This window comes from Mesorhizobium sp. M0306 (assembly GCF_040321655.1).
Lineage (GTDB): Bacteria > Pseudomonadota > Alphaproteobacteria > Rhizobiales > Rhizobiaceae > Mesorhizobium.
In genome coordinates this window covers 1-54,945 of sequence record NZ_JAMYRY010000018.1, presented here as the reverse complement: position 1 = coordinate 54,945, position 54,945 = coordinate 1, and the positions used below count along the sequence as shown (strand labels likewise).

The window sequence follows — 54,945 nt, the reverse complement described above, 5'->3', positions numbered from 1 at the left end:
CGGGGCTGATCGAGGACGCGCCTGAGCCGGCCACCAGGGCCGACAAGGTGACCGCCTGATGCCGCTGTCGCAAACGCTGAGGCTCGCCTTTCGGTTTTCGCTGCGAGAAATGCGTGGCGGGCTGTCCGGCTTCCTGATCTTCCTTGCCTGCATCGCGCTCGGCGTCGCGGCAATCGGCGGCGTCAATTCGGTGGCGCAAGCGATTTCCGCCGGTGTTGCCGACCAGGGCCAGACGCTGCTCGGCGGCGATCTCCGCTTCCAGCTCAACCAGCGCGATCCTACCAGAGCCGAACGCAGCTTCCTCGACCGGCTTGGCACGGTTTCGCACAGTGCCAACATGCGCTCGATGGCGAGGCTCGAGGACGGCTCCGACCAAGCGCTGGTCGAGGCCAAGGCGGTCGACGGCGCCTATCCGCTCTATGGCGCGCTGGAGACCGAGCCGGTGCTGTCGCGAGAGGATCTGTTCGACCAAAAATCCGGAGTCTTCGGCGCCGCGGCGCCGGACCTTTTGTTCGAGCGGCTGAACCTTGGCATCGGTGACCGGCTGAAGCTCGGCAGCGCGACCTTCGAGCTGCGCGCCAGGCTGGTCAACGAGCCGGATGCGGTGTCGGATGGCTTCGGCTTTGCGCCGCGGCTGATGGTGTCGACCGACGGGCTTGCCGCTTCCGGCCTGATCCAGCCGGGCAGCCTGGTCGAGAATGCCTATAAGGTCCGCCTGCCCGGCGGCACCACTGAGGCACAGATCAAGGCGATCCAGGAGCAGGCGGCAAAAGAGTTCCCGCAGGCCGGCTGGTCGATCCGCACGCGCAGCAACGCAGCGCCGGCGCTGTCGTCCAACATCGAGCGGTTCTCGCAATTCCTGACGCTGGTCGGGCTGACGGCGCTGGTGGTCGGCGGCGTCGGCGTGGCCAATGCCGTGCGTGCCTATCTCGACGGCAAGCGCGGCGTCATCGCCACCTTCAAGAGCCTGGGGGCTTCGGGGGGGTTCGTCTTTGCCGTCTATCTGGTGCAGATCCTGATGATCGCCGCTCTCGGCATCACGCTGGGCCTGGTGCTTGGCGCGCTGATGCCGTTCGCGGCCAGCGCGGCACTCCAATCGGTTATTCCGGTGCCGGCGGAAGGTGGGTTCTATCCCGGCGCCCTCGGCATGGCAGCGCTGTTCGGGCTGCTGGTGACGCTGGCTTTCGCCTTGCTGCCGCTCGGCCGTGCCCGCGACGTGCCGGCAACGGCGCTGTTTCGCGAAATGGGTTTCGAGGGTCGGGGTTTTCCCCGCCCGCTCTATATCGCCGCGGCATTGGGTATCGCCCTGCTCCTGGCGGTGCTGGCGATCCTGTTTTCCGGCGACCGCCATATTGCCTCGATCTTCGTCGGCGCCACGGTCTTGTCGTTCCTGGTGCTGCGTGTCGTCGGCACGCTGGTGCAGTGGGCGGCGAAGAAAAGCCCGCGCGTGCGCTCGACCGCGCTCAGGCTCGCCATCGGCAACATCCATCGGCCAGGCGCCTTGACGCCATCGGTGGTTCTGTCGCTTGGCCTCGGGCTGACGCTGCTGGTGACGTTGGCGCTGATCGACGGTAATCTCAGGCGGCAGATCTCGGGCAGCCTGCCGGAACGGGCGCCGAACTTCTTCTTCGTCGATATCCAGAGCGGCGACGTCGATGCTTTCTCTGCGCTGGTCGGCAAAGAGGCACCGCAGGGGAGGCTGATCAAGGTGCCGATGCTGCGCGGCCGGGTGATGGCGCTCAACGGCGTCGCTGTCGACAAGGTCAAGGTTCCGGCCGAAGGCGCCTGGGTACTGCGCGGCGATCGCGGCCTGACCTATGACGCAAAGCTGCCGGAGAATGCGACGCTGACCGAGGGCAGCTGGTGGTCGGAGAACTATTCCGGCGAGCCGCTGGTTTCGTTTTCCGCCGAGGAAGGCAAAGAGATCGGGCTGAAGCTCGGCGACACCATCACCGTCAACGTGCTCGGCCGCAACATCACGGCCCAGATCGCCAATTTCCGCCAGGTCGAATGGGAAACCATGGGCATCAATTTCGTCATGGTGTTCTCGCCCAACACATTTGCCGGGGCGCCGCATGGCTGGTTGGCGACGCTGACCGAGACGAATGCGTCGGCGGCCGACGATGCGCGTCTTCTCAACGCCGTCACCCGGGCTTTTCCAGCGGTGACGACGGTCAGGGTCAAGGACGCGCTCGAAATCGTCAACCGGCTGGTGGCGCAGCTCGGCACGGCAATCAGGGCAGCGGCCGGCGTGGCGCTGATCGCCTCGGTGCTGGTGCTGGCCGGGGCGCTCGCCGCCGGCAACCGGGCCCGCATCCACGACGCGGTGGTGCTGAAGACGCTGGGAGCGACCAGGAGAACACTGATCGCCGCCTTTTCGCTGGAATACATGCTGATCGGCCTTGCCACCGCGATCTTCGCGCTGGCGGCGGGCGGTGTGGCGGCATGGTTCGTCGTCGCGCGCATCATGACGCTGCCATCGCACTTCATGCCCGAGGTGGCGGTGGCGACCATCGGCTTTTCACTGGTGGTCACGGTCGGTATCGGCCTCGCCGGCACGTGGCGGGTGCTGGGCCACAAGGCGGCGCCGGTGCTGCGGAATCTTTGAGCCAGAGCCGGTTTCGATTAAATCTCGTTAATGTTTCGGCCGGGAAGGCCAATAAAACCGGATCTCCCGCACTTCACGGAGCATTACGTTTGGTTACGGTCTTGTCCTTTACGCCAAGAACCATCATATTTCGGCGCAGGCATGCTGGAGCCCCGCCAGCGGCGCCTGGGTTCAAAGGACCTGACACCGGACGGGGCAGAAGCAATATGAGGATTTCCATGGCTGATCCCGTTCGCAATTATCAGACGCGCGCCGTGCCCGGCGCCGGCGTCGATGCTGCCATCGACCAAGGCCTGCGCGCCTACATGATCAAAGTCTATAACCTGATGGGGCTTGGTCTCCTCATCACCGGCCTTGCCGCGGTCGGCACAATCATGCTGGCCACCACCAGCGATCCCGCCTCGGCGGTTGCGACGTTGCCAAGCGGCGAGATGCTGACGTCGTTCGGCTACGCGATCTTCGGCTCGCCGCTGAAATGGCTGGTGATCTTTGCCCCGCTGGCAGCGGTGATGTTCCTGTCGTTCCGAGTCCAGTCGATGAGCGTTTCGGCCGCGCAGACGACGTTCTGGGTCTATGCCGGCCTCGTCGGCCTGTCTCTCTCGTCGATCTTCCTGGTCTACACCACCGCCAGTATCTCGCAGACCTTCTTCGCCACCGCCGCCGCCTTTGGCGGGCTGTCGCTCTACGGCTACACGACCAAGCGTGACCTCTCGGCGTTCGGTTCGTTCCTGGTCATGGGCCTGGTCGGCCTGATCATCGCGATGGTGATCAACATCTTCCTGCAGTCGTCGGCGCTTTCCTTCGCCGTTTCGGCGATCGGCGTGCTGATCTTCGCGGGCCTCACCGCCTACGACACGCAGAACATCAAGGAGATGTACTTCGAGGGCGACCAGACTGATGTCGCCGGCCGCAAGGCGATTATGGGCGCATTGAGGCTCTATCTCGACTTCATCAACCTGTTCATGTTCCTGCTGCAGTTCATGGGCGACCGTCGCTAGTACGGCGTTCTTTGTTGACTATGATCTTTTCCGAAAACCGGTTTCCACTTTTCGGGATCATGGTCTGACTGGACCAGCGAGTTTGGAAAGGGCGGCCTAATGGCCGCCCTTTTCTTTTGTGCCGGCTTTTGCTGTGATATAGGGCAGATGAACGACGTGCATAAATTATGAGCAGCATCACCTTGCGGGCCGCGACGTCGGCCGATCTCGACCGGATCACGGAAATCTATGCCGACGCGGTGACGAATGGCACGGCGAGCTATGAACTCGAGCCACCAAGCCGCACCGAGATGGGCGCGCGCTTCGACAACCTGATAGCGGGCGGCTTTCCCTATCTCGTTGCGGAAAAGGCCGGCGGCGTGCTCGGCTATGCCTATACCGGGGCGTTCCGGCCGCGCCCGGCGTACCGCTTCGTCGTTGAGGATTCCGTCTATGTGGCGCCCGAGGCCAAAGGGCACGGCGTCGGGCTGCTCTTGATGCAAGGGCTGATCGAGGCGGCCAAGGCGGCGGGTTTTCGCCAGATCATCGCGGTGATCGGCGACGGCCGGGCCGACAGCGCCTCGGTACGGTTGCACGAGAAGCTCGGCTTTCGTCATTCCGGCCGCCTGGAAGGCTCAGGGTATAAGCACGGACGCTGGCTGGATACGGTGTTCATGCAGTTGCCGATCAATGGCGGGGCGTCCATCCCGCCCGATCCGCAATCGCTGCCCGAGCGGAAGTTCCGCGAACAAAAATAAGAGGTTACGCCTCGACCAGCTTCAGCGTTCGGTCGAACACGCCAAGTACCCGGCCGAGCTCCTGGCCGCGCTTGAGGATGCGCCCGCCGGCGGCGATGACGGCGAACGCGCCTTGCCGGCGCGCCAGCTTCGGATCCTTGACGATCTGGAAAAGCGGCACTTCGCTGGTGCGGCGGAAGACAGAAAAAACAGCGCGGTCGGCGAGATGGTCGATGGCATAGTCGCGCCACTCGTTGGCGGCAACCATACGGCCGTAGAGCCTGAGGATCTGGTCCAGTTCGCGCCGGTCGAACCGCACCGGCTGGTCGAGGCGTTCGCGTCTTGCCTCATGCAGCGGGATCAATATTGCGGATGCGTCCCCATCCTCCGTCCCGCTGCTGCGATCAGTCATGCCTGGATCCTCGCAATGAATCGTACGCCGACCAAAGTTGGCGCTTTCGCTGCCGAATTGCAAGGCCCGGCCGGGCAAGGCCAGCACCGCGCGGTTTCTCCAGCGTCCAGTCACGTTTGCGAAACGCCTGTTGGAATTGGTGATGCTTTGCCACAATCCTGCCTTTTTTTATCCGTGCTCATGCCCCAATGTCCGACGAATTTACCGGCGTTGCCTGAGACGGTTCGGTCCGGCACCGGCTCGTAAACCCCAAGCCCCCCGCCCACGGGTCTGCGTCGGATCGAACCAACCTCGGTTTTTCCTTGGAAAGATCGGGTGCGACGATCCCAAAACCTAAATGACCGGCGTCAGAAGCAAGCTGACGCCGGTTTTTTATTGGCCGGCCGCTGGGATCGCCTCCGAAAGCGGGGCACGTTAAGACGGCCATGCGAGGGCCCTTAATTGCGTTATGACCGTCGGTCTGCGCAGCCCCTCATTGCCCTGCCGGGCATTTCTCCCCGTATAGCGACGGGGAGAAAGACGCAGTCGGCCACGGTTTTGCCAATCACCAGCGTTGCACGAAGAACGCCGATGCCGCGGCCAGTTCCCTTCTCCCCGTCACTGTACGGAAGAAGGTGCCGGCAGGCGGATGAGAGGCAGCGCGACGTTTCAGTTCAAGGCTTGCGGATAAAGGCTGCACCCAGGATCGGACCGAGCATGCCGTCCTTGCCGACCGACTGCAGCAGCACGGCGCAGCCGCCCTTCTTGGCGATCTCGCTCATTGGCAGTTCGTAGCGCTGCGCCTTGCCGTGCCACATGCCGGCGGTCTGGATGCTGGAGACGGCGTTCCAGTAGGTCATGCTGCGGCCGCTGTTTTCGCCCTTGCCGATCTTTATCGTCTGCGGCGGATTGAAATAGACGATGACGACATGCGCGTCGGTGGGGCCGGTCACGGCGTCGCCGGCATCGATCATGACGCGATCGCTGGTCCGGCTGACCTTGATGCCGACGCGCATGCCTTCGCCGACCCTCTCCATGCGTGCCAGCGTGCCGTCGACTTCCTTGCGACTGGCGCCGTTGACATGGCTGCGACCGTTTATGACGGCTTGCGGGGTGTAGACGGAACGGCTGCCGAAGGCGCGCATATACTCATATTGCCGCTCGGTATTTTCCTTGCGGCTCAGCGTGTCCTGCCAGCCGAGGTAATCCCAATAATCGACATGATAGGCGAGCGCGACGATGTTCTCCTTGGCGGCGAGCTCGGCGAAGAATTCGTCGGCCGGCGGACAGGAATTACATCCCTGGCTGGTGAAGAGCTCGACGACGCCTAATGGCTTGTCGGTTGGCTCGGCAAGGGCCCTGCCGGCAAACGCCGAGAGGGCCAGCGCAAGGGCCGCAAGCCGCAATGGTCTTCGAGATGACATGGCCGTTCCGATCCCGCCGGTGACGCCGGCTTTGTTCTGATTGTCGAAATATGTGGCAGAAGCGGCAGTCAACGGGAAGTCACGTTGCGGTGAAATTTTGCCGTTGCAACCGCTGGCAAGGGCGCAATAGGTGGACTTGCACTTCACCATGGAAGCGATTCGGGCGGCAATCAGCATGTGGCAATCTCTCCTGGCGCCGGTCGACCTCTATTGCGAACGGACGGGGCCGGAATTCTGGGCCGAACCGCTCAATGCGCTGAGCAATCTGGCTTTTTTTGCCGCCGGGCTATGGGGTGTCTGGCAGGTGCGCAAGCGCGGCACCGGCGCCTTCGCCGAAGTGCTGGCCTGGTGGGTGGTGGCGATCGGCGTCGGCTCGTCGCTGTTCCACACCTTTGCCACAAGGGCAATGATCCTGGCCGACGTGGTGCCCATTGCAGGGTTCACGCTGGCCTACACGCTGTTCAACCTGCGACGTTTTCTCGGCATGAAATGGGGCAGGGCGATCGCCATCTTCGTCGCCTTTTACGCCGTTGCCGGGCTGGTGACCTTTGCCGTGCCGGACTGGCTGCGCCAGGCGTCGAACGGGACGACCGGCTACCTGCCGCCCTTCCTGGCGCTTGCCTTCTTCGGCGCCTGGGTGGCGGCCAGCGGCAATCGCGCCGGCTGGTACAATCTAGCGGGTTCGGCGATCTTCGTCGTGTCGGTCATCTGCAGGATGATCGATCCGCTGGTCTGCGGCGGCTTTCCGCTCGGCACGCATTTCCTGTGGCACATATTCAACGGGCTGATGCTCGGCGTGCTGCTGGCGGCGACGGCGCGGTTTGGAAAGCCGGGAATAGGGGAATAGGGGAAGCGTTCCCTACTCCCTTACTGCCTTACCTGCCCTACTCCCGTACTCCCCTCTCTCTATGCTGCCAAATCGCGCAGCACGTATTGCAGGATGCCGCCATTCTTGAAGTAGTCGAGCTCGTCCAGCGTATCGATGCGGCAGATGATCGGAACCTCTTTGACGCTGCCATCGCCATAGGTGATCCTGGCGATCATCTTCTGCCGCGGCTTGATGTTGCTCAGTCCGTCGATCTCGACCAGTTCGTCGCCCCTGAGGTTGAGCGAGGCCCATGAGGTGCCTTCCTCGAAGACGAAGGGGATGACGCCCATGCCGACCAAATTGGAGCGGTGGATGCGCTCGAAGGACTGGGCGATGACCGCGCGGACACCGAGCAGATTCGTACCCTTGGCCGCCCAGTCGCGCGACGAGCCGTTGCCATATTCGACGCCGGCGAAGATGACCAGCGGCACGCCCTCCTTCTTGTAGTGCATGGCTGCGTCGTAGATCGATTCCTCTTCCTTCGACGGGTAATGGATGGTGTAGCCGCCCTCGCGGCCGTTCTGGCCCAGCATATGGTTGCGGATGCGGATATTGGCGAAGGTGCCGCGCATCATCACCTCGTGGTTGCCCCGGCGCGTGCCGTACTGGTTGAAATCGGCGACGCCGACGCCGTGGTCGGTGAGGTACTTGCCGGCCGGCGATGCCGCCTTGATCGAACCGGCCGGCGAAATGTGGTCGGTGGTGATCTTGTCGCCGAACAGGCCGAGCACACGCGCGCCCTTGATATCGCCGATCTTGCCGAAGCCTGACGTCATGCCGGCGAAATAGGGCGGGTTCTGCACATAGGTCGAATTGTCGTCCCAGGCATAGGTCTGGCCTTCCGGCGCCTTGACGTTCTGCCAGTACTCGTCGCCCTTGAAGACGTCGGCATATTTGCGGGCGAACAATTCGCGCGTGACGTTCTTCTCGATGAATTCCTGGATCTCGACCGAACTCGGCCAGATGTCTTTGAGATAGACCGGATTGCCGTTGCGATCCTCGCCGAGCGGCTCGGTAGTCAGATCCTTGGTCACGGTCCCGGCCAGCGCGTGGGCGACGACCAGCGGCGGCGAGGCGAGATAGTTCGCCTGCACGTCGGGCGAGACGCGGCCTTCGAAATTGCGGTTGCCGGACAAGACTGCCGCAGCAATCAAGCCCTTATCGTTGATGGTCTTTGAGATCGGCGCCGGCAGCGGGCCGGAATTGCCGATGCAGGTGGTGCAGCCGAAGCCGACCAGGTTGAAGCCGATCTGGTCGAGCTCCTTCTGCAGGCCGGATTTCTCGAGATATTCGGCGACGACCTGGCTGCCCGGCGCCAAGGAGGTCTTGACCCACGGCTTCTGCTTGAGGCCGAGCCGGTTGGCGTTGCGCGCCAACAGCCCGGCGCCGATCAGCACGCTCGGGTTCGAGGTGTTTGTGCAGGAGGTGATGGCGGCGATGACGACATCGCCATGGCCAAGATCGTAGTCCGTGCCTTCGACGGCATAGCGCTTGTCGATTTCGGCGGCCTTCTTGTATTCGGTCTCCATGGCCTTGGCGAAGCCGGCCGGAATGTCTTCAAGTGCGACCCGGCCTTCCGGCCGCTTCGGACCGGCCATCGACGGGACGACACTGCCGAGATCAAGCTCGAGCAGGTCCGTGAAGACCGGATCGGCCGAGCCGGCATCGCGCCACAAGCCTTGCGCCTTCGAATAAGCCTCGACCAGGGCGATGCGGCTTTCGTCGCGACCGGACATGGTGAGGTAGCGGATAGTCTCGCTGTCGACCGGGAAGAAACCGCAGGTGGCGCCATATTCCGGCGCCATGTTGCCGATGGTGGCGCGGTCGGCCAGCGTCATGTTGGACAGGCCCGGCCCGAAGAATTCGACGAACTTGCCGACGACGCCCTTCTTGCGCAGCATCTGGGTGACGGTGAGCACCAGGTCGGTAGCGGTGACGCCTTCCCTCAGCCTGCCGGTGAGGCGAAAGCCGATGACTTCCGGCAGCAGCATGGAGACCGGCTGGCCGAGCATCGCGGCCTCCGCCTCGATGCCGCCGACGCCCCAGCCGAGCACGCCAAGACCGTTGATCATGGTGGTGTGCGAATCAGTGCCGACGCAGGTGTCGGGATAGGCGGTGGTCTCGCCGTCTTCGCTGTTGGTCCACACGACCTGGCCGAGGTACTCAAGGTTGACCTGATGGCAGATGCCAGTGCCGGGCGGCACGACGCGGAAATTGCGGAAGGCCTGCTGGCCCCATTTCAGGAATTTGTAGCGTTCCTCATTGCGCTCATACTCAAGCTCGACATTGCGGGCGAAAGCCATCGGCGTGCCGAACTCATCGACGATGACCGAGTGGTCGATGACCAGATCGACCGGCACCAGCGGATTGATCTTTTGCGGGTCGCCGCCGAGCGAGGCCATGGCGTCGCGCATGGCGGCAAGGTCGACCACGGCCGGAACGCCGGTGAAATCCTGCATCAGCACGCGAGCCGGGCGATAGGCGATCTCGACGCCGGCGGTGCCCCGGTCGGTCAGCCAGCCGGCGACCGCCTGGATGCTCTCCTTGGTAACGGAACGGCCGTCCTCGTTGCGCAGCAGGTTCTCCAGCAGCACCTTCATCGAATAAGGCAATTGGGCAATGCCGGTGAGGCCGTTCTTTTCGGCCTCGACAAGATCATAGTAGATGTACTCGGTGCCGCCGGCGGTCAGCGTGCGGCGGCAATTGAAGCTGTCGAGTGATTTGGACACGTGCGATCCCTAACTGTCGGTTGCCGGGAGGAAACGGACGCCAGTGGGCATGCAAATCACGCGCAAAGGTGCGGGTACGGCCATTTCCGCTGTCCGTTCCCAAGCGTCCGGGCCGTTCAAGGCGGCACGCGCGCTGGTTCGGCGCAAATTCGGTTCCCGTGCCGACCGCTGGCACGGATGATGCGGATATAGAGAATTTTCTGGAATAGTTCTAGACACGGAATTGCCATTTTTGCTGCGGCGCATCGAAGCCGCGCTTGAACTTTCGGCGAAGGGGAACGGATGCGGCTGATCGCCGAAAATCTGGGCGGCGAACGCGGCGGCGAGACGGTATTTTCCGGCATCGAATTCGCGCTGGGGGCTGGCCAGGCGCTGGTCGTCACCGGGCCGAACGGCGCCGGCAAATCGACGCTGCTCAGGATCATCGCCGGACTGTTGCCGGTGGCGGCAGGCCGTGTGCGATTCGAAGGCGGTGGCGAAGACTTTCCGTCGGCCGCCTCGGCCTGTCACTATCTCGGTCACCTCAACGCCATGAAGACGGCGCTGAGCGTTACTGAAAACCTGCGCTTCTGGCGCGATTTTTCGGGCGCCGGTTCCGCGGGTGTTGAAGAGGCGCTGGAGACCGTCGGGCTGGGCGGCATCGGCCATCTGCCGTTCGGCTATCTCTCGACCGGCCAGCGCCGGCGTGCGGCGATTGCAAAACTGTTGGTCAGCCACCGGCCATTGTGGCTGCTGGACGAGCCGACGGCAGGACTGGACAAGGTTTCTGAGGAGAGATTCGGCGGGCTAATGCGGAAGCATCTCGAGAGTGGGGGGATCGTGGTTGCGGCGACGCATCTGCCGCTGGGGATCGAGGGGGCGAAGGGGCTTGTGATGGGGATGGTTGGGTGATGCCGGCAGGACAGAGGGGGGTGCCTGGGCGAAAGCATCTCACACCATGCTAGCCCTCTTCCTCCGCGACATCCGCCTGAGTATCCGCGCCGGCGGCGGGGCGCTGACTGGCGTGATTTTCTTTCTCGCCGTCATCGCGACCATCCCTTTCGGCGTCGGTCCCGACCTGAAGCTGCTAGCCCGCATCGGCCCGGCGATCCTGTGGATCGCCGCCTTGCTTGCCTGCCTGCTTGGCCTCGACCGGCTGTTCCAGGCCGACCGCGAGGACGGCTCGCTCGATCTTCTGGTGCTTGGCAACGACCGGCACATGCTGGCCCTGACCGTGCTGACGAAATGCCTGGCGCATTGGACGGGAAGCGTGCTGCCGCTGGTCATCGCCGCTCCCCTGCTCGGCCTGTTCATGAACATGGAGCCGGCCGGCATCGGCGCCACGGCGCTGACGCTTCTGGTCGGCACGCCGGCGATCACCTTCATCGGTGCTGCCGGTGCAGCGGTGGCAGTGGCGTTGCCGCGTGGCGGGCTGCTGATCTCGGTGCTGGTGCTGCCGCTGATCATTCCCGTGCTGATCTTCGGCGTATCGGCCAGCTATGGCGCGGTGGCGGACCCCGATCCCTTCCTGCAGCCCTTCCTCATTCTTGCCGCGCTGACCTTGTTCCTTGCCGTGCTCGGGCCGGTGGCGGCGGCGCTGGCGCTGCGGCACGGAACGGATTGAGGCGTCGCCTCAGCTCATGCCTGCGGCGCGGCGAACAATTGCGGAGCCGATGGCGCGGCGTTAAGAGAAGACATGTCGGAACAAGGCGAGACGGACCGGTTGGAAAGCGCCGCGGAGCGAAAAGCATGAGCGTACATGCGCTTTATGTCACCGCCGCCTATGTGATCACGGCCGTGGTGCTGGCCGGGCTGATCGGCTGGATCCTGCTCGACCAGCTCGGCCGCAAGCGAGAGCTTGCCGAGCTGGAGGCATCCGGCGTACGGCGGCGCTCCGATAAGGCAGCAAAATCATGAGCACGGAAACGGAAACACCGGCGCGCCGCCGCCTGATCGTGCTGCTGCCGCTGCTGGTCTTTCTCGGGCTGGCGGGATTGTTCCTGGCCCAGCTCTTGTCCGGGCGCGACGTTTCGGAAGTGCCGTCGGCGCTGATCGGCCTGCCGGCGCCGCAGACCAACCTGCCGGCGCTCGAGGGCACCAATTTGCCGGGCCTCGATTCAAAACAGTTCGTCGGCAAGGTGACGCTGGTCAACGTCTTCGCGTCCTGGTGCGCGCCGTGCCGCGAAGAGCACCCGGTGCTGCTGGCGCTGTCGCAGGACAGACGCTTCGTCATGGCCGCGCTGAACTACAAGGACCAGCCGGAAAACGCCCGTCGGTTCCTTGGCGATCTAGGCAATCCGTTCCAGGCGATCGGCGTCGACCAGGCCGGGCGCACGGCGATTGACTGGGGTGTCTACGGCGTGCCGGAGACCTTCGTCATCGGCAAGGATGGCAAGATCGCCTACAAGCATGTCGGGCCGCTGACGCTGGACTCGGCGCGGACGCTGCTGCTGCCCGAAATCGAGAAGGCGCTGGCGGCGCGTTGATATTCAGGTGATGCCGGCCTGCAAATGGCGGCTTCCTGCGCTTCCGGTGCTCGCGTACCCAAAGTACGCTCCGCTCCGGTTCTCGGAATCCACCTGTTTGGTCGCTGCGCGCCCGTCTTCGACTCCGACTCGGCCTGACCTGAATATCAACGCGCCTAGGCGCGGCCGAGTTACTCGACCGAAGATTTAGCCGTAGATCTGCTTGTGGACCTGATAGAGCATTTCGCTGCGGTCGGCGCGCATGTCGGCGAGGTCGCGGCTGCTGAAGCTGTCGATTTCGGCGACGAGGCGGTTGTAATGCCGGCGCTTGGCGATGCTGGCGCGAGCGCGGCTCATGAGGCTGTCGATGATCATAGCGAGTTTCCTTTTGCGCCGCATTTCGCGGCCAGTTGTTCCTCCCTTGATCGATGCGAAGCATGACATAGTTATGGTGCGTTGCAAAAATAAGATGTTGCAATGCACCATTGCGCTGGGCGCATAGCCGGTTAAAGGGATGTGACCTGCCGTCCGGGCCAGCATTCGCTCCATAATGCTTCTGACGCATCATCGATCTTGCCATATCGATCGCAGGCTGGCTTGATCGCGGCTCGCCAAGCGACTGATACCGGGAGGAACCATGGCCAGCGAATTCTACGAAGTCCTAGACCCGCGCTTTTCGCGGCTGTTCAACGGCAATGCACAGGTCGACCGGCTGTTTACCGGCTGCCGATGGGCGGAAGGACCGGCCTGGTTTGCGGCCGGGCGCTATCTGGTCTGGTCCGACATCCCGAACAATCGCATGCTGCGTTACGACGAGACCGACGGCAGCGTCAGCGTGTTCCGTCAGCCGTCCGGCAATTCCAACGGCAACACCGTCGACCGGCAAGGCCGGCTGGTTACTTGCGAGCATTCCGGCCGCCGCGTCAGCCGCACCGAGCATGACGGCTCGGTCATCACCATCACCGACAAATGGCGCGGCAAGCGGCTGAACTCGCCCAATGACGCGGTGGTCAAGTCCGACGGCTCGATCTGGTTCACCGATCCGAGCTACGGCATCGATACCGATTACGAGGGCGACAAGGCCGAAAGCGAGATCGGCGCCTGCCATGTCTACCGGGTCGATCCCGGCACCGGCGGGACCGAGGCGGTGATCACCGACATGGTCAGGCCCAACGGGCTCGCCTTCTCGCTCGACGAGAGCAAGCTCTATGTCGCCGATACCGGCCGCACGCATGGTGCGCAAAACCCGGCGCACATCCGGGTGTTCAATGTCGGCCAGGGCGGCAAGACGGTCTCAGGCGAAAAGGTCTTTGCCGACTGCACCGCCGGCCTGTTCGACGGTTTCAGGCTAGATGCGGACGGCCGCATCTGGACCAGTGCCGCCGACGGGGTCCATTGCTACGATCCAGACGGGACGCTGATCGGCAAGGTCAAGGTACCGGAAGTCGTTGCCAATTGCGTGTTCGGCGGCAACAAGCTGAACTGCCTCTACATCGCCGGCACGACCTCGCTCTACATGGTCCGGCTCATGGTCAACGGCGCCAAAACCTACTGAGCGGCCGCCAAGCATATCCAAGGGAGGGAACCATGCCATTCGTGAATATCCGCCTGGTCAAGGAGGTGATTGCCGATGACCCGGCCGGCAAAAAGGCCGCGATCGCCGCCCAGGTGACGGCGGCCATCACCGGCGTCACCGGCCTGACCAACAATGATGTCTGGGTGGTCTTCGAGGAGGTCGCTGCACGCGACTGGTTCGTCGGCGAGACCGACGTTGAGACGCGGAGGGGCAAGGGATAGCTCCCGGCACAGATTGGCCGCAGCCCCTAGCGTCGTCATCCCAGGGCGGAGCAGGAGCGAAGCTCCGTCGCGGAGACCCTGGGATCCATGCCGTGACCTACCAGTAGAACAGCGGTGCGATTCTGTTGCCAGCGCGCCGGTGTAATGTCCAACGTCAGGCCTCTGGCGGCCTTCCCGAACCGCTGCATCTCCGACGAATGTTACGGCATGGATCCTAGGGTTTGCGCCGCGTCGCTTCGCTCCTTGCTCCGCCCTAGGATGACGAAAGCACGGTCCGGCGTTCACCGCGAGCGGATGAACTCCGCGAAGGCGGATAGGGTATCGCGCATTGTCTGCCTACTTGCCGGTTCCGCCAGGATTTTCTCCACCTCCGGCGGTCTCTTGCCGAGCAGACCGATTTCGAGCGCTGCTTCCTCATAGAGCGCAAAAGACATTGTCCGCATGATCTCGGCCAGTGCGGCGCGAGCAAACAGCGAGCGCGGCGAGGCATGGACCAGCATGGCCGGTTTGCCGACGGCGGCATCGTGCGACACCAGCCAGTCGAGCGCGTTCTTCAGGCCGCCTGGCACACCGTGGGCATATTCCGGGCAGGAGACGATGACGCCGTCAGCGGCGGTGACCGCATCGATCAGCGCCGCTGCTTGCGGCGGCGTCCGCTCGCCTTCGTCGTCGGGGTTGAAAATCGGCAGCCGGCCAAGCCCGTCGTAGACGGAGACGTGACAGTCCGGCGGCGCGTTTTGCGCGAGTGCCGCGATCAGGCCCGAATTGGTCGAGGCGGCGCGCAGGCTGCCGGAGATGGCGAGGATGTTGAGCAAAGGAATGGAGACCGGCTTGGGCGATTCGTTGCCGGGCACGCTACCACATGGTCTTCCTGTATTCCCCGTCCAACCAGCGGTCGGTCGCCTCGGCCGAGTCGGCGAGCGCCAGCTGGTCGCGCAGGATCTGGCCGAGCGTCGGCAGCGTCGCGCGGTCGTACCAGCTCTCCGGCTTCCATAGTTCGGAGCGCATGAAGGCCTTGGCGCAATGCATATAGGCGGCCTTGACCGTCACCACGACGACACTTTGCGGTGCCTTGCCGTCGACCGCCAGCCGCTCACGCAATGCCGCATCGACGGTGATGCGGGCATCGCCATTGACACGTAGCGTTTCGTTCATGCCGGGAATGAGGAAGAGCAGCCCGATCGAGGGATTGAGAAGGATGTTCTCCAGCGTGTCGAGCCGGTTGTTCCCGGGCCGGTCGGGGATGGCGATGGTCTTCTCATCGAGCACTGTTACGAAGCCCGGCCTGTCGCCCTTCGGCGTCACATCGGCATTGCCGGCACCGTCGGACGAGCCGATCAGCACGAAAGGGCTCTTGCCGATGAAGGAACGGCAGTGGCCATCCAGGGCCTTCAGCTCCTTGCGGATCGAGCCGTCAGTCGGCCGAGGCGTCTTGTAGATCGTCCTCAACTCGTCGCGCGTGGCGATGAATTCCATGCCCCTCTCCTCTTATTCTGACGCAATTCCGGACGGAAAACCGCTACACACTTTTCCTGGAATTGCTCTATTTGCCGGCCTTCTCTTCCTTGCCGGCCTTGTCCTCGAGCGAATGGCGCAGGATCAGCGGCATTTGGCTCAACGTGAAGACAAGGGTAACGGGAATCGTGCCCCAGACCTTGAAATAAAGCCAGGCTTCCTCAGAAAAGTTGCGCCACACAACCTCGTTCAGCGCAGCCAGAAAAAGGAAGAAGAGCCCCCATCGGAAAGTGAGCTTGCGCCAGCCTTCGGCGTCGAGATTGAAGGCGGAATCAAAGACATAGCCCAAGAGCGATCTGCCAAACGCCAACCCGCCAAGCAGCGTGATGCCGAACAGGCTGTTGATGATTGTCGGCTTCATGAAAGCGAAGGTCTTGTCCTGCAGCCACAGCGCCAGCGCGCCAAACACAAACACCACGATGGCCGAGACCAACGGTATGATCGGCCAGCTGCGCGTCAAAATCCACGAAACGCTGAGCGACAGCGCCGTCGCCACCATAAAGAACGCTGTGGCAATCAGGATAGGCTCGCCGATATGGCCGAGGATCGGAAACTTCCCGACAAGCCACGCGCCGCGGATGGTGGTGAAAAAGAACACCAGGCCAGGCCCGAGTTCGAGCAGGAATTTCAGGCCCGGGTTCAACGCCTTGCGTCGCGGATCGGACGGATCGCCTTCGAGGATGGGTGGGTTCATAGGGTCCTTCTTACGCACGATCCAATCCAAAAAGCCTGCAGCTTTTTGGGATCATGCTCGTCAAGCTACGCCAGCGATCGCCCTGGCGAATTCGCTTGCGGAAAAGGGTTCGAGGTCGTCGACCTGTTCGCCGACGCCGATGAAATAGACCGGCAATTTGTGCTTTGCCGCGATCGCCACCAGAATACCGCCGCGCGCCGTGCCGTCCAGCTTGGTCATCACCAGGCCGTTGACGCCGGCGACATTGCGGAAGATCTCGACTTGGTTGAGCGCGTTCTGGCCGGTGGTGGCATCAACCGTCTGCAGCACGGTGTGCGGCGCTTCCGGATCGAGCTTGCCCAGCACCCGGACGATCTTTTCCAGTTCCGCCATCAGCTCGGTCTTGTTCTGCAGCCGCCCGGCGGTGTCGATGATCAGCACGTCGGAGCCGGCCTCCTTCGCCCGCTCGAATGCGTCATAGGCGAGGCCGGCGGCGTCGGCGCCGAGCTTCGAGGCAATGACCGGCGAGTTGGTACGCTCGCCCCAGATCTTCAGCTGCTCGATCGCGGCGGCGCGGAAGGTGTCGCCGGCGGCGAGCATCACCGAGAGGCCGCCATCGGTGAGCTTTGCCGCCAGCTTGCCGATGGTTGTTGTTTTCCCCGTGCCGTTGACGCCGACGACCAGGATGACATGCGGCTTGTGGCTGAGGTCCAGCTCCAGCGGCATGGCGACGTGGGTCAGCACCTTTTCCACTTCGGCCGCCATGATGGCGCGGACTTCGGTGTCGGAGACGTCCTTGCCGTAGCGGCTGGCGGAGAGCGCGTCGGTTACGCGCAATGCCGTCTCCATGCCGAGATCGGCGCGGATCAGCACATCCTCCAGGTCCTGCAGCGTGTCGTCGTCCAGCTTGCGTTTGGTGAAGACGCCGGCGATGTTGCCCGACAATTCTCGGGAAGAGCGGGCAAGCCCGTCTCGCATTCGCTGGAACCAGGAGCGCCTCGGAGCCGGTTCGGGCGCCTTCTGGGGCTCGGCTTTCTGCTCGACCTTCTTAGTTACGGTCACCTTACCGGGGGCGGGTTTTGGCTCCGGCGATGGTTGCGGAATGGCCTCTGGTTCGGGCGCGATCTCGGTCAAGACCGGTTTCGTTTCGACCGGGGCGGGCTGGCGGATTGGAGGCGGGATTTCGGCCGGCGGCGCTTCGGGCGCTGGTGGCGTGACTTCGGCCGCGGGTGCCGCGTCTTGCGCAGGTTGGAGCTGCCCTTCACCCTTACCCTCTCCCCGTGAGGTACGGGGAGAGGGGGGCGTCAGCGTTGCAGCTTCTTCTTCGCCGCTTTCAAAAGGAGGCTCGGCGTTACGATCAGCCCCCTTCTCCCCGTCACTATACGGGGAGAAGGTGCCGGCAGGCGGATGAGGGGCAGCGCCAGCTTCCGTGGACGGAGGCTCGGGCTGAACGATCTCCGGCTGCTCCGGCTCAGGAACTGGCTCGGGAGCGACGGGTCCGGCCCGGATCTCCTCCGGCTCTTCAGCAGGCGTTTCCGGCTCGGGCTGGATGTCTGGCTCGGGTGGAATGGTCGGCGACGGTTCGGGCTTCGGCTCTTCCGCGGGCGCCGGTTGCGGTGCCGGAGGCAACTCCGGTTCGACTGGCGGTGGAGGTACGGCTTCGACTTCGGGCCGCGGCTCTTCGCGTTTCAAAAACTCCGGGACGGCCTGCTCGGCGGCCGGCTTCAGCGCTTCCAGTTCATCCCATTTGATCGGCGGCAGCGGTGCGGCCTCGTCGGGCCGCTCTTCGCCGACTTCCTTCTTGCCGAACGAAAATATCTTCTTGAAAAACCCAGCCATGTCTTGCGCTCTCAGGCGGCGCGAGCGGTAAGCGGCGCGGCGATCAGTCGGATACCGTCATGGCCCGCGATATCAGCCTCGACGATGTCGCCCGGCGTGCCCGCCGACAACACGGCCAGTGTAAACCCCTCGGTGCGGCCAAGGCCGTCACGCTCGACCAGGATCGACTGACGCGTTCCAGCGAGCGAGGCAAGATGGCGGCGATAGGCGGCCTCGCCGGCGGCGCGCAGGCGTGCCGCGCGTTGCTTGACGACGTCGCGGCGGAGCTGCGGCATGCGCGCGGCGGGCGTGCCCTGGCGCGGCGAAAACGGGAAGACATGGAGATGCGTCAGGCCGCATTCCTCGACGATTTCCAGCGAGTTTTCCAACATTGCGTCCGTCTCGGTCGGGAAGCCAGCGATAATGTCGGCGCCGAAAACGATGCCGGGGCGCAGTTTGCGCACATCCTCGCAAAAGCGGATCGACTGGTCGCGGCTGTGCCGGCGCTTCATCCGCTTCAGTATCATGTCGTCACCCGATTGCAGCGACAGATGCAGATGCGGCATCAGCCTGGGCTCGGTGGCGATGGCGTCCAGCAGATCGTCATCGGCCTCGATCGAATCGATGGAGGAAAGCCGCAGGCGTTTCACGTCCGGCACCTGCTTCAGGATGGTCTTGACTAATTTGCCAAGCTTCGGCGCGCCCGGCAGATCTGCGCCGAAACTGGTCATGTCGACGCCGGTCAGCACGATCTCGGCATAACCATTGCCGACGAGTCGCTTGACCTGCTCGACCACGGCGCCCATCGGCACCGAGCGCGAATTGCCGCGACCGTAAGGAATGATGCAGAAGGTGCAGCGGTGGTCGCAGCCGTTCTGCACCTGGACAAAAGCGCGCGCCCGGCCGTCGATGGCGTCGACCATGTGGGCGGCCGTCTCGCGCACCGAAAAGATATCGTTGACGCGCGCCTTCTCGGTGTCGTTGACGCCGAAATCCGGCAGCGCGCGATAGGAATGCGCCTTCAGCTTCTCTTCATTGCCGAGGACGAGATCGACCTCGTCCATGGCGACGAAATCCTGCGGGCCGGTCTGTGCGGCGCAGCCGGTGACGATGATGCGGGCCTGTGGATTCTCGCGGCGAGCCTTGCGGATTGACTGCTTGGCCTGGCGCACCGCCTCACCGGTGACGGCGCAGGTATTGAAGATGATGGCGCCGCCTTCGAGGCTACCGAGGCCGGCACTTTCCGCCTCGCGCCGCATCACCTCGGATTCATAGGTGTTCAGCCGGCAGCCGAAGGTGACGACGTCGATACCCCTGTTGCCAAGAGGAGCCATCAGGCGGCGCTTTCGGTGTCGCGCGCCCACGCCCCGGTCGACGGATCGAAGCTGCCGGAAAATTCCCATTCGGCGGCACCGGTCAGGATGACTTGGTCGTCGTCGCGCCACAAAACATGCAGCGAGCCGCCGCCGGGCGTCATCAGCGTGACGCTGCGGCCGGTGCGCCGGGTGCGGGCCGCAGCGACCACGGCGGCGCAAGCGGCCGAGCCGCAGGCCTTGGTCAGGCCGGCGCCGCGCTCCCAGGTACGGATGACCATGGTCTCAGGCGAAGTCACCTGCGCGATGGTGATGTTGGCGCGCTCGGGGAAGATCGGGTGGTTTTCGAGCAGCGGGCCGAAGCGCTCGAGCTCGTAGGACCAGACGTCGCGGTCGACCCAGAAGATGGCGTGCGGATTGCCCATCGAGACGACCGAAGGCGAATGCAGTACCGGGGCATCGATCGGGCCGATCTGCAGCTCGATCATGCGGGTGTCGCGGAATTCCTCGGCCAGCGGGATGTCCTGCCAGCCAAAGCGCGGCCTGCCCATGTCGACCGAGATCATTCCGTCGGCATGTTCCTCGGCATTGAGGATGCCGGCGACTGTTTCAAAGGCAAATGTCTTCTGGCCGGTCTCAGCCGCGAGCGCCTGGACGACACAACGCATGCCGTTGCCGCAGGCTTGCGCGCTGGTTCCGTCGGAATTCAAGATGTCGATGAAAAAGGCGGTGCCCGGCGTCCTGGGGTCGTGGATCGCTATGATCTGGTCGAACCTGGTCGCCGCATCGGCATTAAGCGCGACGGCTGCCGCAGGCGTCACCCGATCGGCACGGCCACGCATATCGGCAACGATGATTTCGTTGCCGATGCCGTTCATCTTGGCGAAAGGGGCCGCGCTTGCCATCGATCGAAAGGTCTCTTGCCGGTTTGGCGCCTATATGGCGGATAGCGGCAGAAATTACCAGCGCGGCGTGATTTTCAAGTCACCACGAAGACGCCAAGCACGATCAGCAGGAAGATGATCAGCACGATGCCGATGAGGATGCGCGCGCCGGTTGCGGCGGCTCCGGCCAGTGCCGGCATGCCGAGCAGGCTCGCCGCGGCCGCGATAATCAAAAGAATGATGATCCACCTGATCATGAGAGACCTCGCAGCCGACAGGTTTGAACACCTACAAACGTCTATGTGATGCCTTAGGTTCCGCCGCGCTAGACCTCCGGCACGTCCCAGACTTCGCCCGGCCGCAAGGCGCGAAAACGTTGCCGCGGCAGGCCGGCAGCATCGAGCGCTTCGCCGAGCTTTCTGGGCGGCTCATCGATCGACTCGTTGGTGAGCCGGAACGTGCCCCAGTGACAGCCGGCGGCATAGGCGGCGTTGCACAAAAGCATGCCTTGCACCGCCTCCTCCGGATCCTGGTGATGCGGCGCCATGAACCAGCGCGGCTCGTAGGCGCCGATCGGCAGGATGGCGAGGCGGAACCCGCCGTGCTTTTGCGCCATCAGCCGGTAATTGATTCCACCGTGGAAGCCGGTATCGCCGGCGAAATAGATCTTTGCGTCGGGTGTCTCGACGACGAAACCCGCCCACAGCGCCATACGCCGGTCGCGTGTACCGCGGGCCGACCAGTGGTGCACCGGCTCGACATGGACGGCGACGCCATCGCCGATATCGACCCGGTCGCCCCAGTCATGCGCGGAAAGCCGCATACGGGGCACGGCAGCGCCGATGATTGTGTCGTTGCCAAGCGGCGTCAGCAGCAGCGGGTCGTGTCTTGTCTTCAGGCGCTTCAACGTGGCGAGGTCGAGATGGTCGTAATGGTTGTGGCTGACCAGCACGAGGTCGATCGGCGGCAAATGCGAAAAGGCGATGCCCGGTGGATTGACGCGTTTCGGACCGGCGAAGGAGAGCGGCGAGACGCGTCGCGACCAGACCGGGTCGGTCAGGATGTTCAGGCCGGCTGTCTGGACGAGCAGCGAGGAATGACCGACCATGGTGAGGCGCAGCGCAGAACCATCGAGGCGCTCGACCGGTCTTGCCGGTGGAAACGGGCTCGGATCCGCCGCCGGCCATTTCGAGCGCTCGCGACTCAATTGCCATTTCAACAGATCGGCAAAGCGACCCGGCGGCCGGCCGTCGGGATTGAAGAACAAGGTGCCGTCGAAATGATCGCTGGGCGGGCCGCTGTAATAGCGGTTGGCGGCTCTCTTTCTCGCGGCCAAGAAATCGGCTCCCTGCAGTTTGCTGATCGCCAAGAGATAATGCCGGAGCCGGCCCGCGCAAGCATTTGAGGTGAACGCCAAGGTTTTGGCGCCGGTGCGCCGTATCGCATCAACCGGAGGTGCCGGCCAAACGGCCAAGGCGTAACGCAATTCAGGCAATGTGCATTTTGCGACAAATTTGCAACATTAGCGGCGCAAACCGTATTTTAACCATATCGGGTTGAAATTTCGCCACCTTCTCCATCTTGGTGAGGGGGACATTGCGCGGACGGCACCCCCAGCCCGATCCGACGGAGGTTGAGAATGAAATTTTCGAAAACCGGCCTGCTGGCCGTATCGCTGGCCGCGCTCGTTGCGAGCGGCTGTTCAACCTCACGGTTCACATCAATGGACGACCAGCAGCCGGCGCCCCTGGAACCTGCGCCTGCCGGCAAGGTGACCGCAAACCAGCTGCCGCCGCCGGCAACACCCGGCCCGGCCGATCCGTCGAAATTTCCAACCGCACCGCAGAACACCCAGGTCGCCTCGCTGCCGCCGGACGGGACGGCTCCGGCCGGTGCGGCCGACCTTACCGCGTCCAGCGTCGCCGGCGTGTGGAAGGCAAGCGTGTCCGGCCAGAGCTGTCAGGTGGCGACGCCGCAGACGAAATTCGGTTCGGGCTACCGCGCCGGACCGCTGCATTGCCCGGCGCCGCTCGACGGCATCAAATCCTGGAACGTCGCCGGCAAACAGCTGACGCTCTTTGACGAGAACGGCGGCACGCTGGCACGGCTCTATTCCTCGGGCGGCGAGAAATTCGACGGCCAGACTTCCAACGGCCTGCCGATCTCGCTTACAAGGTAAGAGAACGGCCCCCCGTTGTTACGCAATTCCGGACGGAAAACCGTTACACATTTTTCGTGGAATTGCTCTCTTTTGTTTTTTACGCAATTCCGGACAGAAAACCGCTACACACTTTTCTTGAAATTGCTCCGGAACGACGTGACCGATGCATCTGCGTGACGGCCTCCAGACCCATGCGACCGTCAAGCAGCGCTACGACCATCTGGTCGAGACGGGCGCCATCGGGCGCGATCCGGCGCAGGAGCGGATCGCCGCTGCGCTCGACCGGCTGATCGAAGAGATATCGGCAAAGCGGCTGGCGCAGAAATCAAGCGCGCTGGGGTGGTTGTTCGCCCGCAAGCGCGAAGTGCACGAGGCGGTCAAGGGCCTCTATATCCATGGCGGCGTCGGCCGCGGCAAGACCATGCTGATGGACATGTTCTTCGAGCTGCTGCCGGCGCGGCGCAAGCGCCGGGTGCATTTCAACGACTTCATGGCCGACGTGCAGGACCGCATCCAGAAGCACCGGCAGGCTCGCAAGAACGGCACGGCCAAGGAGGACGACCCGATCCCACCGGTGGCGCGCGCGCTGGCCGAGGAAGCCTGGGTGCTGTGCTTCGACGAGTTCTCTGTCACCGACATCGCCGATGCGATGATCCTGTCCAGGTTGTTTTCGGCGTTGTTTGCCAATGGCGTGGTGCTGGTCGCCACCTCCAATGTCGCGCCGCAGGATCTCTACCGCGACGGCCTGAACCGCCAGCTGTTCTTGCCGTTTGTCGCTATCCTGGAGCGCCACGCGCAGGTGCTGGCGCTGGACGCCGACAAGGATTACCGCCTCGACAAGCTCAGCCGCATGCCGGTCTACGTCACCCCAGCCGATGCCGCCGCCGACCATGCGCTCGACGACGCGTGGGCGGTGATGACGCATCGCAGGCCGACGGCCGAGACGATGCTGACGGTGAAGGGCCGGCACGTCGTGGTGCCGCATGCTGCCGGCGAGGCGGCGCGGTTTTCCTTCGCCGATCTCTGCGAGAGGCCGCTCGGCGCCCGCGACTATCTTGCCATTGCCAGCCGTTTCTCGACCATCTTCATCGACCATGTGCCGGTGCTCGGCGAAGGCAAGCGCAACGAAGCCAAGCGCTTCATTCTGCTGGTCGATACGCTCTACGATCATCATGTACGGCTGGTGATGAGCGCCGCGGCACCGCCGGCGCAGCTCTATACGGCCAAGCGCGGCAACGAAGTCTTCGAGTTCGAGCGCACAGCATCGCGGCTGATCGAGATGCAGAGCCACGACTGGCTGGAGGACTGGGCGGAGAGGCAGAGGGCGCAGGCATCATCGACGGAGGCACGGCAGGCTCAGGCGTGAGGGATAGTACAGAAGGGGGCGCTGCCGGCGCCTATAATCGATAAACATACATGACGAACCCCTCCGCCAGCCCATGCGGCTCTTTTCGCGACTCGTAAAGTGCGCGAGCAGCAACATTGTCCGGCTCGGTGCCGACCCACGCCTCCTCACAGCCATGCTCGCGACCGAGTGCGAACATGGCGCCGAGCATCCTCGTCGCAATACCCTGGCGTTGAAAGGCCGGCGCCACGCCGACCTCGTCTATGTAGAGTTCGCTCACTTTGTCCGGGTGGCGGTGGATGACGGCTGCGCATTGGCCAACGACGATGCCGTCGGCGAGGGCCACGACCATGAAATGACCGGGCTCCGCGAGATAGGCGGAGAGCCGATCCGGCCTGACCGGCTCGTCGAAGACTTCGTCGGCAACCCGCATCACAAGGGCGTCATCGCCAGGAAACAGCCTTCTGATTTCCAGTGCCATTGTGTAGAATTCCTCTAGTCGGCTTCAGAATTTTGACGTTTACGTAATTCCCATTGTTTCTAACCGATTGAAATTACTCACTCCAAAATAATCGTTTGAATTTTTGTGCGGCCGGGGCTATTGCGTGCGGCGAATTTCGCGGTTCCGCAGCATTCCGGCCTCTTCCTCCGACGCCGTCATCAAATCGTCAAGGATTTGGGCGCCGTCATAGTCAAAGGGAAAACATCCTGACATGGCACGCAACAAGATAGCGCTCATCGGCTCGGGCATGATCGGCGGCACCCTCGCCCACATGGTCGGCCTCAAGGATCTCGGCGACGTCGTGCTGTTCGATATCGCCGAGGGCATCCCGCAAGGCAAGGGGCTGGACATCGCGCAGTCGTCGCCGGTCGATGGGTTCGACTCCAGGCTGACCGGCGTCAACGACTATGCCGGCATCGAGGGCGCTGACGTCTGCATCGTCACCGCCGGCGTGCCGCGCAAGCCCGGCATGAGCCGCGACGATCTTCTGGGCATCAATTTGAAGGTGATGGAGCAGGTCGGCGCCGGCCTCAAGAAATACGCGCCGAAAGCCTTCGTCATCTGCATCACCAATCCGCTCGACGCCATGGTCTGGGCGCTGCAGAAGTTTTCCGGCCTGCCGAAGAGCCATGTCGTCGGCATGGCCGGCGTGCTCGACAGTTCGCGCTTCCGCTATTTCCTGGCCGAGGAATTCAAGGTCTCGGTCGAGGATGTCACCGCCTTCGTGCTCGGTGGCCACGGCGATTCCATGGTGCCGATGATCCGCTATTCCACCGTTGCCGGCATCCCGCTGCCCGACCTCATCAAGATGGGCTGGACCTCGAAGGAGCGGCTCGACCAGATCGTACAGCGCACCCGCGACGGCGGCGCCGAGATCGTCGGCCTGCTCAAGACCGGTTCGGCCTTTTATGCGCCGGCCGCCTCGGCCATCGCCATGGCCGAAGCCTATCTCAAGGATAAGAAGCGGGTGCTGCCCTGTGCGGCGTACCTCTCCGGCCAATATGGCGTCAAGAACACCTATGTCGGCGTTCCCGTGGTGATCGGCGCCGGCGGCGTCGAGCGGATCATCGAGATCGAGCTCGCGAAGAGCGAGCAGAAGATGTTCGATAATTCGGTCGCGGCGGTGCAGGGCCTGTGCGACGCCTGCGTCAAGATCGCTCCGCATCTCGCGGCCAAGTAAGCCGGCAACCAAGCCCGCCAAGCAAGCTGGAGACATAGCGCATGAACATCCATGAATATCAGGGCAAGGCGCTGCTGAAAGGCTTTGGCGCACCGGTGGCCGAGGGCGTGCCGGTGTTCAAGGCGAGCGAGGCGGAAGCTGCCGCCAAGGCTCTGCCCGGCCCGCTCTATGTGGTCAAGAGCCAGATCCATGCCGGCGGCCGCGGCAAGGGCAAGTTCAGGGAACTCGGCCCCGATGCCAAGGGCGGTGTCAGGCTGGCGAAGTCGGTAGCCGAGGTCGTCGCCAACGCCAAGGAGATGCTCGGCCACACGCTGGTCACCAAGCAGACCGGCCCGGCCGGCAAGCAGGTCAACCGGCTCTATATCGAGGACGGCGCCGACATCGAGCGCGAGCTCTATCTGTCGATCCTGGTCGACCGCTCGGTCGGGCGCGTCGCCTTCGTCGTCTCGACGGAGGGCGGCATGGACATCGAGGCGGTCGCGCACGACACGCCGGAAAAGATAATCACCGTCGCCATCGACCCGGAAAAGGGCGTGACGGCCGACGATGTGAAGAAGCTCAACGCCGCACTGAGGCTCGACGGCGACGCCGCCAAGGATGGCGCCATGCTGTTTCCGATCCTCTACAAGGCGCTTGTCGAGAAGGACATGAGCCTGCTCGAGGTCAATCCGCTGATCGTCATGAAGAGCGGCCGGCTGCGCGTGCTCGACGCAAAAGTGTCGTTCGACAACAACGCGCTGTTCCGTCACCCGGACGTGCTCGAATTGCGCGACACCACCGAAGAGGACGAGAAAGAGATCGAGGCGTCGAAATACGACCTCGCCTATGTCGCGCTCGACGGCAATATCGGCTGCATGGTCAACGGCGCCGGCCTCGCCATGGCGACGATGGATATCATCAAGCTCTACGGCGCCGAGCCCGCCAACTTCCTCGATGTCGGCGGCGGCGCGTCCAAGGAAAAAGTGACGGCGGCGTTCAAGATCATCACCAAGGATCCGGCGGTCAAGGGCATTCTGATCAACATCTTCGGCGGCATCATGAAGTGCGATATCATCGCCGAGGGCGTTATCGCAGCGGTCAAGGAGGTCGGCCTGCAGGTGCCGCTGGTGGTGCGGCTGGAAGGCACCAATGCCGAGCTCGGCAAGAAGATCATCAACGACAGCGGGCTGAACGTCGTGTCGGCCGATGACCTCGATGATGCGGCTAAGAAGATCGTGGCGGCGGTGAAGGGCTGAGCCTGTGCCTCCGCATAAGATAAACCTCGTCGAGGCGGCCGATGCGAAGATCAAGAAGGTCTTCGATCCGCATATTGCCGGCGACGTGAATGACAGCCAGGTCAAGATCGCCAAGTTCGGCGACGTCTTCGATTGGCACGCGCATGACAATGAGGACGAGGCCTTCCTGGTGCTGCGCGGCCGCATCGCCATCGATTTCCGCGACGGCACGGTGGAGCTTTCCAGCGGCGAGTTCATCGTCGTGCCGCGCGCCGTCGAGCACCGGCCGCGCTCGCTGAGCGAAGAACCTGTGGTGTTGATGTTCGAGCCGGCGACGACGCTCAACACCGGCAATGCCAACAGCGACCTCACCGTTGCGGATCTGAAGCGGTTGTGACCATGAGCGCGCGGCCTTCCCCGATCAACGGTTTTTGAAAAGGACCATCATGTCCATTCTCGTCGACAAGAACACCAAGGTGCTGGTGCAGGGCCTGACCGGCAAGACCGGCACGTTCCATACCGAACAGGCGCTGGCCTATCACGGCACAAAAATGGTCGGCGGCATCCACCCCAAGAAAGGCGGCGAGACCTGGACCGGCGCCAAGGGCGAGGCACTGCCGATCTTCGCCACCGTCGCCGAAGGCAAGGCCAAAACCGGCGCCAACGCTTCGGTCGTCTACGTGCCGCCGGCGGGTGCCGCCGAAGCGATCCTGGAAGCGATCGAAGCCGAGATCCCGCTGATCGTCTGCATCACCGAGGGCATACCGGTGATGGACATGATCAAGGTCAAGGCGAGGCTCGACCGCTCGAAATCGCGGCTGATAGGGCCGAACTGCCCCGGCGTGCTGACCCCCGACCAATGCAAGATCGGCATCATGCCCGGCAACATCTTCCGCAAGGGTTCGGTCGGCGTTGTTTCACGCTCGGGAACGCTTACCTATGAGGCGGTGTTCCAGACCACCAATGTCGGCCTCGGCCAGACCACCGCCGTCGGCATCGGCGGCGACCCGGTCAAAGGCACGGAGTTCATCGACGTGCTGGAGATGTTCCTCGCCGACGACGAGACCAAGTCGATCATCATGATCGGTGAGATCGGCGGTTCGGCCGAGGAAGACGCCGCGCAGTTCCTCAAGGACGAGGCAAAGCGCGGCCGCAGCAAGCCGATGGCCGGCTTCATCGCCGGCCGCACGGCGCCGGCGGGCCGCACCATGGGCCATGCGGGCGCGGTCATCTCCGGCGGCAAGGGCGGCGCGGAAGACAAGATCGCGGCGATGGAATCGGCCGGCATCAAGGTTTCGCCATCGCCGGCCCGGCTGGGTACGACCCTGGTCGAGGCGATCAAAGGTTAGGGGAGTAAGGGAATAGGGGAGTAGGGGAGTAGGGAACAAGACGAGGGCATTTGCCCTATTCCCTTACTCCCCTATTCCCTTACTCCCCTCCAACAAAGGAGACGAAGCAAAGGCTTCGACAGTGACATGGCAAGACAAGATCAGGCCAACGACCAGTTTTCGCTTACCTCTTTCCTCTATGGCGGCAATGCCGATTATATCGACGCGCTCTATGCCGCCTATGAGGACGATCCCGCGTCGGTCGATCCCGAATGGCAGGACTTCTTCGCGGCACTGAAGGACGACGCCGGCGACGTGCGCAAGAATGCCAAGGGCGCGTCATGGGCCAAGCCCTCCTGGCCGATGCAGGCCAATGGCGAGCTTGTCTCGGCGCTGGACGGCAATTGGGGCCTGGTCGAAAAGCACATCGAAAAGAAGGTCAAGGACAGGGCGGTCGGCAACGGCGCAGCGCTTTCTGACGCCGACGTACATCAGGCGACGCGCGATTCCGTCCGCGCCATCATGATGATCCGCGCCTTCCGCATGCGCGGCCACCTGCACGCCAATCTCGATCCGCTCGGCATTGCCAAGCCGCTCGAGGATTATAACGAGCTGTCGCCGGAGAATTACGGATTCACCGAAGCCGATTACGACCGGCCGATCTTCCTCGACAATGTGCTCGGGCTGGAATTCGGCACCATCCGGCAGATGCTCGACATCCTGACCCGGACCTATTGCTCGACGCTCGGCGTCGAATTCATGCATATTTCCGATCCCGAGGAGAAGGCCTGGATCCAGGCGCGCATCGAGGGCACCGACAAGGAGATCTCCTTCACCGCAGCCGGCAAGAAGGCGATCCTGCAGAAGCTGGTCGAGGCGGAAGGCTTCGAGCAGTTCATCGATGTCAAGTACAAGGGCACCAAGCGATTCGGCCTCGATGGCGGCGAGTCGCTGATCCCGGCGCTGGAGCAGATCATCAAGCGGGGCGGCCAGCTCGGGATGAAGGAGATCGTGCTCGGCATGGCGCATCGCGGCCGGCTGAACGTGCTGTCGCAGGTGATGGCCAAGCCGCACCGTGCCATTTTCCATGAGTTCAAGGGCGGCTCGGCCGCGCCCGACGAGGTCGAAGGCTCGGGCGACGTGAAGTACCATCTCGGTGCCTCGTCGGATCGCGAGTTCGACGGCAACAAGGTGCATCTGTCGCTGACCGCCAATCCTTCGCATCTGGAAATCGTCGACCCGGTGGTGATGGGCAAGGCGCGCGCCAAGCAGGACTATCTGTTCGGCCGCAGCCGCGAGGAGATCGTGCCGCTGGAAGAGCGCGCCAAGGTGCTGCCGCTGCTGCTGCATGGCGACGCCGCCTTTGCCGGCCAGGGCGTGATTGCCGAAATCCTCGGCCTGTCGGGCCTGCGCGGCCACCGCGTTGCCGGCACGCTGCATTTCATCATCAACAACCAGATCGGCTTCACCACCAACCCGCGCTTCTCGCGCTCGTCGCCCTATCCGTCCGATGTGGCCAAGATGATCGAGGCGCCGATCTTCCACGTCAATGGCGACGATCCGGAAGCCGTGGTCCATGCGACCAAGGTGGCGATCGAATTCCGCATGAAGTTCCACAAGCCTGTCGTGGTGGACATGTTCTGCTACCGCCGCTTCGGCCACAATGAGGGCGACGAGCCGGCCTTCACCCAGCCGATCATGTATCGCAAGATCCGCAACCAGAAGACGACGGTGCAGATCTATGCCGACCGGCTGATTTCCGAAGGCCACATCACCCAGGTCGAGTTCGAAAAGATGAAGGCCGATTGGCGGGCGCATCTCGAGCAGGAATTCGAGGTCGGCCAGCATTACAAGCCAAACAAGGCCGACTGGCTGGACGGCGCCTGGTCCGGCCTGCGCTCGGCCGACAACCAGGACGAGCAGCGGCGCGGCAAGACCGCCGTTTCGGTCAAGACGCTGAAAGAGATCGGCAAGAAACTGACCGAGGTGCCGAAGGATTTCGAGGCGCACAGGACGATCATCCGCTTCCTCGACAACCGCCGCCAGGCGATCGAGTCCGGCGAAGGCATCGACTGGTCGACGGCCGAGGCGCTGGCCTTTGGCGCTATTCTGCTCGACGGCAATCCGATCCGGCTGTCCGGACAGGATTCGGAGCGCGGCACCTTCTCGCAGCGCCATTCCGTGCTCTACGACCAGCGCGACGAGACACGCTATATCCCGCTCAACAATCTGTCGGCGGCGCAGGCCGGTTTCGAGGTCATCAACTCGATGCTGTCGGAAGAGGCCGTGCTCGGCTTCGAATATGGCTACTCGCTGGCCGAGCCGAAGGCGCTGACGCTGTGGGAAGCGCAGTTCGGCGACTTCGCCAACGGCGCCCAGGTGGTGTTCGACCAGTTCATCTCGTCGGGCGAGCGCAAATGGCTCAGAATGTCGGGCCTCGTCTGCCTGCTGCCGCACGGCTATGAAGGCCAGGGGCCTGAGCATTCGTCGGCCCGGCTCGAGCGCTTCCTGCAGCTTTGCGCCGAAGACAACATGCAGGTCGCCAACGTTACGACGCCGGCCAACTACTTCCATATCTTGCGCCGGCAATTGAAGCGGGACTTCCGCAAGCCGCTGATCCTGATGACGCCAAAGTCGCTGCTGCGCCACAAGCGGGCCGTGTCGACGCTGCCGGAGATGTCGGGCGAAAGCGCCTTTCACCGGCTGTTGTGGGACGACGCCCAGCTGCTGTCGGGCCAGGCCATCAAGCTCACCAAGGATTCGAAGATCCGCCGTGTCGTGCTCTGTTCGGGCAAGGTCTATTACGACCTCTACGAGGAGCGCGAGAAGCGCGGCATCAACGACATCTATTTGCTGCGCGTCGAGCAGCTCTATCCGTTCCCGGCCAAGGCGCTGATCACCGAACTGTCGCGCTTCCGCAATGCCGAGATGGTCTGGTGCCAGGAGGAGCCCAAGAACATGGGCGCCTGGTCGTTCATCGATCCGTATCTCGAATGGGTGCTGGCGCATATCGACGCCAAGCATCAGCGGGTGCGCTATACCGGCCGGCCGGCTGCCGCTTCGCCGGCGACCGGATTGATGTCGAAGCATCTCGCCCAGCTTGCCGCCTTGCTCGACGACGCGCTTGGTGAATAGAACAGAACCGAAAAGAAACGGACAGGCACAATGGCAACCGAAATCCGCGTCCCGACACTTGGTGAATCCGTCACCGAGGCGACCATCGGCAAATGGTTCAAGAAGGTCGGCGACGCGATCGCCGCCGATGAGCCGCTGGTCGAACTCGAAACCGACAAGGTGACGGTGGAAGTGCCGGCCGCCGCCGCGGGCACGCTCGCCGAGATCGCCGTCAAGGAAGGCGAGACGGTCGGCGTCGGCGCGCTGCTCGGCACGATTTCGGCAGGCGCCGGCGCGGCAGCCAATGCCGCCGCCGCTCCGGCAACGAAGCAGGAGGCGGTGTCGCAGGCCTCGGCTCCGACTGCGGCCTCGAGCGTCAAGCAGGCCGCGGCTGAGACGGCCAAGATCGCCGGCGACGCCGGCGCAATCGAGACGCGCACAATGCCGCCGGCACCGTCGGCAGCAAAGCTGCTGGCCGAGCACAATCTCGCAGTCGACCAGGTGTCGGGCTCGGGCAAGCGCGGCCAGGTGCTGAAAGGCGACGTGCTCGACCTGATCGCCAGGGGCGCGCCGTCGCAGCCGGCAGAAATGCCGAAGGCAGCGCCTGTTCCGGCACCTGCCGCAGCGCGTGCGCCGTCCTCGGCCGACGATGCGTCGCGCGAGGAGCGCGTGCGCATGACCAAGCTGCGCCAGACCATCGCGCGCCGCCTCAAGGAAGCGCAATCGACCGCCGCCATGCTGACCACCTTCAACGAGGTCGACATGAGCGCGGTGATGGCGCTGAGGAGCAAATACAAGGACGTGTTCGAGAAGAAGCACGGCGTGAAGCTAGGCTTCATGGGCTTCTTCACCAAGGCGGTCACCCATGCGCTGAAGGAGATACCGTCGGTCAATGCCGAGATCGACGGCACCGACATCATCTTCAAGAACTACGCTCATATCGGCGTTGCCGTCGGTACAGAGAAAGGCCTCGTCGTGCCGGTCGTGCGCAATGCCGACCAGATGTCCATCGCCGAAATCGAGAAGGACATCGGCAGGCTGGGGCTTGCGGCGCGCGACGGCAAGCTGTCGGTTGCGGATATGCAAGGCGGCACGTTCACGATTTCCAACGGTGGCGTTTACGGGTCGCTGATGTCGACGCCGATCCTCAATGCGCCGCAGTCGGGCATTTTGGGCATGCACAAGATCCAGGAGCGGCCGATGGTGGTCGGCGGCCAGATCGTCATCCGGCCGATGATGTATCTGGCGCTGTCCTACGACCACCGCATCGTCGACGGCAAGGAAGCGGTGACCTTCCTGGTGCGGGTCAAGGAAAGCCTGGAGGATCCTGAGCGGCTGGTGCTGGATTTGTGACGGCCGAGCGCGCCGTGAGCGGCTGGCTGGAGCATTTAGGATTCAAGCTGGGTCGGGCAGCGGGTCGCATGCTACGAATTTCTCGGCCTACTGCCTCGACCGCTATCTCTTCGCCGGCGACATCGACTGAATGGGATCCGACGCAGGCGAGCAGCAATCTCGGCCTTTTCGCCCTGAGCGAGGCGCAAATGGCCGAGCGGAAGATCACCGTCACCTCGATCGGTGACCTCGAACTGCCGACGGGCGAGATCATCGCCTGCGATCCGCTGACCACCGGAACCGACTGGCCGGCTTTGAGCCGCAACGTCAGACCCGGGCACTACCCCGTTTCGCTGTTCGAGGCGCGAGGCCGTGTGGCCGTCGCTGTGCTGCGTTTCAGGCCCGGCATGCCGGTTCGTTGGGAACTCGCCACTTTGCCCGACCAGGATGTCGCGACATTGAAGGATGACGAGATATTCGGTTATCCCGTCGACGCCGGCCTTGGCTCTTTCATGGACAAGACAGCCATGGCGCTGTTGGACGAGCGGCAGGACAAGCTGGAATACGGCGACTACTACGGTGAGGTGCTGGTCGCCGAGTTCGCTTCCAATCAGGACAGGTTCGCGTTGCATCGCCCGGTTGCCGGCAACCCGCTCAATATTGCGATTTTCTGGAGCGGCTGGGGCGACGGGCTTTATCCATCGTTCTGGGGACTAGACGCGGCGGGCGAACCGCTGCTCTTGATGACCGATTTCGGCGTTCTGGAAAACGCCGATGGCCGCGAGAGCGAGTAAGCCGCCCCGATGCAAAGCATCTCGCCCATCATAGGATCTTTAGCTGGGCTATTGGCCGTTTTGTTTGCGAGTTCTACCTCTCACGCCGCCTGTCCGCTCGAGCTCGCCGTCTATGGCGATCCTGAGAACGCCGCCGAGATCGATTTCAGGCCGACCGGCGAGTCTGCTGCCGTCACCAACACCTTCAAGATGGTGCTCGACAACGGCGTCGTGCTCGACGGCATCGTCATGTGGACGGAGGGCGTGGCGCGGCCGCATGGCTCGCTGATGTATAAATGCCCGGCCGGCGACGTCACCGGCGACGAGCTCGCCGCTTGCACCGTGTGGGAGGGCGTCATCTACAGCGCCGACGACCAGGGCAATATCGCGTTGCTGCCGGGCGAAGGAAAGGATGCGCCGAAGAAGCTGATCCTTCCCGACTTGGGAGCGTCGTTGCAGATGTCGGCGGCCTATGGCGCCAACGGCTTTTCCAAGGTGCCCTGGGACGTCTTTGCCCTGAAGGGATGTCAGGAATGAGCGCAAGCGGAAAAATCCTGCTGGTGACCGGCGGCAGCCGCGGCATCGGCGCCGCTACATGCAGGCTTGCCGCCAAGGGCGGCTACCGCATTGCGGTCAATTACGCGTCGAATGCAAAAGCAGCCGAAACGGTGGTCGCCGACATCGAGGCCGCTGGCGGAGAAGCCTTCGCAGTCAAGGCCGATGTCGGCAGCGAGACGGACGTGTTGGCCATGTTCGAGGCTGTCGATGCCCGTTTCGGTCGGCTCGAAGCGCTCGTCAACAATGCCGGCGTGGTCGACCAGAGCGCGCGTGTCGACGAGCTGAGCGCTGCAAGGCTGGAGCGCATGATGCGCATCAATGTGATCGCGCCGATGCTTTGCGCCCGCGAGGCGGTGAAGCGCATGTCGACCAGGCATGGCGGCAAGGGTGGCGCGATCGTCAATGTTTCTTCGATCGCGGCAAGGCTTGGTGGGCCGGGTCAATATGTCGATTACGCCGCCTCCAAGGGCGCGGTCGATTCCTTCACCATCGGGCTTGCCCGCGAAGTGGCCGGCGAAGGCATTCGTGTCAACGCCGTCAGCCCAGGCATCATCGACACAGAAATTCATGCCTCCGGCGGGCAGCCGGATCGCGCCGAGAGAATGCGCAAGGTGGTGCCCATGCAGCGCGTCGGCACCGCCGAGGAAGTCGCAGCCGCAATTCTCTGGCTGCTGTCGGACGAGGCGTCCTACACAACAGGCGCCAATCTGGAAATCGGCGGCGGCCGCTAAAGCAAAAGGGACAGTATCATGGCCTATGATGTCGTTATCATCGGATCGGGACCAGGCGGCTATGTCTGCGCCATCAAGGCGGCGCAGCTCGGTCTGAAGACGGCGGTGGTCGAAAAGAACCCGACCTTCGGCGGTACCTGCCTCAACATCGGCTGTATCCCGTCAAAGGCGCTGCTGCATGCGTCCGAGATGTTTGCCGAGGCCGGCCATTCCTTCGAGGCGCTCGGCGTCGAGATCGGCGCGCCCAAGCTCAACCTTGGGAAGATGATGGCGCACAAGGATGCGACAGTGACGGCCAACGTCAATGGCGTGGCCTTCCTGTTCAAGAAGAACAAGACCGACAGTTTTCGTGGCACCGGCAAGGTGGTTGCGGCCGGCAAGGTGTCGGTGACCTCCGATGACGGCAAGGTCGAGGAGATCGAGACCAAGAACATCGTCATCGCCACCGGCTCCGACGTCGCCGGCATTCCCGGCGTCAAGGTCGATTTCGACGAGAAGGTGATCATCTCGTCGACCGGCGCGCTGTCGCTGGACAAGGTGCCGGGCCATCTGGTGGTGGTCGGCGGCGGTGTCATCGGTCTGGAGCTCGGCTCGGTATGGGCGCGGCTCGGCGCCAAGGTCACCGTGGTCGAGTTCCTCGACACCATCCTGGGCGGCATGGACGGCGAGATCGCCAAGCAATTCCAGCGCCTGCTGTCGAAGCAGGGCTTTGAGTTCAGGCTGGGCGCCAAGGTGACCGGCGTCGCCAAGGCCAAGAAGGGGGCGACGGTCACCTTCGAACCGGTCAAAGGCGGTGCGGCCGAGACGATCGAGGCGGACGCGGTGCTGATTGCGACGGGACGACGGGCCTATTCGGACGCTCTCGGGCTGAAGGATGCCGGCGTCGACGTCGATGAGCGCGGCCGGGTCAAGACCGACGGTCATCTCAGAACCAATGTGCCCGGCATCTACGCCATCGGCGATGTCATCGCCGGGCCGATGCTTGCCCACAAGGCCGAAGACGAGGGCGTGGCGGTGGCCGAAACCATCGCCGGCCAGGTCGGTCATGTGAACTATGAGGTGATTCCGAGCGTTGTCTACACCACGCCGGAAATCGCCTCGGTCGGCAAGACCGAAGAAGAATTGAAGAAGGCCGGCATCGACTACAAGGCCGGAAAATTTCCGTTCAGCGCCAATGGCCGCGCGCGCGCCATGCTGCACACCGACGGCTTTGTGAAAATCCTGGCCGACAAGGCCAGCGACCGTGTGCTCGGCGTCCACATCGTCGGCTTCGGCGCCGGCGAGATGATCCACGAGGCGGCCGTGCTGATGGAATTTGGCGGCTCGTCGGAAGACCTAGCCCGCACCTGTCACGCCCATCCGACAATGTCGGAGGCGGTAAAGGAGGCGGCATTGGCGACGTTCTTCAAGCCGATCCATATCTGAGCAAACGCGGTGAATCGCAAACCTTAGAGATTGGCTGAAACATCCGCGATTCGTCATCCCAGGGCGGAGCAGGAGCGAAGCGACGTCGCGGAGACCCTGGGATGGCGAAGCCATCGACGGCTGCTCCCAAAAACAAAACGGCCCGCCTTTCAGCGGGCCGTTTATATATTAAGTCGGCAGTCTGATCACTGAGGGGCCGGTGCTGGTGCCGGGGCCGGGGCCGGGGCTGGCGCAGGGGCCGGAGCGGGTGCAGGTTCTGCCGGAGCGGGTGCAGGTTCTGCCGGAGCGGGAGCCGGAGCGGGTGTTGCCGGAGCTGGCGCAGGAGCCGGTTCGGCTGGCTTCATCGGCTCGGCAGGTGCTGGGGCCGGAGCCGGTGTGCTGGCCGCGGGCGGTTCGGCAGGCGCAGGTGCCTCGCTACGTCTTCCAAAAACATAATAGGCGACAATTGCCAGGATAACGACGACCAGGGCAATCAGCCAGCCACTGCCGCCGCCGCGTGGCCGTGCGGTGCCCGGCGAGGTGAATGGGTCGTTCGGATTGGGTGTGTTCGCCATAAAAGTGTCCTCCGTGGATGAAAAACATCAAGTAATAGCCATCAACGTACAATCGTTGAATCGGTTTCACATTAGGCGTTGAAAACGCCGAAAACAGGGCAATTCTGATCCGGAATCGCTTGCAGGCATGCATTTCCACCGCAAAATGGGTTCGATCGAGCCAAACCGAACCTTTTTCAGTTTCTTGGCACGAAGCGCGGCTGGTCCGCCGTCGCGCCACGAGTAAGGACTGACCCCGCCTTGGCAATGATTCGGTGTGCAACTCCGCAGTGTTGTTCAGTTGACGGCGGTCACAGTATAGCCGGCCTTGCGGAAACCCTCGACCAAGCCTTGCGCTCCGGGAAGGTGCATGGCGCCGACCGCCATGAAGACGTTGCCGTGGGCGAGGATCGGCGCGGCACGATCGACCATCACCTTGTTGCGGCTGGTGATCATGGTCTGCTCGAATTCGGCGTAACCCGATTGGTCGTCGACCTGTTCGGGAATGACGGTCCGAAACAGCGGTACGTACATGCCAGTGTCGCCACGCCGGTAAAGCACGATCATGGTTTCGTTGACGTCGTTCACCTTGTCGCCAAGCTTCAGCGCATCGACCAGCCCCTTCAGGTGAAAGGCGATCGGCAGCGAAGCCATGGCGCGCAGCTGGTCGGCGATTGTCTCCAGCCCCTCGACTGATTTGCCCGCAGCCTCGGCGTCCTTGGCAAGCTTGACGTCGAGCACCGGCGCACCGCCAGCCTGGCGGGCGACTTCGCATGCAGGCAGCGCCACCATCGCCGACAGCAACCAGGGCTTCATCTTGGCGACGGTCGCTGGCGGGATGCCACGCGCATCGAGCGCCCTGTTGACCACCGCCGCATCGTCCGGCGACAGCAGCGACGAAAGCGTCGTCTTGTCGGTGAACATCATCAGATCCGGCTCTTTCAGCAGTACTGCCATCATCTTCTGCTTGTCGAGCACTTCGGTGGTCTCGATGATGACAGTGCCAGCCGCATCGAATGCCTTCTGCGCGGCGGGTGGCAGCGTGGTGACGCGCGGGTCGGTAACGTGCATGGTGCCGAACAGGAAGGACGGTTTTTCGCCCGATTTTTCGAGCTTCCACAGCAGGCCCTTGCCGTTCGGCGTCGCTGCCGCGTCTGCCTCGATCTTGCGGTAGGCAGCCGGGTCGTCCTTTTGCAGCGCGCTCAGCATGTCGGTACCGGCGCAGGCCGAAGTCTCGGCGCGTGCCTTGCCCGCGGCGAGCAGCGCGATGATGAGGAAGGAGAGGAAAAACAGGGCGTTGAGCGCGACAAGCAGCTTCAGCGACATATGGGTCGCGCGGTCGGCGATGGCGATGAGGCGTTTCATGCTGCGGTTCTAGGCGCAAAAAGCGGCAAAACGGTTAATCGGCGCATCAAAATTGTTGCGAGATGGCCACCGATTCAAGCATCCATCACGCGCGAGGATGAGCTGCTTCGTAAATCTCGAGCAGCCTCGCGGTGTCGACGCCGGTGTATATCTGGGTTGTCGACAGGCTGGCGTGGCCGAGCAACTCCTGGATGGTGCGTAGGTCCCCGCCGCGCCCAAGCAGATGCGTGGCAAAGGAATGGCGCAGTGCATGCGGCGTCGCCGTGTCGGGCAGGTTGAGCGCCGAGCGCAGCTTGGCCATGTCGCGCTGGACGATCGCCGGGTTGAGCGGGCCGCCGCGGGCACCGCGAAACAGCAAGCCCTTGGGATCGAGATGGTAGGGACACAAGCGGCGGTATTCGGCAATCGCGCGCAGCGCCACCGGCAGCACCGGCACCAGCCGCGTCTTGCCGCCCTTGCCGGTGACGCGCAGCACGGTCTCACCAGGCGAGGACAGATCGGCGCCCGACAGCCCGAGTGCCTCGGAAATGCGCAGACCCGACCCATAGAGCAGGGTCAGCACGGCGGCGTTGCGGGCGGCGATCCACGGCTCCTCCGCCAGCTGGCCTTCTACCGAGACAACGTGTTTTGCATCGCTTGCGGTCAGCGGCTTGGGCAGCGATTTCGGCTGTCGCGGCGCGCGCAAGGCTGCCGCACCCGCCGCATTGGCGAGGCCGCGCCGTTCCAGGAAACGCAGCAGCGAGCGGATGCCAGCCAGCCCGCGTCCGAGCGTGCGGGCGCCGGCGCCCTCGGCACGGCGGGCAGCGAGAAAGCCGCGCAAATCAGCGGGGCGCAGATCGGCGATGTCGGAAATGCCGGGCGAGCCGCTGCGATGGCCGGTCAGAAAATGCAGGAACTGGCGTGTGTCGCGCTCATAGGCCTCGACGGTTTCGGGCGACAGCCGGCGTTCGCGCGCCAGCATCTTCAGCCAGGCCTCGCGCGCCGCCTGCAGGTCGGGTTTTGCCGGTATGAGGAATTCCTGCATTTGCGCTCTTCCAATTCCCCGCCATCTTCCGGCACGCGGGTTAGGAAGCGGTGAAGAGCGGCATCATTGAAATGACGACGGGCTGGGGTTAGAGCAAGGCAAAGGATTTTCCGCAGATGAGCAAGCCGCAAAACCCCGTCCAGATGGCCGTGATCGGTGCCGCGCATGGCATCAAGGGCGAATTGCGCGTCAAGAGCTTTACCGGCGACCCGCTGGCGCTGGCCGATTACGGTCCGCTCTACGCCGGGGATGGCCGCGCCTTCCAGATCGTCGATATCAGGCCCGCCAACACCGTGGTGGTGGTGCGGTTCAAAGGCGTCAACGACCGCAATGCCGCCGAGGCGCTCGCCGGCACCGAATTGTTCGTCGATCGTTCGGTGTTGCCCGATGAGGGCGAAGAGGACGAATTCTACCATGCCGACCTCGTCGGGCTGGAGGTCAAGGACGATACCGGTGCGGTCATCGGCAAGGTCGTCGCCGTGCATAATTTCGGCGGCGGCGACATTCTCGACGTGACGCTTGCCGGGCGCAAAGGCGTGCTCATCCCGTTCACGCAGGCCGCCGTTCCGGAAGTGTCGATCGCCGGCGGCTTTGTCCGCGTTGATCCAGCCGCCGCAGGGTTGGTCGAGGACGAGGACGGCGAGCCTGCCGGTGACGACGGTTTCGACCCGAAGGGCAGGCCGCGCGGGCCGAGGGACGCCGGAGGCAACCGGTGAGTTTTTCGGCTTCGGTGCTGACGCTCTATCCCGAGATGTTTCCCGGCGCGCTCGGCCTGTCGCTGGCCGGACGCGCGCTCGAGACCGGCATTTGGTCGCTCGAAACAATCCAGATCCGCGACTTTGCCAGCGATCGTCACCGTACCATCGATGACACACCGGCCGGCGGCGGCGCCGGCATGGTGATGCGGGCAGACGTGCTGGCCAGCGCCATCGACCGTGCCTCGCCGACAGGCGATCCACGTCCGCGCCTGCTGATGAGCCCGCGCGGCAAGCCGCTGACGCAGCGCCGTGTGCGCGAGCTCGCCGCCGGGCCGGGTGCGGTGATCGTCTGCGGCCGCTTCGAAGGCGTCGACCAGCGGGTCATCGAGGCGCGCGGCCTCGAGGAAGTTTCGATCGGCGACTTCATCCTGTCCGGCGGCGAGCCGGCGGCACTCGTGCTGCTCGATGCCGTGGTGCGCCTGCTGCCCGGCGTCATGGGCAATGCGGTATCGGGCGAGGAAGAGAGCTTTGAAAACGGCCTGCTCGAGCATCCGCATTATACGCGGCCGCAGGAGTTCGAGGGCCGGCCGATTCCCGAAGTGCTGATTTCGGGCAATCACAAGAAGATCGCGGCGTGGCGGCGCGGGGAGTCCGAGAAGCTGACGAAGGAGCGGAGGCCGGATTTGTTGGAAAGTGGCAACAATGGCTGAGATCGCCCAAAGCTCGGCAGGTCTGAGGCTCTTTGGCGACGACCTAGATCCCGTTGAGCTCTCCAGATTGCTAGGCGGAAAACCAACCTATGCAATCAAGAAAGGGGATCTTCATACCTATCCCCCAAATCGACCACCTCGGATTGCGCGGACCGGTTCCTGGAGGCTGTCGTCGGAATACGACAAAGGCGATCAACTCGATCGTCAGATCGTCGATATCCTAAAAGCGCTCACGTTGGACCTTGCGGTCTGGGCCGATCTCGCCCGGCGGTTCAAGGTCGACATGTTCTGCGGCGTTTGGCTTGACGAGGAGAATCAAGGCCTGGGATTGGCTCCGGGTACACTGCAAATGCTGGGCGATCGTGGCATAGAGCTCAATCTGGACATCTACTACGAACCACCCGAGGCCGATGATGGTCCGGAGTCGGAGTGACCTTCTTAGCCCTTGTCGAAATAGTAAAAAGCCAGGAACAGGCCGACGGCGATGACGAAGCCGCGCACCGCGTTCTGCGGCACGCGCCTGGCGATCCAGACGCCGGCATAGCCGCCGAGCGCGCCACCCGGGATCATGATGATCGCCTGCAGCCAGGCGATGACGCCGCCCGAGACGAAGACCAGGATGGCGACCGCAGCGATGACCACGGCCAGCATGTTCTTCAGTGCGTTCAGCCGATGATAGTCGCCGGACTGGGTGAGACCGAGCGTCGCCAGCATCATGACGCCCATGCCGGCGCCGAAGAAGCCGCCATAGACGGCGGTGGCGAACTGCGCCAGCGACCCGACCAGCGAACCCACCGCGGCCTCATGCTCCGGCTTGGGCGCCGGCTTCAGCCATGGCCCGGCAGCGAACAACGCGGTTGCCGCCAGCAGCAGCCAGGGCACCAAGGCGCGGAACGCCGGGTTGTCGAGCCCTAGGAGGATGAGCGCGCCAGACAGCGCACCAAGAGCCGAAATGAGGCTGAGCAGCAGTGCGCCGCGCCAGAAATGCTTGATGTCGTGCCAATAGGCGAGCGTCGAGGTGATGTAGCCAGGAAATTGCGTCACCGATGATGTCGCATTGGCGACGATCGGCGGCAGGCCGGCCAGGGTCATGGCGCCAAAGGTAATGAACGTGCCGCCGCCGGCAACGGCGTTGACCGCGCCTGATAGAAAGCCGGCGAGAAAGAGCAGGACCGCGTCCAAGATTGGCATGAGGGGTGTCGTCGCTGGAGGAAAATGCTTATCTTCCGGCTTAGAAAGCTTGACGCGTGGGCGCAACCCCCTGGACCACAAGCGATCATGGGATTGCCACAGCGGGCGCCAGCCAAAAAGAAGCAGCGCCAAAAAAGAAACAGCGAAGGCGTGACAAAGCGCCGAAATAGCTGTATGTGCGCGCCGAACCGGAAGAAAATTTGCCAAGAGCGATCTTCTGGCCCGTCAACAATGACGGTGTAGTCGCCCCTGCCCGATGTTCTCGAACAGACGTTCTCGAACGAAGGGCATAGCCGAGCGGTCGATGCGACTGCAAGGCGAGTGTCGGACGCTCTGACTGTCGGAAGAACAAGAAGTGGATCTATGAGATGGACATCCTCCGTCAGCTCGAGGCCGAGCAGGCCGCCAAGATCGAAGCCAAGCGCAAGCTTCCCGAATTCCAGCCCGGCGACACCGTGCGCGTCCAGGTCCGCGTGACCGAAGGCACCCGCACCCGCGTCCAGGCCTACGAGGGCGTCGTCATCGCCCGCGCCGGCGCCGGTTTCCAGGAGAGCTTCACCGTCCGCAAGATCTCCTACGGCGAAGGCGTGGAGCGTGTGTTCCCGGTCTATTCGCCAATGGTCGAGGGCGTCGAGATCGTGCGCCGCGGCAAGGTGCGTCGCGCCAAGCTGTACTATTTGCGTGACCGTCGCGGCAAGTCGGCCCGCATTTCGGAAAACACCGGCGTGCGTGCCCGCAAGCTGAACGACGAAGAGCGCGATGCGCTGAACGCCGAGAAGGCGCGCATCGAGGCCGAGAAAGTGGCCGCCGCCCAGGCGCTGGCCGCCGAGAAGGCCGCGCAGGACGCCGCCGAGAAGAAAGCCGCCGACGAGGCAGCCAAGGCCGCCGAAGCAACTGCCGCCGAATAAGGCGTCTTCAAAAGCCATGTTTTCGGAAAGGCGGCTTCGGCCGCCTTTTTGTTTCGTGAGGTGGATTCGATTTTGCCGGGCCGCGTTGGTCCGGTATCGAAACGGATCGTTCCGTAATGACACCGTTGAAAGCATTGGAATCCATTTTCGTGCCGGGCGGCGCATCGGAGCGGCTTGCAAGGCGCCGGCGGAAAGCTAAAGTCGGCGCCGGATTTCCTGCATGCCTCGGTCGATCGAGGCGGTTCAGTTCCTGGGGAGCATCGTCATGATCAATTGGAAACTGCTGCTGGCCGGCCTGCTGGCTTGCCTTCTCGTGCCCGTCGCGGCTCTGGCGCAGGCGCTGCCCGACCTCGGCGGCAAGAAAGTGGTGGTGGTGACCGAAAACGCCTATCCGCCGCTGCAGTTCATCGATGCCAAGACCGGCAAGCAGATCGGTTGGGAATATGACGCGATGAACGAGATCGCCAAGCGGCTGAACTTCAAGGTCGAGTACCAGAATACCTCCTGGGACGCGATGATCCAGGCGGTTTCCGACAATCAGTACAACATCGGTATGACCGGCATCACCATCAAAGACGACCGCAAGCAGAAGGTCGATTTCTCCGACCCCTATATGCGCTCGGAACAGTTCATGCTGGTGCGCGGCGACGAGAAGCGCTTCAGCGATGCCAAGACGTTTGCCGCCTTCAAGGACGGGCTGATCGGCGCGCAGGCCGGCACCACGCCGTTCTACACCGCCGTCTACAGCGTGCTCGACGGCAACGAGCAGAACCCGCGCATCAAGCTGTTCGAGACATTCGGCGCGACGGTGCAGGCGCTGAAGGCCGGCGACGTCGATGTCGTGCTCACCGACGGCACTGCCGGCAAGGGCTATGTCGATGCGTCCAATGGCGGGCTGAAGCTGATCGGCGGGCCGCTCGGCACCGAGGATTTCGGCTTCATCTTCCCCAAGGGCTCCGATCTGGTGAAGCCGGTCAACGCGGCAATCGCCGCGCTCAAGGCCGACGGCACGCTCGACGCGCTCAACAAGAAGTGGTTCCTCGACTACAAGATGGGGCAGTAGGCCCGCTTGTTGCGCGCATTTCATGACGATTGTGCGCGGGAACTCGCGCTGACTCTGCGCTCGTACACCCCCCTCTGTCCTGCCGGACATCTCCCCCTCAAGGGGGGAGATTGGATTTCGCATCGGCTTTCGCCAATTTTCAGTGTTGCAGAACGGGCGGCGAGGTCAAAGCTGCCGATCTCCCCCCTTGAGGGGGAGATGGCCGGCAGGCCAGAGGGGGGTGTGACAGAACGCTGCCTTCGTGACTCTATCACCGGTATTGCTTGATGCCGCCGGCGCCCCCAGCCACCGCCAAATCCGACTTCCCGTGGTGGCTTGCCGTGGCCGTGGCGATCGCCTTGGCTGCCGCCATCTTCATCGCTGCCAGCGACCTCTATGCCCAGGTCTTCGCAACCGTCGCCAAGGGCATCGGCGTCACCATCTTCGTCACTGTGGTCGCCTTCGCGCTGGCTTGCGCGATCGGCCTCGGCGTCGCGCTGATGGGCCTGTCGGACTCACGCTGGCTCAGCCAGATTGCCCGCTTCTATGTCGAGATCATCCGCGGCGTGCCGATGCTGGTGCTGTTGTTCTGGATCGCCTTTGCCGGCGCGCCGGCCTTCGTTGCGGCATGGAACGCGCTGACGGCGCCGCTGCAAAGCGCCGGCCTCTTCGGTGAGCTGCTGGTACGCGACGTGTCGTTGCTATGGCGCGCCATTATGGCGCTGACCATCGGCTATTCCGCCTTCATCTCGGAGGTGTTCCGCGCCGGTATCCAGGCGGTAGAGAAAGGCCAGATCGAGGCGGCGAAGGCGCTCGGGCTGACGCGCACGCAGCGCTTCCGGCTGGTCGTCTTTCCGCAGGCGATCCGCACCATCCTGCCGCCGCTCGGCAATGATTTCGTCGCCATGGTCAAGGATTCCTCGCTGGTCTCGGTGCTCGGCGTCGCCGACATCACCCAGATGGGCAAGATCTACGCCGCCGGCTCGTTCCGCTTCTTCGAAACCTATTCGATCGTCGCCTATATCTATCTCATCCTGACCGTCGGCCTGTCGCTGGCCCTGCGGGCGCTGGAGAAGCGGCTGCGCCACCAGAATGGGGAATAGAAGGCAGGCGAAATCGGCGCTACCATCGAGCGGACGCGACCGGGGAGGACCCATGATCATCGACAAGGCCAATGCGGCGCTGGAAGCGGTCTACACGGCCGACACGCCTGAGGCGCTCGCCAAGGCCTATGCGCAATGGGCCGCGACCTATGACGGCGAAACCGCGGCGCTCGGCTATCTCCTGCCGTTCCTGATCACCGCCTGGGTGGCGCGCCACGTGCCGCCAGGCGAAGGGCCGCTGCTCGACGCCGGCTGCGGCACCGGCCTGTCGGGGCCGTCGCTCAAGGCGCTCGGCTACCACGACATTGCCGGGCTCGACCTCTCGCAGGACATGCTGAAAATCGCCGGCAGCCGGCAGGCCTACAGCGAGTTGAAACAGGCGATGCTCGGCGGGCCATTGCCTTGGCCGGACGGGTATTTCCGCGCCTTTTTCTCGACCGGCGTGTTCACCATCGGCCACGCGCCGGCGTCGGGCCTGCATGAACTGGTACGCATCACCAGGACGGGCGGCCACGCCATCTTTACGGTCCGTGACCAGGTGTTTGAAAGCGGCAGGTTTAAGGCCGTGTTTAGCGAACTGGAGCAGGCGAAAAAATGGCGGCCGGTCGAGGAGAGCCCGTGGTTCCGCTGCTATGCGATCGCTGAGCCCGACGCGCTGGTGAAAACGTTTGTGTTCGAGGTGCTGTGAAGCGCCTGCGAAGGCAGACGCGATTGCTGAAAAGCCAAAACATTGATATGAGCCACCCCATGGAAGAGCTTTTTGGCGATCCGGCCTATAAGGGTTTCGTGCTGCAGGACAGAAAACGCCTGCCGTCGCGATTTTCCGCGCGCGTCTGCGGAGCGCTGACCAGCCGACTTAGCTAGGGCAGACTCGCCAGGCTGCTTCGCCGGGCCGACCGGCGTCCTTTTCCCTTTTTAAAATCGACGGATTTACGCACATGAGCGCACCGCGCACCCTCTACGACAAGATTTTCGACGACCATGTCGTCGACCGCCAGGACGACGGCACCTGCCTGCTCTACATCGACCGCCACCTCGTCCACGAAGTGACCAGCCCGCAGGCTTTCGAAGGCCTGCGCATGACCGGCCGCAAGGTTCGGCATCCGGAAAAGACGCTGGCAGTGGTCGACCATAATGTGTCGACCTCGCCGGAGCGCAAGTTCGGCATCAAGAACGAGGAAAGCCGCATCCAGGTCGAGGCGCTGGCCAAGAACGCCAAGGATTTTGGCGTCGAGTATTATTCCGAGAAGGACATCCGCCAAGGCATCGTCCACATCATCGGTCCCGAGCAGGGCTTTACGCTGCCCGGCATGACCATCGTCTGCGGCGACAGCCACACCTCGACGCATGGCGCGTTCGGGGCGCTGGCGCATGGCATCGGCACCTCGGAAGTCGAGCATGTGCTGGCGACGCAGACGCTGATCCAGCGCAAGGCCAAGAACATGCTGGTGCGCGTCGACGGCGCGCTGCCGGAAGGCGTCACCGCCAAGGACATCATCCTCGCCATCATCGGCGAGATCGGCACGGCCGGCGGCACCGGCTATGTCATCGAATATGCCGGCGAGGCAATCCGCGCGCTGTCGATGGAAGGCCGCATGACGATCTGCAACATGTCGATCGAAGCCGGCGCGCGCGCCGGCCTGATCGCGCCCGACGAGACCACCTTCGCCTATGTCAAGGACAAGCCGCGCGCCCCTAAGGGCGAAGCCTGGGACGCCGCGCTCGCCTATTGGAAGACGCTGCAGTCCGACGAAGGCGCGCATTTCGACAAGGTGGTCGTGCTCGACGCGGCAAAGCTGCCGCCGATCGTCTCCTGGGGCTCCTCGCCCGAGGACGTGGTCTCGGTGCAAGGCATCGTGCCGAACCCGGACGACATCACCGACGAGAACAAGCGCACGTCCAAGCAACGCGCACTCGACTATATGGGCCTGACGCCGGGCACCAAGATCACCGATATCGAACTTGACCGCGTCTTCATCGGTTCCTGCACCAATGGCCGCATCGAGGATCTGCGCGCCGCCGCCAAGGTGATCGAGGGCAAGAAGGTCAACCCACGGGTCAGTGCGATGATCGTGCCGGGCTCAGGTCTGGTCAAGGAACAGGCAGAGGCCGAAGGCCTCGACAAGATCTTTGTCGCCGCCGGCTTTGACTGGCGCGAGCCGGGCTGCTCGATGTGCCTTGCCATGAACGACGACCGGCTGAAGCCGCATGAGCGCTGCGCCTCGACCTCGAACCGCAATTTCGAAGGGCGCCAAGGCTTCAAGGGCCGCACGCATCTGGTGTCGCCGGCAATGGCGGCGGCGGCGGCGATCGCCGGCCATTTCGTCGACATCCGCGAGTGGAAATAGCGCAGGGCGCGCGCAGTCGGATATGAGGTGCCCGAGCCGCAATGCGGTTCGGGCATTCTTCAGCCGGGCCGTCTGACGAATTCGTGGAATCCCTCACGGCGGCCGGGTTGATCCTTTGCGACGACCAGCGCCAGTTGGCGCTCGTCGAAGAGTTTGAACCATTCGTCCCATTCGACCAGTTCGTAGCCGCCGGCATTGACCGGGCGTTCGGCCTCATCCTGGTCCTGGTAGGCATGCTGGCCGAAGACCAGCCTCAGCATGGGCTGCGTTCCGGCTTCGGGCGACACGTCGACGATCGCCGGAAAGCCGGCGCGCGCCGCGGCCCATGAGCGAATTGCATCGTGATCGGTCAGCATGATCGTGTCGGCCATCGGAGCGTCTCCTGGTTGCCGTCGTGAAACGCCGCTCGCCGTTCGCGGTTCCGCCCAGCGGCTTTGTCGACGCACCCGTCGTATATTCGCTTTCGCTTAACCGCTTGTTTGGGCTTACGCTCTAAGGTCCTCCAAGGGGAAGCGAGGGGAAATTACAGCGCTTGGACACCGGCCTGCTCATAGCGCTGCTCAATCCAGGCATCGCCCTCACACTCGGCGCGGCATTTCTCGTGCTGTGGTTCTATCAGCGCCACCGTTCCTATCTGGCTGTGCTGGCGGCGGGCTACTCGGCCTCGGCCGCAGGCTTCCTGCTCCAGTATTTCACGCTGCCGGTCGGCATGGCACCGACCAAGCTCATCTCGATCCTGTGCTTCACCTTCGCCACCTGCTGTCTCGCCGGCGCGGTCATTGCGCGCTATGGGCGGCGCGTGCCTTACCCGGCGGTCGGCATTCTGGCCTGCGGCGGCCTGGCCGCGTTCTCGTGGTTTCTTTTTGCCCGGCCGGATCTCACCTGGCGCATCCTTGCCATCAATTTCAGCTTCGGCGGCATCAGCCTGGTTGTCGCCGCCGAGTTGCGCGTGGTGCGCAACAACGGCCCGACAGAAATGATCCTGTTCGTGCTGTCGCTGCTTTCCGGCCTGAACTTCCTGGCGCGGACGCTTGCCGTCGTCATCGCGCATGGGCCGTTCACCAGCTATGAAGGGCTTTACACCTCGTCCTATTGGACGACGGCGCTGCTGTCGCATGCATTGCTGTCGCTGCTTATTGCACTTTGCCTGTTCGGCGCCGCCGCGCTCGATGTGATGAAGGCCCTGAAGACCGAAACCCTGACAGACCCGCTGTCGGGCCTGCTCAACCGCCGCGGTTTCGAGGAGCGCGCCACGGTGGTCCTGCAGCACTGTGCCACGGCGCGGTTGCCGGTTACGCTGGTGCTGGCCGATCTCGATCATTTCAAGGCACTCAACGATCAGCATGGTCACGCGGCCGGCGATCGTGTCATCGCTGACTTCGCCGCCAAGCTTCTATCGGCTGCAGGTACGGGTGGCGTTGCCGGCCGCATCGGCGGCGAGGAGTTTGCCGTGCTTTTGCCGCTCAGCGACCTTGGCGCGGCAAGACTGTTTGCCGAAACCATTCGTACGCTCTATTCGGCGGGCAGAATCGACGGGCTTCCGCCCGACACAAGAGTGACCGCGAGCTTCGGCGTGGCCGCCCGTACCGGCGACGAAGGGCTGGATCCGCTGATGCGCCGCGCCGACGAAGCGCTCTACAAAGCTAAAAGGAATGGCCGCGACAGCGTGTGCCTGTCCTATCAGCGGCCTGAAACGGTCGTCCTTCCCAATCGGACCAGTGCTGGCTGAGCGTCAGCGGCGGCGTCGAATTAACGTCTTTTTCGCGCCTCGGTGTTTTGCTGTTCGGCGGGGAGTGCCAAAACGCCATGGGCAGCGCTAATTTCATCCTGGTGATCAACCTGTTCGTTGCCGGGCTGCTGGCGGCGGCGTTCATGACGATCGCGGTCTATGACGCCGGACGTGTATCGGCGCGCTGGCTGGCGTTCGGCTATGTGCTCGGCATGGCCTATTTCGCGATCGAGTTCAGCATCCCTGCCTTCGACAATGCGCGACCCGTGGTTGTCGCCGCCTTTGCCGCTTTCCTTGGCGCTACCGTCGCCTTCAATGGCGGGCTTGCCCATAAATACCGCGTTTCGCCGCCTTGGCCGCCGATGCTGTTCTTCCTGGTCTTCGCCACCCTCGCGGTCTACTTCGTCCAGGACCTGCCACGCCAATCCTTTGTGCGAATGGCGGCCTACCAGCTTCCCTATGCGGCCATGCAATTCACCGGGCTGGCGATCGTCTTGTCGTCCAGGCAAAGACGCGAGCGGCTCGACCATATGCTGATGGCTGTCCTGGCGGCCAGTACCTTACAGTTCGCCAGCAAACCCTTCATCGCCCATGCGCTTGGTGGCTGGGGTGCAAACCCGCAATCTTATGCGCAGACCAGCTATGCGTTGGTGTCGCAGTCGGTCGGCACCATATTCGGCCTGGCGCTTGCGCTGGTGACGCTGGCTATCCTGGTCCGCGACGTGCTCGCCGAGGCGACGTCGAAATCGGAAACCGACACGCTTTCGCGGCTGCTCAACCGTGGTGGCTTCGAGCGCCATGCCGAGATCGCACTGCGCGACGCCATGCGGCGCGCCGTTCCAGCGGCACTGGTCATTGCCGATCTCGACCATTTCAAGCGCATCAACGATACTTACGGCCACGCGTCCGGCGATCGGGTCATCGAGACCTTTGCCGGTTTTCTCCGCGATGCCGCGGCCGACCATCATGTCGCCGGCCGCATCGGCGGCGAGGAATTCGCTATTTTCCTGCCGGGGACCAATCTAGCCGCCGCCCGGCTCTTTGCCGAGGGCACGCGTACCGCCTTCGGTGCCACGCCGATCGACTGCCTGCCGGCGGATCATCGCTGCAGCGCCAGCTTCGGCGTTGCCGAGCTTGGTCCGGGCGAAAGCTTTTCCAACCTTTTGCGGCGCGCCGACAAAGCGCTCTATCAGGCGAAGGGCAGCGGCCGCGACTGCGTGCGTGTCTCGGTGGGGCCAGCTGTTGCCCTGCCGGCGCCGTCGACAAAGGGGGGCATGGCCGTCAGCGGCAGGGGCTGAGCTCCGGCATCTCGCCGTCTGAGAGGCCGTACATATAGCTGCGGCCCTTCACGAAAACCGGCGGCCTGTAGCAGTCGCCGCTTCGGACATCGTCCGATTCGTTTTCATAGATCACATCGGGCTGGCCGGCGCTGGTGTAGTCGGACAATTCCTTGGCCAGCTTGCCCTCGCCGACGAGGATACGCTTGTAGCCGGCGGCGCTTTCGATGACCAGATTGCCGAAGGAATCGGCATAGACGCGGTCGTGGTGGCGCGTCCCGGCGAATGCCGGTGCGGCGATGCCGAGGGCGAGCGCCGCCAATAGGAACCAGGGAAGGCGCGATCCTGCTGAATTCGAATGCATGGCGTGCTGCTCCATTGCTGAGAGGCAAGCCTCCTCGAATCAGAAATTAACCTTTTATTAACCTTTGTTAAGAGGGCAACCGCAGCCGGGGCGAGGTCTCGGAAAACATGGTTAATTTCGAGCGCCCACCGGCCATCATTCGGCCATGCCTTGTTCCCACCATCGCCGGCATCGAGCGCGACTCAAAAAGCATGAAATCCGGCGGCTTGCCGGAGCATCGCGGCGGGCTCGATGCGCGGGAGAAAGCAGCATATGAGATTATGCCGCACGTTTCGGATGGCGCTGGCCATTCCGCCGCTGCTGGCTGCCGCCGCCTGCGCGCCGCAGACCAGCGCGCCCAAGCTCGGCAATACGCCCGCCGCTTCCGTGTCGCTTGCTCCCGTCGCTGGCGAACCGACGGCACGGCAGCCGCGCACTGCAACCTACAAATGCACCGACGGTAGCGTGATGACCATCGAGAACCTGGGCACGTCGGTGCGCGTGCTCGGCCCGGACGGCACCAGCTCCGAGTTGCCGGCGTCACCGGCCAATCAGACAAGCCGTTACGGCGAGGCGCATGACGCAATCGTGATCGATGGGCGTGAGGCGCTGGTGATGAAGGGCGGTGCCTCACCGCTGGCCTGTAAACGCTGATCCGCCCGGTGCGGCAGCCATATTTTGCAGTGCAGCGACATTGTGCCGGCTCAAGGCGACAGTCCTAATCGATTGAAGCTGAAAGCGTCGCTTTCATCAGACTAAATTACGTTTTCGAAACGGTTTTCCGGCTTTGACGCGGTGCAAAAAGAGCATTAGAAACCGGCTGTCCGAAGTCGCAACCGGAAGCGGCAATGCCGCATTTCCACCTGAGGCTCCAGAGACGCCGAACTGGGGGAGCCATGAGCAAATCACCAGCCACCCGCGAATTTGCCAGACGTGAACGGCCGCTTTCGCCGCACCTGACCGTCTATCGGCCGCCGATCACCATGACGATGTCGATCGTCCACCGCATCACCGGCGGGGCGCTCTATTTCGGCACGCTGCTGGTCGCGCTGTGGCTGATGGCGGCGGCGAGTTCGGAGGCGACCTTCAATGCCGTCAACTGGGCTTTCGGCTCGTGGCTGGGACGGCTGGTGCTGTTCGGCTACAGCTGGGCGCTGATGCACCACATGCTGGGCGGTGTCCGGCATCTTATCTGGGACACTGGGGCGGGGCTTGAAAAGCATACGGCCTCGAGGATCGCGTGGGCGACGCTGGCAGGCTCGGTCACGCTGACGCTGCTGATCTGGATCGCCGGCTACATGGCGCGGGGAGCCTGATATGAACGGCAAGAACACCGATATGCGCACGCCGCTGGCCAAGGTCCGCGGCCTCGGTTCCGCCCGCGAGGGCACCGGCCATTTCTGGCGCCAGCGGCTGACGGCGATTTCCAACATCCCGCTGGTCCTGTTCTTCGTCGGCTTCCTGATTGCACTTAACGGGGCCAGCTATCTCGAGGTGCGCGCCGCACTTGCCAATCCGTTCGTGGCACTGGTGCTGGCGCTGGTGCTGCTGTCGGTGCTCTACCACATGCGGCTCGGCATGCAGGCGATCATCGAAGACTATGTGCATGGCGAAGGCACCAGGCTGGCGCTGCTCGCCCTCAACACATTCTTTCCCGTAGTCGTCGGCGTCGCTTCGGTCTTCGCCCTGCTTAAACTGGCATTTGGAGGCTGAGTTTTGGCCAAGGACGCGAAGAACGCCAACACGGCTTCCGCCTATAGCTATGTCGATCACAAATTCGACGTCGTAGTCGTCGGCGCCGGCGGCGCCGGCCTGCGCGCCACGCTCGGCATGGCCGAACAGGGCCTGCGCACTGCCTGCATCACCAAAGTGTTCCCGACACGCTCGCATACGGTGGCGGCGCAGGGCGGCATTGCCGCCTCGCTCGCCAATATGGGGCCAGACAACTGGCAGTGGCATCTCTTCGACACGGTCAAGGGCTCGGATTGGCTGGGCGATACCGACGCGCAGGAATACATGGTGCGCGAGGCGCCGGCGGCGGTCTACGAGCTCGAGCATTACGGCGTTCCCTTCAGCCGCACCGAGGACGGGAAAATCTACCAGCGGCCGTTCGGCGGCATGATGATGAATTTCGGCGAGGGGCCGCCGGTGCAGCGCACCTGCGCTGCCGCCGACCGCACCGGCCACGCCATGCTGCATACGCTCTACGGCCAGTCGCTGAAGCACAATGCGCAGTTCTTCATCGAGTATTTTGCCCTCGACCTGATCATGGAGCGGGACGGCACCTGCACCGGCGTCGTCGCCTGGAACCTCGACGACGGCACCATCCATCGTTTTTCGGCCAAAATGGTGGTGCTGGCGACCGGTGGCTATGGCCGCGCCTATTTCTCGGCCACCTCGGCGCATACCTGCACCGGCGATGGCGGCGGCATGGCCGCACGCGCAGGCCTGCCGCTGCAGGATATGGAGTTCGTGCAGTTCCACCCGACCGGCATCTACGGCGCCGGCTGCCTGATCACCGAGGGTGCCCGCGGCGAGGGCGGCTATCTCGTCAATTCCGAGGGCGAGCGCTTCATGGAGCGCTACGCGCCGTCAGCCAAGGATCTGGCTTCCCGAGACGTGGTCTCGCGCTGTATGACGCTGGAGATCCGCGAGGGCCGCGGCGTCGGCCCGAAGAAGGATCACATCTTCCTGCATCTCGACCATCTCGACCCGGCCGTTCTGCACGAGAGGCTTCCCGGCATTTCGGAATCGGCAAAGATCTTTGCCGGCGTCGACCTGACCAAGGAACCGATCCCGGTGCTGCCGACGGTCCACTACAATATGGGCGGCGTGCCGACCAATTACTGGGGCGAGGTGCTCAACCCGACCGCCTTGAACCCGGACCAGGTGTCACCCGGGCTGATGGCGGTCGGCGAAGCCGGCTGCGCCTCGGTGCACGGCGCCAACCGCTTGGGTTCGAATTCGCTGATCGATTTGGTGGTGTTCGGCCGTGCGGCGGCGATCCGGGCCGGCCAGGTGATCGACCGTACATCGGCGATCCCTTCGCCCAACGAGGCCGCCGTCGAAAAGATCATGGACCGCTTCGACCGGCTGCGTCACGCCAACGGCTCGACGCCGACAGCTGTTTTGCGCGAAAAGATGCAGAAGGCGATGCAGGAGGACGCGGCGGTGTTCCGCACGCAGGAATCGCTGCAAAGCGGCTGCAAGCGCATTTCGCAGCTGTGGGGTGAACTCAAGGACATAAAAGTGTTCGATCGCTCGATGATCTGGAACTCCGATCTGGTCGAGACGCTGGAGCTGGAAAACCTGATGGCCAACGCCATCACCACCGTCTACGGCGCCGAGGCGCGCAAGGAAAGCCGCGGCGCGCACGCGCGGGAGGACTTTTCGGCCCGCGACGACGCCAACTGGCGCAAGCATACGCTGGCTCGGCTCAACGAGGCCGGCGAGGTGGCGCTCACCTACCGGCCGGTGCACACCGAGACGCTGCTCAAGGAGGCAGACGGCGGCATCAACCCGGCCAAGATCGCGCCAAAGGCCAGGGTGTATTGATCATGGCGCTGGCGGCAGCTGGATATTCCGGCACACCCCTTCCGGCCAAGCTCGGCCTGAAGGACGGGATGATTGCCGCCTTCGTCGCCTTGCCGCCCGAGTTGGACGACCTTGCCGAAGCCGTGGACTTTGCCGAGCTCGACCGGCTGGCTGACTGGTCGGCGATTTCGGGCGTTCATGAGAAATACGATGCCGTACATGCTTTCACCCGGCAGCGTGTCGAGATCGAGGACCGTCTTGGCGACGTCGAAGCGGCGATCAAGCGGGACGGCATGGTCTGGGTGTCATGGCCGAAAAAGGCATCGAAAGTGCCGACCGACGTCACCGAGGACGTTATCCGCACAGAGGCGCTGAAGCTCGACCTCGTCGACGTCAAGGTCGCCGCCGTGAACGAGATCTGGTCCGGGCTGAAGCTCGTCATCCGAAAGGACCTGAGGTAATGGTCGAACTCACGCTTCCGAAAAACTCGAAGATCATGGCCGGAAAAACCTGGCCGAAGCCGGAGGGCGCGACCAATCTGCGCGAATACCGCATCTACCGCTGGTCGCCGGACGACGACGAGAACCCGCGCATGGATACGTATTTCGTCGACATGGACGATTGCGGGCCGATGGTGCTCGACGCGCTGCTCTGGATCAAGAACAAGATCGACCCGACGCTGACGCTGCGCCGCTCCTGCCGCGAAGGCATTTGCGGCTCCTGCGCCATGAACATCGACGGGTCGAACACGCTGGCCTGCACCAAGGGCTGCGACGACATTTCCGGCGCGATCAAGGTTTATCCGCTGCCGCACATGGCCGTGGTCAAGGACCTGGTGCCCGACCTCACCAATTTCTACGCCCAGCACGCCTCGATCGAGCCTTGGCTGAAGACGGTATCGCCCGAGCCGGCCAAGGAATGGCTGCAGAGCCATGAGGACCGCGAAAAGCTCGACGGGCTCTACGAGTGCATATTGTGCGCCTGCTGCTCGACCTCCTGCCCGAGCTACTGGTGGAACGGCGAGCGCTATCTCGGTCCGGCAACGCTGCTGCAGGCCTATCGCTGGCTGATCGATTCCAGGGACGAGGCGACGGGCGAGCGGCTCGACAACCTCGAAGACCCGTTCCGGCTCTACCGCTGCCACACCATCATGAACTGCGCCCAGACCTGCCCCAAGGGGCTCAACCCGGCCAAGGCGATCGCCGAGATCAAGAAGATGATGGTGGAGCGACGGGTATAGGGTTGCGGCCGGGATTGTCTCATCCGCAGCGATCCTTCGCGCCCCCCTCTGTCCTGCCG

At 63.5% G+C, this 54,945-nt stretch carries 57 protein-coding genes (1 of these 57 only partly in view); 39 read left to right on the top strand and 18 right to left on the bottom strand.

Translation table 11 applies throughout. From position 1 onward, the window contains the following. The 4 genes from NKI95_RS22225 to NKI95_RS22210 all read left to right on the top strand — a co-directional run. Window positions 1-59: the 3' portion of an ABC transporter ATP-binding protein gene (locus NKI95_RS22225; RefSeq protein ID WP_352719378.1), read on the top strand. 652 nt of this gene lie to the left of the window's left edge; only the last 59 of its 711 coding nucleotides appear in the window; its start codon lies beyond the left edge, outside the window; it ends in the stop codon at window positions 57-59. Next, window positions 59-2,608, top strand: a complete 2,550-nt coding sequence (locus tag NKI95_RS22220; protein ID WP_352719377.1) for an ABC transporter permease — start codon at window positions 59-61, stop codon at window positions 2,606-2,608. The genes NKI95_RS22225 and NKI95_RS22220 overlap by 1 nt, the downstream gene beginning before the upstream one ends. A gap of 218 nt (window positions 2,609-2,826) precedes the next feature. Next, the gene (locus tag NKI95_RS22215) at window positions 2,827-3,606 is read left to right on the top strand and encodes a Bax inhibitor-1/YccA family protein (protein WP_352719376.1); all 780 of its coding nucleotides are present in this window, start codon (window positions 2,827-2,829) and stop codon (window positions 3,604-3,606) included. 167 nt (window positions 3,607-3,773) lie between these two features. Continuing rightward, a complete protein-coding gene (locus tag NKI95_RS22210) occupies window positions 3,774-4,343 on the top strand; it encodes a GNAT family N-acetyltransferase (RefSeq protein ID WP_352719375.1) in 570 nt (189 codons plus the stop codon). Between the two features lie 4 nt (window positions 4,344-4,347). Here the strand turns inward: NKI95_RS22210 and NKI95_RS22205 are convergent, their stop codons facing one another. Beyond that, complete coding sequence (locus tag NKI95_RS22205) at window positions 4,348-4,734, bottom strand: DUF2794 domain-containing protein (protein ID WP_031212724.1); 387 nt, start codon at window positions 4,732-4,734, stop codon at window positions 4,348-4,350. Window positions 4,735-5,387: 653 nt separating this feature from the next. Further along, window positions 5,388-6,137 carry a DUF1223 domain-containing protein gene (locus tag NKI95_RS22200; protein ID WP_352719374.1) on the bottom strand — a complete coding sequence of 250 codons (750 nt, stop codon included), beginning with the start codon at window positions 6,135-6,137 and terminating at the stop codon, window positions 5,388-5,390. A 175-nt stretch (window positions 6,138-6,312) separates the two neighbouring features. On the opposite strand from NKI95_RS22200, the gene NKI95_RS22195 reads away from it, so the two are divergent. Continuing rightward, complete coding sequence (locus tag NKI95_RS22195) at window positions 6,313-6,984, top strand: ceramidase domain-containing protein (RefSeq protein WP_352719373.1); 672 nt, start codon at window positions 6,313-6,315, stop codon at window positions 6,982-6,984. 59 nt (window positions 6,985-7,043) lie between these two features. Here the strand turns inward: NKI95_RS22195 and acnA are convergent, their stop codons facing one another. Then, window positions 7,044-9,734, bottom strand: a complete 2,691-nt coding sequence (acnA, locus tag NKI95_RS22190) for an aconitate hydratase AcnA (protein WP_352719372.1) — start codon at window positions 9,732-9,734, stop codon at window positions 7,044-7,046. Between the two features lie 282 nt (window positions 9,735-10,016). Here acnA and ccmA point away from each other — a divergent pair, with 282 nt between their 5' ends. The 4 genes from ccmA to NKI95_RS22170 all read left to right on the top strand — a co-directional run bounded on the left by ccmA (window position 10,017) and on the right by NKI95_RS22170 (window position 12,199). Beyond that, window positions 10,017-10,625 carry a heme ABC exporter ATP-binding protein CcmA gene (gene ccmA, locus NKI95_RS22185; protein WP_352719371.1) on the top strand — a complete coding sequence of 203 codons (609 nt, stop codon included), beginning with the start codon at window positions 10,017-10,019 and terminating at the stop codon, window positions 10,623-10,625. Window positions 10,626-10,671: 46 nt separating this feature from the next. Beyond that, window positions 10,672-11,337 carry a heme exporter protein CcmB gene (gene ccmB / locus NKI95_RS22180; RefSeq protein WP_352719370.1) on the top strand — a complete coding sequence of 222 codons (666 nt, stop codon included), beginning with the start codon at window positions 10,672-10,674 and terminating at the stop codon, window positions 11,335-11,337. Between the two features lie 125 nt (window positions 11,338-11,462). Next, complete coding sequence (ccmD, locus tag NKI95_RS22175; RefSeq protein ID WP_352719369.1) at window positions 11,463-11,630, top strand: heme exporter protein CcmD; 168 nt, start codon at window positions 11,463-11,465, stop codon at window positions 11,628-11,630. Then, entirely contained in the window at window positions 11,627-12,199 is a 573-nt protein-coding gene (locus NKI95_RS22170) for a DsbE family thiol:disulfide interchange protein (protein WP_352719368.1), read from the top strand. The genes ccmD and NKI95_RS22170 overlap by 4 nt, the downstream gene beginning before the upstream one ends. Before the next feature lie 186 nt (window positions 12,200-12,385). Here the strand turns inward: NKI95_RS22170 and NKI95_RS22165 are convergent, their stop codons facing one another. Next, window positions 12,386-12,718, bottom strand: coding sequence for a hypothetical protein (locus NKI95_RS22165; RefSeq protein ID WP_352719432.1), 333 nt, complete (start codon window positions 12,716-12,718; stop codon window positions 12,386-12,388). A gap of 97 nt (window positions 12,719-12,815) precedes the next feature. Here NKI95_RS22165 and NKI95_RS22160 point away from each other — a divergent pair, with 97 nt between their 5' ends. Next, window positions 12,816-13,733, top strand: coding sequence for an SMP-30/gluconolactonase/LRE family protein (locus tag NKI95_RS22160; RefSeq protein ID WP_352719367.1), 918 nt, complete (start codon window positions 12,816-12,818; stop codon window positions 13,731-13,733). A gap of 32 nt (window positions 13,734-13,765) precedes the next feature. Next, the gene (locus tag NKI95_RS22155) at window positions 13,766-13,975 is read left to right on the top strand and encodes a tautomerase family protein (protein WP_254817859.1); all 210 of its coding nucleotides are present in this window, start codon (window positions 13,766-13,768) and stop codon (window positions 13,973-13,975) included. 281 nt (window positions 13,976-14,256) lie between these two features. Here the strand turns inward: NKI95_RS22155 and NKI95_RS22150 are convergent, their stop codons facing one another. The 8 genes from NKI95_RS22150 to NKI95_RS22115 all read right to left on the bottom strand — a co-directional run bounded on the left by NKI95_RS22150 (window position 14,257) and on the right by NKI95_RS22115 (window position 21,514). Further along, window positions 14,257-14,790: an NADPH-dependent FMN reductase gene (locus tag NKI95_RS22150; protein ID WP_352719428.1), complete on the bottom strand. Its 534-nt coding sequence runs from the start codon at window positions 14,788-14,790 to the stop codon at window positions 14,257-14,259. Between the two features lie 40 nt (window positions 14,791-14,830). Continuing rightward, window positions 14,831-15,451, bottom strand: a complete 621-nt coding sequence (locus NKI95_RS22145) for a pyridoxamine 5'-phosphate oxidase family protein (protein WP_352719366.1) — start codon at window positions 15,449-15,451, stop codon at window positions 14,831-14,833. A 67-nt stretch (window positions 15,452-15,518) separates the two neighbouring features. Beyond that, window positions 15,519-16,184: a septation protein A gene (locus NKI95_RS22140; protein WP_352719365.1), complete on the bottom strand. Its 666-nt coding sequence runs from the start codon at window positions 16,182-16,184 to the stop codon at window positions 15,519-15,521. Between the two features lie 60 nt (window positions 16,185-16,244). After that, window positions 16,245-18,002, bottom strand: a complete 1,758-nt coding sequence (gene ftsY, locus NKI95_RS22135; protein ID WP_352719364.1) for a signal recognition particle-docking protein FtsY — start codon at window positions 18,000-18,002, stop codon at window positions 16,245-16,247. Between the two features lie 11 nt (window positions 18,003-18,013). Next, a complete protein-coding gene (gene mtaB / locus NKI95_RS22130) occupies window positions 18,014-19,315 on the bottom strand; it encodes a tRNA (N(6)-L-threonylcarbamoyladenosine(37)-C(2))-methylthiotransferase MtaB (RefSeq protein WP_352719363.1) in 1,302 nt (433 codons plus the stop codon). Then, a complete protein-coding gene (gene dapF, locus NKI95_RS22125) occupies window positions 19,315-20,199 on the bottom strand; it encodes a diaminopimelate epimerase (protein ID WP_352719362.1) in 885 nt (294 codons plus the stop codon). Before dapF ends, mtaB begins: the two co-directional genes overlap by 1 nt. Window positions 20,200-20,273: 74 nt before the next feature. Continuing rightward, entirely contained in the window at window positions 20,274-20,435 is a 162-nt protein-coding gene (locus NKI95_RS22120) for a DUF1328 domain-containing protein (RefSeq protein ID WP_352719361.1), read from the bottom strand. Between the two features lie 68 nt (window positions 20,436-20,503). Then, on the bottom strand, window positions 20,504-21,514 hold the full coding sequence (locus NKI95_RS22115; RefSeq protein WP_352719360.1) for an MBL fold metallo-hydrolase: 1,011 nt from the start codon (window positions 21,512-21,514) through the stop codon (window positions 20,504-20,506). Between the two features lie 303 nt (window positions 21,515-21,817). Here NKI95_RS22115 and NKI95_RS22110 point away from each other — a divergent pair, with 303 nt between their 5' ends. Both NKI95_RS22110 and zapE read left to right on the top strand, forming a co-directional pair. Next, window positions 21,818-22,357 (top strand): protease inhibitor Inh/omp19 family protein, encoded by a 540-nt coding sequence (locus NKI95_RS22110; protein ID WP_292660650.1) that lies wholly within the window; start codon window positions 21,818-21,820, stop codon window positions 22,355-22,357. Window positions 22,358-22,502: 145 nt separating this feature from the next. Then, entirely contained in the window at window positions 22,503-23,705 is a 1,203-nt protein-coding gene (zapE, locus tag NKI95_RS22105) for a cell division protein ZapE (RefSeq protein ID WP_352719359.1), read from the top strand. A gap of 31 nt (window positions 23,706-23,736) precedes the next feature. Here zapE and NKI95_RS22100 read toward each other — a convergent pair whose 3' ends face one another. Next, window positions 23,737-24,165: a GNAT family N-acetyltransferase gene (locus NKI95_RS22100; RefSeq protein WP_352719358.1), complete on the bottom strand. Its 429-nt coding sequence runs from the start codon at window positions 24,163-24,165 to the stop codon at window positions 23,737-23,739. Between the two features lie 232 nt (window positions 24,166-24,397). On the opposite strand from NKI95_RS22100, the gene mdh reads away from it, so the two are divergent. From mdh to lpdA, 10 genes are all read left to right on the top strand, one after another. Further along, entirely contained in the window at window positions 24,398-25,366 is a 969-nt protein-coding gene (gene mdh / locus NKI95_RS22095) for a malate dehydrogenase (RefSeq protein WP_352456335.1), read from the top strand. Between the two features lie 41 nt (window positions 25,367-25,407). Continuing rightward, window positions 25,408-26,601: an ADP-forming succinate--CoA ligase subunit beta gene (gene sucC, locus NKI95_RS22090; protein ID WP_352719357.1), complete on the top strand. Its 1,194-nt coding sequence runs from the start codon at window positions 25,408-25,410 to the stop codon at window positions 26,599-26,601. Between the two features lie 4 nt (window positions 26,602-26,605). Continuing rightward, window positions 26,606-26,977, top strand: coding sequence for a cupin domain-containing protein (locus tag NKI95_RS22085; protein ID WP_352468092.1), 372 nt, complete (start codon window positions 26,606-26,608; stop codon window positions 26,975-26,977). A gap of 49 nt (window positions 26,978-27,026) precedes the next feature. Further along, a complete protein-coding gene (gene sucD / locus NKI95_RS22080) occupies window positions 27,027-27,929 on the top strand; it encodes a succinate--CoA ligase subunit alpha (RefSeq protein ID WP_352719356.1) in 903 nt (300 codons plus the stop codon). Window positions 27,930-28,055: 126 nt separating this feature from the next. After that, entirely contained in the window at window positions 28,056-31,043 is a 2,988-nt protein-coding gene (locus NKI95_RS22075; protein WP_352719355.1) for a 2-oxoglutarate dehydrogenase E1 component, read from the top strand. A 30-nt stretch (window positions 31,044-31,073) separates the two neighbouring features. Then, window positions 31,074-32,375 carry a 2-oxoglutarate dehydrogenase complex dihydrolipoyllysine-residue succinyltransferase gene (gene odhB / locus NKI95_RS22070; protein WP_352719354.1) on the top strand — a complete coding sequence of 434 codons (1,302 nt, stop codon included), beginning with the start codon at window positions 31,074-31,076 and terminating at the stop codon, window positions 32,373-32,375. A gap of 68 nt (window positions 32,376-32,443) precedes the next feature. Then, a complete protein-coding gene (locus NKI95_RS22065) occupies window positions 32,444-33,148 on the top strand; it encodes a DUF4241 domain-containing protein (protein ID WP_502908309.1) in 705 nt (234 codons plus the stop codon). Window positions 33,149-33,157: 9 nt separating this feature from the next. Continuing rightward, window positions 33,158-33,664, top strand: coding sequence for a hypothetical protein (locus NKI95_RS22060; protein WP_352719352.1), 507 nt, complete (start codon window positions 33,158-33,160; stop codon window positions 33,662-33,664). Further along, window positions 33,661-34,416, top strand: a complete 756-nt coding sequence (locus NKI95_RS22055) for an SDR family oxidoreductase (RefSeq protein ID WP_352719351.1) — start codon at window positions 33,661-33,663, stop codon at window positions 34,414-34,416. The genes NKI95_RS22060 and NKI95_RS22055 overlap by 4 nt, the downstream gene beginning before the upstream one ends. 18 nt (window positions 34,417-34,434) lie before the next feature. Beyond that, window positions 34,435-35,841: a dihydrolipoyl dehydrogenase gene (gene lpdA / locus NKI95_RS22050; protein WP_352719350.1), complete on the top strand. Its 1,407-nt coding sequence runs from the start codon at window positions 34,435-34,437 to the stop codon at window positions 35,839-35,841. A gap of 830 nt (window positions 35,842-36,671) precedes the next feature. On the opposite strand, the gene NKI95_RS22045 is transcribed toward lpdA, so the two are convergent. Both NKI95_RS22045 and NKI95_RS22040 read right to left on the bottom strand, forming a co-directional pair. Continuing rightward, on the bottom strand, window positions 36,672-37,739 hold the full coding sequence (locus tag NKI95_RS22045; protein WP_352719349.1) for a TraB/GumN family protein: 1,068 nt from the start codon (window positions 37,737-37,739) through the stop codon (window positions 36,672-36,674). Between the two features lie 85 nt (window positions 37,740-37,824). Further along, a complete protein-coding gene (locus NKI95_RS22040; protein WP_352719348.1) occupies window positions 37,825-38,763 on the bottom strand; it encodes a tyrosine recombinase XerC in 939 nt (312 codons plus the stop codon). A 116-nt stretch (window positions 38,764-38,879) separates the two neighbouring features. Here NKI95_RS22040 and rimM point away from each other — a divergent pair, with 116 nt between their 5' ends. Genes rimM through NKI95_RS22025 form a run of 3 tightly spaced genes read left to right on the top strand, consistent with a single transcriptional unit; the run spans window position 38,880 to window position 40,604 of the window. Next, the gene (gene rimM, locus NKI95_RS22035; protein ID WP_352719347.1) at window positions 38,880-39,479 is read left to right on the top strand and encodes a ribosome maturation factor RimM; all 600 of its coding nucleotides are present in this window, start codon (window positions 38,880-38,882) and stop codon (window positions 39,477-39,479) included. Further along, a complete protein-coding gene (gene trmD, locus NKI95_RS22030; RefSeq protein WP_352719346.1) occupies window positions 39,476-40,171 on the top strand; it encodes a tRNA (guanosine(37)-N1)-methyltransferase TrmD in 696 nt (231 codons plus the stop codon). Before rimM ends, trmD begins: the two co-directional genes overlap by 4 nt. Then, window positions 40,164-40,604 (top strand): DUF4279 domain-containing protein, encoded by a 441-nt coding sequence (locus NKI95_RS22025; RefSeq protein ID WP_352719345.1) that lies wholly within the window; start codon window positions 40,164-40,166, stop codon window positions 40,602-40,604. Before trmD ends, NKI95_RS22025 begins: the two co-directional genes overlap by 8 nt. 5 nt (window positions 40,605-40,609) lie before the next feature. Here NKI95_RS22025 and NKI95_RS22020 read toward each other — a convergent pair whose 3' ends face one another. Continuing rightward, on the bottom strand, window positions 40,610-41,362 hold the full coding sequence (locus NKI95_RS22020) for a sulfite exporter TauE/SafE family protein (RefSeq protein ID WP_352493212.1): 753 nt from the start codon (window positions 41,360-41,362) through the stop codon (window positions 40,610-40,612). Between the two features lie 368 nt (window positions 41,363-41,730). On the opposite strand from NKI95_RS22020, the gene rplS reads away from it, so the two are divergent. The 5 genes from rplS (at window position 41,731) to leuC (ending at window position 46,763) form a co-directional block, all read left to right on the top strand. Then, entirely contained in the window at window positions 41,731-42,270 is a 540-nt protein-coding gene (gene rplS, locus NKI95_RS22015) for a 50S ribosomal protein L19 (protein WP_352719344.1), read from the top strand. Window positions 42,271-42,535: 265 nt separating this feature from the next. Continuing rightward, a complete protein-coding gene (locus NKI95_RS22010) occupies window positions 42,536-43,333 on the top strand; it encodes a transporter substrate-binding domain-containing protein (RefSeq protein ID WP_352719343.1) in 798 nt (265 codons plus the stop codon). Between the two features lie 266 nt (window positions 43,334-43,599). Continuing rightward, window positions 43,600-44,415: an amino acid ABC transporter permease gene (locus NKI95_RS22005; protein WP_352719342.1), complete on the top strand. Its 816-nt coding sequence runs from the start codon at window positions 43,600-43,602 to the stop codon at window positions 44,413-44,415. Between the two features lie 52 nt (window positions 44,416-44,467). After that, entirely contained in the window at window positions 44,468-45,103 is a 636-nt protein-coding gene (locus NKI95_RS22000; protein WP_352719341.1) for a class I SAM-dependent DNA methyltransferase, read from the top strand. 250 nt (window positions 45,104-45,353) lie between these two features. Continuing rightward, window positions 45,354-46,763: a 3-isopropylmalate dehydratase large subunit gene (leuC, locus tag NKI95_RS21995; RefSeq protein WP_352468076.1), complete on the top strand. Its 1,410-nt coding sequence runs from the start codon at window positions 45,354-45,356 to the stop codon at window positions 46,761-46,763. A 59-nt stretch (window positions 46,764-46,822) separates the two neighbouring features. Here leuC and NKI95_RS21990 read toward each other — a convergent pair whose 3' ends face one another. Next, on the bottom strand, window positions 46,823-47,134 hold the full coding sequence (locus tag NKI95_RS21990; protein WP_352468075.1) for a hypothetical protein: 312 nt from the start codon (window positions 47,132-47,134) through the stop codon (window positions 46,823-46,825). Between the two features lie 161 nt (window positions 47,135-47,295). Here NKI95_RS21990 and NKI95_RS21985 point away from each other — a divergent pair, with 161 nt between their 5' ends. Then, complete coding sequence (locus NKI95_RS21985) at window positions 47,296-48,492, top strand: GGDEF domain-containing protein (RefSeq protein ID WP_352719340.1); 1,197 nt, start codon at window positions 47,296-47,298, stop codon at window positions 48,490-48,492. Between the two features lie 77 nt (window positions 48,493-48,569). Beyond that, window positions 48,570-49,790: a GGDEF domain-containing protein gene (locus tag NKI95_RS21980; RefSeq protein WP_352719339.1), complete on the top strand. Its 1,221-nt coding sequence runs from the start codon at window positions 48,570-48,572 to the stop codon at window positions 49,788-49,790. On the opposite strand, the gene NKI95_RS21975 is transcribed toward NKI95_RS21980, so the two are convergent. Continuing rightward, on the bottom strand, window positions 49,774-50,133 hold the full coding sequence (locus NKI95_RS21975; RefSeq protein WP_352719338.1) for a hypothetical protein: 360 nt from the start codon (window positions 50,131-50,133) through the stop codon (window positions 49,774-49,776). The genes NKI95_RS21980 and NKI95_RS21975 overlap by 17 nt on opposite strands. A gap of 231 nt (window positions 50,134-50,364) precedes the next feature. Between NKI95_RS21975 and NKI95_RS21970 the strand changes: the two genes are divergently transcribed. The 6 genes from NKI95_RS21970 to NKI95_RS21945 all read left to right on the top strand — a co-directional run bounded on the left by NKI95_RS21970 (window position 50,365) and on the right by NKI95_RS21945 (window position 54,886). Continuing rightward, entirely contained in the window at window positions 50,365-50,766 is a 402-nt protein-coding gene (locus tag NKI95_RS21970) for a hypothetical protein (protein ID WP_352719337.1), read from the top strand. A 242-nt stretch (window positions 50,767-51,008) separates the two neighbouring features. After that, on the top strand, window positions 51,009-51,428 hold the full coding sequence (gene sdhC / locus NKI95_RS21965) for a succinate dehydrogenase, cytochrome b556 subunit (RefSeq protein WP_292663224.1): 420 nt from the start codon (window positions 51,009-51,011) through the stop codon (window positions 51,426-51,428). A gap of 1 nt (window position 51,429) precedes the next feature. After that, window positions 51,430-51,825: a succinate dehydrogenase, hydrophobic membrane anchor protein gene (sdhD, locus tag NKI95_RS21960; RefSeq protein WP_292663226.1), complete on the top strand. Its 396-nt coding sequence runs from the start codon at window positions 51,430-51,432 to the stop codon at window positions 51,823-51,825. 3 nt (window positions 51,826-51,828) lie between these two features. Continuing rightward, a complete protein-coding gene (gene sdhA, locus NKI95_RS21955) occupies window positions 51,829-53,667 on the top strand; it encodes a succinate dehydrogenase flavoprotein subunit (RefSeq protein ID WP_352719336.1) in 1,839 nt (612 codons plus the stop codon). Between the two features lie 2 nt (window positions 53,668-53,669). Then, window positions 53,670-54,107, top strand: coding sequence for a DUF3052 family protein (locus tag NKI95_RS21950; protein ID WP_352719335.1), 438 nt, complete (start codon window positions 53,670-53,672; stop codon window positions 54,105-54,107). Further along, window positions 54,107-54,886 carry a succinate dehydrogenase iron-sulfur subunit gene (locus NKI95_RS21945; RefSeq protein ID WP_292663232.1) on the top strand — a complete coding sequence of 260 codons (780 nt, stop codon included), beginning with the start codon at window positions 54,107-54,109 and terminating at the stop codon, window positions 54,884-54,886. The genes NKI95_RS21950 and NKI95_RS21945 overlap by 1 nt, the downstream gene beginning before the upstream one ends. Window positions 54,887-54,945: the final 59 nt, after the last annotated feature.

Bases quoted from the DNA above. Each gene is read 5' to 3' on its own strand.
- odhB (WP_352719354.1), top strand. From the start codon at position 31,074: ATGGCAACCGAAATCCGCGTCCCGACACTTGGTGAATCCGTCACCGAG.
- NKI95_RS22120 (WP_352719361.1), bottom strand. From the start codon at position 20,435: ATGATCAGGTGGATCATCATTCTTTTGATTATCGCGGCCGCGGCGAGC.
- NKI95_RS22000 (WP_352719341.1), top strand. From the start codon at position 44,468: ATGATCATCGACAAGGCCAATGCGGCGCTGGAAGCGGTCTACACGGCC.
- sdhC (WP_292663224.1), top strand. From the start codon at position 51,009: ATGAGCAAATCACCAGCCACCCGCGAATTTGCCAGACGTGAACGGCCG.
- rimM (WP_352719347.1), top strand. From the start codon at position 38,880: ATGAGCAAGCCGCAAAACCCCGTCCAGATGGCCGTGATCGGTGCCGCG.
- NKI95_RS22075 (WP_352719355.1), top strand. From the start codon at position 28,056: ATGGCAAGACAAGATCAGGCCAACGACCAGTTTTCGCTTACCTCTTTC.
- dapF (WP_352719362.1), bottom strand. From the start codon at position 20,199: ATGGCAAGCGCGGCCCCTTTCGCCAAGATGAACGGCATCGGCAACGAA.
- NKI95_RS22005 (WP_352719342.1), top strand. From the start codon at position 43,600: ATGCCGCCGGCGCCCCCAGCCACCGCCAAATCCGACTTCCCGTGGTGG.
- NKI95_RS22200 (WP_352719374.1), bottom strand. From the start codon at position 6,137: ATGTCATCTCGAAGACCATTGCGGCTTGCGGCCCTTGCGCTGGCCCTC.
- NKI95_RS22040 (WP_352719348.1), bottom strand. From the start codon at position 38,763: ATGCAGGAATTCCTCATACCGGCAAAACCCGACCTGCAGGCGGCGCGC.
- NKI95_RS22210 (WP_352719375.1), top strand. From the start codon at position 3,774: ATGAGCAGCATCACCTTGCGGGCCGCGACGTCGGCCGATCTCGACCGG.
- NKI95_RS21975 (WP_352719338.1), bottom strand. From the start codon at position 50,133: ATGCATTCGAATTCAGCAGGATCGCGCCTTCCCTGGTTCCTATTGGCG.
- NKI95_RS21970 (WP_352719337.1), top strand. From the start codon at position 50,365: ATGCGCGGGAGAAAGCAGCATATGAGATTATGCCGCACGTTTCGGATG.
- NKI95_RS22060 (WP_352719352.1), top strand. From the start codon at position 33,158: ATGCAAAGCATCTCGCCCATCATAGGATCTTTAGCTGGGCTATTGGCC.
- NKI95_RS21950 (WP_352719335.1), top strand. From the start codon at position 53,670: ATGGCGCTGGCGGCAGCTGGATATTCCGGCACACCCCTTCCGGCCAAG.
- ftsY (WP_352719364.1), bottom strand. From the start codon at position 18,002: ATGGCTGGGTTTTTCAAGAAGATATTTTCGTTCGGCAAGAAGGAAGTC.
- ccmD (WP_352719369.1), top strand. From the start codon at position 11,463: ATGAGCGTACATGCGCTTTATGTCACCGCCGCCTATGTGATCACGGCC.
- NKI95_RS22165 (WP_352719432.1), bottom strand. From the start codon at position 12,718: ATGCTGGCCCGGACGGCAGGTCACATCCCTTTAACCGGCTATGCGCCC.
- NKI95_RS22025 (WP_352719345.1), top strand. From the start codon at position 40,164: ATGGCTGAGATCGCCCAAAGCTCGGCAGGTCTGAGGCTCTTTGGCGAC.
- sdhD (WP_292663226.1), top strand. From the start codon at position 51,430: ATGAACGGCAAGAACACCGATATGCGCACGCCGCTGGCCAAGGTCCGC.
- mdh (WP_352456335.1), top strand. From the start codon at position 24,398: ATGGCACGCAACAAGATAGCGCTCATCGGCTCGGGCATGATCGGCGGC.
- sucD (WP_352719356.1), top strand. From the start codon at position 27,027: ATGTCCATTCTCGTCGACAAGAACACCAAGGTGCTGGTGCAGGGCCTG.
- sucC (WP_352719357.1), top strand. From the start codon at position 25,408: ATGAACATCCATGAATATCAGGGCAAGGCGCTGCTGAAAGGCTTTGGC.
- NKI95_RS22215 (WP_352719376.1), top strand. From the start codon at position 2,827: ATGGCTGATCCCGTTCGCAATTATCAGACGCGCGCCGTGCCCGGCGCC.
- NKI95_RS22110 (WP_292660650.1), top strand. From the start codon at position 21,818: ATGAAATTTTCGAAAACCGGCCTGCTGGCCGTATCGCTGGCCGCGCTC.
- NKI95_RS21945 (WP_292663232.1), top strand. From the start codon at position 54,107: ATGGTCGAACTCACGCTTCCGAAAAACTCGAAGATCATGGCCGGAAAA.
- rplS (WP_352719344.1), top strand. From the start codon at position 41,731: ATGGACATCCTCCGTCAGCTCGAGGCCGAGCAGGCCGCCAAGATCGAA.
- NKI95_RS21990 (WP_352468075.1), bottom strand. From the start codon at position 47,134: ATGGCCGACACGATCATGCTGACCGATCACGATGCAATTCGCTCATGG.
- NKI95_RS22170 (WP_352719368.1), top strand. From the start codon at position 11,627: ATGAGCACGGAAACGGAAACACCGGCGCGCCGCCGCCTGATCGTGCTG.
- ccmB (WP_352719370.1), top strand. From the start codon at position 10,672: ATGCTAGCCCTCTTCCTCCGCGACATCCGCCTGAGTATCCGCGCCGGC.
- NKI95_RS22045 (WP_352719349.1), bottom strand. From the start codon at position 37,739: ATGAAACGCCTCATCGCCATCGCCGACCGCGCGACCCATATGTCGCTG.
- NKI95_RS22155 (WP_254817859.1), top strand. From the start codon at position 13,766: ATGCCATTCGTGAATATCCGCCTGGTCAAGGAGGTGATTGCCGATGAC.
- NKI95_RS22220 (WP_352719377.1), top strand. From the start codon at position 59: ATGCCGCTGTCGCAAACGCTGAGGCTCGCCTTTCGGTTTTCGCTGCGA.
- NKI95_RS22205 (WP_031212724.1), bottom strand. From the start codon at position 4,734: ATGACTGATCGCAGCAGCGGGACGGAGGATGGGGACGCATCCGCAATA.
- ccmA (WP_352719371.1), top strand. From the start codon at position 10,017: ATGCGGCTGATCGCCGAAAATCTGGGCGGCGAACGCGGCGGCGAGACG.
- leuC (WP_352468076.1), top strand. From the start codon at position 45,354: ATGAGCGCACCGCGCACCCTCTACGACAAGATTTTCGACGACCATGTC.
- zapE (WP_352719359.1), top strand. From the start codon at position 22,503: ATGCATCTGCGTGACGGCCTCCAGACCCATGCGACCGTCAAGCAGCGC.
- NKI95_RS22160 (WP_352719367.1), top strand. From the start codon at position 12,816: ATGGCCAGCGAATTCTACGAAGTCCTAGACCCGCGCTTTTCGCGGCTG.
- lpdA (WP_352719350.1), top strand. From the start codon at position 34,435: ATGGCCTATGATGTCGTTATCATCGGATCGGGACCAGGCGGCTATGTC.
- NKI95_RS22055 (WP_352719351.1), top strand. From the start codon at position 33,661: ATGAGCGCAAGCGGAAAAATCCTGCTGGTGACCGGCGGCAGCCGCGGC.
- NKI95_RS22145 (WP_352719366.1), bottom strand. From the start codon at position 15,451: ATGGAATTCATCGCCACGCGCGACGAGTTGAGGACGATCTACAAGACG.
- mtaB (WP_352719363.1), bottom strand. From the start codon at position 19,315: ATGGCTCCTCTTGGCAACAGGGGTATCGACGTCGTCACCTTCGGCTGC.
- NKI95_RS22195 (WP_352719373.1), top strand. From the start codon at position 6,313: ATGTGGCAATCTCTCCTGGCGCCGGTCGACCTCTATTGCGAACGGACG.
- NKI95_RS22140 (WP_352719365.1), bottom strand. From the start codon at position 16,184: ATGAACCCACCCATCCTCGAAGGCGATCCGTCCGATCCGCGACGCAAG.
- NKI95_RS22020 (WP_352493212.1), bottom strand. From the start codon at position 41,362: ATGCCAATCTTGGACGCGGTCCTGCTCTTTCTCGCCGGCTTTCTATCA.
- NKI95_RS21980 (WP_352719339.1), top strand. From the start codon at position 48,570: ATGGGCAGCGCTAATTTCATCCTGGTGATCAACCTGTTCGTTGCCGGG.
- NKI95_RS22065 (WP_502908309.1), top strand. From the start codon at position 32,444: ATGCTACGAATTTCTCGGCCTACTGCCTCGACCGCTATCTCTTCGCCG.
- NKI95_RS22010 (WP_352719343.1), top strand. From the start codon at position 42,536: ATGATCAATTGGAAACTGCTGCTGGCCGGCCTGCTGGCTTGCCTTCTC.
- NKI95_RS22100 (WP_352719358.1), bottom strand. From the start codon at position 24,165: ATGGCACTGGAAATCAGAAGGCTGTTTCCTGGCGATGACGCCCTTGTG.